This window comes from Pseudomonas sp. GW823-FHT02C02 (genome assembly GCF_058797635.1).
The window spans coordinates 1-57,233 of record NZ_JBXAJV010000030.1 but is presented as its reverse complement, the minus strand read 5'-3'; the positions used below and the strand labels follow the sequence as shown (position 1 = coordinate 57,233).

At 59.1% G+C, this 57,233-nt stretch carries 52 protein-coding genes (1 of these 52 running past the window's edge); 25 read left to right on the top strand and 27 right to left on the bottom strand.

The genetic code is table 11. From position 1 onward, the window contains the following. From AC1ROI_RS33255 to rpsU, 4 genes are all read right to left on the bottom strand, one after another. Nucleotides 1–257: the 5' portion of an EAL domain-containing protein gene (locus AC1ROI_RS33255; protein ID WP_083375636.1), read on the bottom strand. 3,490 nt of this gene lie to the left of the window's left edge; only the first 257 of its 3,747 coding nucleotides appear in the window; the start codon lies at nt 255–257; its stop codon lies beyond the left edge, outside the window. A 121-nt stretch (nt 258–378) separates the two neighbouring features. Then, the gene (gene rpoD, locus AC1ROI_RS33250) at nt 379–2,229 is read right to left on the bottom strand and encodes an RNA polymerase sigma factor RpoD (protein ID WP_077747306.1); all 1,851 of its coding nucleotides are present in this window, start codon (nt 2,227–2,229) and stop codon (nt 379–381) included. A gap of 67 nt (nt 2,230–2,296) precedes the next feature. Further along, entirely contained in the window at nt 2,297–4,276 is a 1,980-nt protein-coding gene (dnaG, locus tag AC1ROI_RS33245) for a DNA primase (protein WP_010467152.1), read from the bottom strand. Nucleotides 4,277–4,758: 482 nt separating this feature from the next. Then, nucleotides 4,759–4,974, bottom strand: coding sequence for a 30S ribosomal protein S21 (rpsU, locus tag AC1ROI_RS33240; protein WP_002551877.1), 216 nt, complete (start codon nt 4,972–4,974; stop codon nt 4,759–4,761). Nucleotides 4,975–5,173: 199 nt separating this feature from the next. Here rpsU and tsaD point away from each other — a divergent pair, with 199 nt between their 5' ends. Then, a complete protein-coding gene (gene tsaD / locus AC1ROI_RS33235) occupies nt 5,174–6,199 on the top strand; it encodes a tRNA (adenosine(37)-N6)-threonylcarbamoyltransferase complex transferase subunit TsaD (protein ID WP_010467153.1) in 1,026 nt (341 codons plus the stop codon). Between the two features lie 23 nt (nt 6,200–6,222). Here tsaD and plsY read toward each other — a convergent pair whose 3' ends face one another. Beyond that, a complete protein-coding gene (plsY, locus tag AC1ROI_RS33230; RefSeq protein WP_077747307.1) occupies nt 6,223–6,792 on the bottom strand; it encodes a glycerol-3-phosphate 1-O-acyltransferase PlsY in 570 nt (189 codons plus the stop codon). Between the two features lie 74 nt (nt 6,793–6,866). Between plsY and folB the strand changes: the two genes are divergently transcribed. Both folB and folK read left to right on the top strand, forming a co-directional pair. Further along, entirely contained in the window at nt 6,867–7,223 is a 357-nt protein-coding gene (gene folB / locus AC1ROI_RS33225) for a dihydroneopterin aldolase (RefSeq protein ID WP_008051601.1), read from the top strand. After that, complete coding sequence (gene folK / locus AC1ROI_RS33220; protein WP_010467156.1) at nt 7,214–7,732, top strand: 2-amino-4-hydroxy-6-hydroxymethyldihydropteridine diphosphokinase; 519 nt, start codon at nt 7,214–7,216, stop codon at nt 7,730–7,732. Before folB ends, folK begins: the two co-directional genes overlap by 10 nt. Nucleotides 7,733–7,840: 108 nt before the next feature. Here folK and AC1ROI_RS33215 read toward each other — a convergent pair whose 3' ends face one another. The 11 genes from AC1ROI_RS33215 to AC1ROI_RS33165 form a co-directional block, all read right to left on the bottom strand. Further along, nucleotides 7,841–9,070 (bottom strand): multifunctional CCA addition/repair protein, encoded by a 1,230-nt coding sequence (locus AC1ROI_RS33215; protein WP_102595389.1) that lies wholly within the window; start codon nt 9,068–9,070, stop codon nt 7,841–7,843. 63 nt (nt 9,071–9,133) lie between these two features. Further along, a complete protein-coding gene (locus AC1ROI_RS33210) occupies nt 9,134–10,696 on the bottom strand; it encodes a SpoVR family protein (protein ID WP_077747309.1) in 1,563 nt (520 codons plus the stop codon). Beyond that, nucleotides 10,693–11,964, bottom strand: coding sequence for a YeaH/YhbH family protein (locus AC1ROI_RS33205; RefSeq protein ID WP_010467159.1), 1,272 nt, complete (start codon nt 11,962–11,964; stop codon nt 10,693–10,695). Before AC1ROI_RS33205 ends, AC1ROI_RS33210 begins: the two co-directional genes overlap by 4 nt. A 114-nt stretch (nt 11,965–12,078) precedes the next feature. Continuing rightward, the gene (locus AC1ROI_RS33200) at nt 12,079–14,001 is read right to left on the bottom strand and encodes a PrkA family serine protein kinase (RefSeq protein WP_102595388.1); all 1,923 of its coding nucleotides are present in this window, start codon (nt 13,999–14,001) and stop codon (nt 12,079–12,081) included. A 296-nt stretch (nt 14,002–14,297) separates the two neighbouring features. Beyond that, a complete protein-coding gene (gene glpE / locus AC1ROI_RS33195) occupies nt 14,298–14,627 on the bottom strand; it encodes a thiosulfate sulfurtransferase GlpE (protein WP_077747310.1) in 330 nt (109 codons plus the stop codon). Between the two features lie 33 nt (nt 14,628–14,660). Next, a complete protein-coding gene (locus AC1ROI_RS33190; RefSeq protein ID WP_102595387.1) occupies nt 14,661–15,545 on the bottom strand; it encodes a symmetrical bis(5'-nucleosyl)-tetraphosphatase in 885 nt (294 codons plus the stop codon). Continuing rightward, nucleotides 15,545–15,925, bottom strand: coding sequence for a Co2+/Mg2+ efflux protein ApaG (gene apaG, locus AC1ROI_RS33185; protein ID WP_010467163.1), 381 nt, complete (start codon nt 15,923–15,925; stop codon nt 15,545–15,547). Before apaG ends, AC1ROI_RS33190 begins: the two co-directional genes overlap by 1 nt. Before the next feature lie 123 nt (nt 15,926–16,048). After that, a complete protein-coding gene (rsmA, locus tag AC1ROI_RS33180) occupies nt 16,049–16,867 on the bottom strand; it encodes a 16S rRNA (adenine(1518)-N(6)/adenine(1519)-N(6))-dimethyltransferase RsmA (protein WP_010467164.1) in 819 nt (272 codons plus the stop codon). Then, entirely contained in the window at nt 16,864–17,853 is a 990-nt protein-coding gene (pdxA, locus tag AC1ROI_RS33175) for a 4-hydroxythreonine-4-phosphate dehydrogenase PdxA (protein WP_102595386.1), read from the bottom strand. Before pdxA ends, rsmA begins: the two co-directional genes overlap by 4 nt. Next, nucleotides 17,850–19,166: a peptidylprolyl isomerase SurA gene (gene surA / locus AC1ROI_RS33170; protein WP_010467166.1), complete on the bottom strand. Its 1,317-nt coding sequence runs from the start codon at nt 19,164–19,166 to the stop codon at nt 17,850–17,852. The genes pdxA and surA overlap by 4 nt, the downstream gene beginning before the upstream one ends. Beyond that, entirely contained in the window at nt 19,147–21,969 is a 2,823-nt protein-coding gene (locus AC1ROI_RS33165) for an LPS-assembly protein LptD (protein WP_102595385.1), read from the bottom strand. Before AC1ROI_RS33165 ends, surA begins: the two co-directional genes overlap by 20 nt. Before the next feature lie 130 nt (nt 21,970–22,099). On the opposite strand from AC1ROI_RS33165, the gene AC1ROI_RS33160 reads away from it, so the two are divergent. The 3 genes from AC1ROI_RS33160 to AC1ROI_RS33150 are packed head-to-tail and all read left to right on the top strand — an operon-like array spanning nt 22,100 to nt 24,556. Next, nucleotides 22,100–23,119 carry an aminoglycoside phosphotransferase family protein gene (locus tag AC1ROI_RS33160; RefSeq protein WP_102595384.1) on the top strand — a complete coding sequence of 340 codons (1,020 nt, stop codon included), beginning with the start codon at nt 22,100–22,102 and terminating at the stop codon, nt 23,117–23,119. Beyond that, nucleotides 23,116–23,787 carry an N-acetylmuramate alpha-1-phosphate uridylyltransferase MurU gene (gene murU, locus AC1ROI_RS33155; RefSeq protein WP_102595383.1) on the top strand — a complete coding sequence of 224 codons (672 nt, stop codon included), beginning with the start codon at nt 23,116–23,118 and terminating at the stop codon, nt 23,785–23,787. Before AC1ROI_RS33160 ends, murU begins: the two co-directional genes overlap by 4 nt. Before the next feature lies 1 nt (nt 23,788). Then, entirely contained in the window at nt 23,789–24,556 is a 768-nt protein-coding gene (locus tag AC1ROI_RS33150) for a TerB family tellurite resistance protein (RefSeq protein ID WP_102595382.1), read from the top strand. Between the two features lie 125 nt (nt 24,557–24,681). On the opposite strand, the gene AC1ROI_RS33145 is transcribed toward AC1ROI_RS33150, so the two are convergent. Further along, nucleotides 24,682–25,674 (bottom strand): alpha/beta hydrolase family protein, encoded by a 993-nt coding sequence (locus AC1ROI_RS33145; protein ID WP_010467174.1) that lies wholly within the window; start codon nt 25,672–25,674, stop codon nt 24,682–24,684. A 73-nt stretch (nt 25,675–25,747) separates the two neighbouring features. On the opposite strand from AC1ROI_RS33145, the gene AC1ROI_RS33140 reads away from it, so the two are divergent. The 10 genes from AC1ROI_RS33140 (at nt 25,748) to trpE (ending at nt 38,332) form a co-directional block, all read left to right on the top strand. After that, the gene (locus AC1ROI_RS33140) at nt 25,748–28,144 is read left to right on the top strand and encodes a PAS domain-containing sensor histidine kinase (protein WP_102595381.1); all 2,397 of its coding nucleotides are present in this window, start codon (nt 25,748–25,750) and stop codon (nt 28,142–28,144) included. Nucleotides 28,145–28,302: 158 nt separating this feature from the next. Beyond that, entirely contained in the window at nt 28,303–28,932 is a 630-nt protein-coding gene (locus AC1ROI_RS33135) for a response regulator (RefSeq protein WP_003210977.1), read from the top strand. A gap of 326 nt (nt 28,933–29,258) precedes the next feature. Continuing rightward, entirely contained in the window at nt 29,259–30,383 is a 1,125-nt protein-coding gene (locus AC1ROI_RS33130) for an ABC transporter ATP-binding protein (protein WP_010467179.1), read from the top strand. Between the two features lie 48 nt (nt 30,384–30,431). Continuing rightward, nucleotides 30,432–31,475, top strand: a complete 1,044-nt coding sequence (locus AC1ROI_RS33125) for an ABC transporter substrate-binding protein (RefSeq protein WP_010467181.1) — start codon at nt 30,432–30,434, stop codon at nt 31,473–31,475. 281 nt (nt 31,476–31,756) lie between these two features. Beyond that, nucleotides 31,757–33,004: an ABC transporter permease gene (locus tag AC1ROI_RS33120; protein WP_010467183.1), complete on the top strand. Its 1,248-nt coding sequence runs from the start codon at nt 31,757–31,759 to the stop codon at nt 33,002–33,004. Between the two features lie 12 nt (nt 33,005–33,016). Further along, nucleotides 33,017–33,841 carry an ABC transporter permease gene (locus tag AC1ROI_RS33115; protein ID WP_102595489.1) on the top strand — a complete coding sequence of 275 codons (825 nt, stop codon included), beginning with the start codon at nt 33,017–33,019 and terminating at the stop codon, nt 33,839–33,841. A 219-nt stretch (nt 33,842–34,060) separates the two neighbouring features. After that, nucleotides 34,061–35,209 (top strand): iron-containing alcohol dehydrogenase, encoded by a 1,149-nt coding sequence (locus tag AC1ROI_RS33110; protein ID WP_102595488.1) that lies wholly within the window; start codon nt 34,061–34,063, stop codon nt 35,207–35,209. An 80-nt stretch (nt 35,210–35,289) separates the two neighbouring features. Next, entirely contained in the window at nt 35,290–35,964 is a 675-nt protein-coding gene (rpe, locus tag AC1ROI_RS33105; RefSeq protein ID WP_008035979.1) for a ribulose-phosphate 3-epimerase, read from the top strand. Then, the gene (locus AC1ROI_RS33100; protein WP_102595487.1) at nt 35,961–36,779 is read left to right on the top strand and encodes a phosphoglycolate phosphatase; all 819 of its coding nucleotides are present in this window, start codon (nt 35,961–35,963) and stop codon (nt 36,777–36,779) included. The genes rpe and AC1ROI_RS33100 overlap by 4 nt, the downstream gene beginning before the upstream one ends. Nucleotides 36,780–36,850: 71 nt before the next feature. After that, nucleotides 36,851–38,332, top strand: a complete 1,482-nt coding sequence (gene trpE, locus AC1ROI_RS33095) for an anthranilate synthase component I (RefSeq protein WP_010467190.1) — start codon at nt 36,851–36,853, stop codon at nt 38,330–38,332. A gap of 184 nt (nt 38,333–38,516) precedes the next feature. Here the strand turns inward: trpE and estP are convergent, their stop codons facing one another. Further along, the gene (estP, locus tag AC1ROI_RS33090; RefSeq protein ID WP_077747321.1) at nt 38,517–40,427 is read right to left on the bottom strand and encodes an esterase EstP; all 1,911 of its coding nucleotides are present in this window, start codon (nt 40,425–40,427) and stop codon (nt 38,517–38,519) included. 405 nt (nt 40,428–40,832) lie between these two features. Between estP and AC1ROI_RS33085 the strand changes: the two genes are divergently transcribed. The 4 genes from AC1ROI_RS33085 to AC1ROI_RS33070 all read left to right on the top strand — a co-directional run bounded on the left by AC1ROI_RS33085 (nt 40,833) and on the right by AC1ROI_RS33070 (nt 44,165). Then, nucleotides 40,833–41,426, top strand: a complete 594-nt coding sequence (locus tag AC1ROI_RS33085; RefSeq protein ID WP_010467196.1) for an aminodeoxychorismate/anthranilate synthase component II — start codon at nt 40,833–40,835, stop codon at nt 41,424–41,426. Nucleotides 41,427–41,435: 9 nt separating this feature from the next. Further along, nucleotides 41,436–42,485: an anthranilate phosphoribosyltransferase gene (trpD, locus tag AC1ROI_RS33080; RefSeq protein WP_010467198.1), complete on the top strand. Its 1,050-nt coding sequence runs from the start codon at nt 41,436–41,438 to the stop codon at nt 42,483–42,485. Continuing rightward, a complete protein-coding gene (gene trpC, locus AC1ROI_RS33075; protein ID WP_102595485.1) occupies nt 42,482–43,318 on the top strand; it encodes an indole-3-glycerol phosphate synthase TrpC in 837 nt (278 codons plus the stop codon). Before trpD ends, trpC begins: the two co-directional genes overlap by 4 nt. Nucleotides 43,319–43,463: 145 nt before the next feature. Further along, complete coding sequence (locus AC1ROI_RS33070) at nt 43,464–44,165, top strand: lipoate--protein ligase family protein (protein ID WP_102595484.1); 702 nt, start codon at nt 43,464–43,466, stop codon at nt 44,163–44,165. On the opposite strand, the gene crp is transcribed toward AC1ROI_RS33070, so the two are convergent. Further along, the gene (gene crp / locus AC1ROI_RS33065) at nt 44,162–44,806 is read right to left on the bottom strand and encodes a cAMP-activated global transcriptional regulator CRP (protein WP_008027103.1); all 645 of its coding nucleotides are present in this window, start codon (nt 44,804–44,806) and stop codon (nt 44,162–44,164) included. The two genes, AC1ROI_RS33070 and crp, sit on opposite strands and share 4 nt — an antisense overlap. A gap of 234 nt (nt 44,807–45,040) precedes the next feature. On the opposite strand from crp, the gene AC1ROI_RS33060 reads away from it, so the two are divergent. Beyond that, entirely contained in the window at nt 45,041–45,463 is a 423-nt protein-coding gene (locus AC1ROI_RS33060) for an OsmC family protein (RefSeq protein WP_007941657.1), read from the top strand. A 239-nt stretch (nt 45,464–45,702) separates the two neighbouring features. Further along, nucleotides 45,703–46,497 (top strand): adenosylmethionine decarboxylase, encoded by a 795-nt coding sequence (gene speD, locus AC1ROI_RS33055; protein ID WP_010467209.1) that lies wholly within the window; start codon nt 45,703–45,705, stop codon nt 46,495–46,497. Between the two features lie 117 nt (nt 46,498–46,614). On the opposite strand, the gene coq7 is transcribed toward speD, so the two are convergent. From coq7 to hemJ, 6 genes are all read right to left on the bottom strand, one after another. Next, entirely contained in the window at nt 46,615–47,262 is a 648-nt protein-coding gene (gene coq7, locus AC1ROI_RS33050; protein ID WP_010467212.1) for a 2-polyprenyl-3-methyl-6-methoxy-1,4-benzoquinone monooxygenase, read from the bottom strand. Nucleotides 47,263–47,370: 108 nt separating this feature from the next. Further along, nucleotides 47,371–47,709 carry a histidine triad nucleotide-binding protein gene (locus tag AC1ROI_RS33045; RefSeq protein ID WP_010467214.1) on the bottom strand — a complete coding sequence of 113 codons (339 nt, stop codon included), beginning with the start codon at nt 47,707–47,709 and terminating at the stop codon, nt 47,371–47,373. Nucleotides 47,710–47,790: 81 nt separating this feature from the next. Further along, on the bottom strand, nt 47,791–48,579 hold the full coding sequence (locus tag AC1ROI_RS33040) for an SDR family NAD(P)-dependent oxidoreductase (protein ID WP_010467216.1): 789 nt from the start codon (nt 48,577–48,579) through the stop codon (nt 47,791–47,793). A 95-nt stretch (nt 48,580–48,674) separates the two neighbouring features. Continuing rightward, nucleotides 48,675–49,619 carry a DUF805 domain-containing protein gene (locus AC1ROI_RS33035; RefSeq protein ID WP_102595483.1) on the bottom strand — a complete coding sequence of 315 codons (945 nt, stop codon included), beginning with the start codon at nt 49,617–49,619 and terminating at the stop codon, nt 48,675–48,677. A 92-nt stretch (nt 49,620–49,711) separates the two neighbouring features. Beyond that, complete coding sequence (locus AC1ROI_RS33030) at nt 49,712–50,680, bottom strand: NAD(P)H-dependent flavin oxidoreductase (protein WP_010467219.1); 969 nt, start codon at nt 50,678–50,680, stop codon at nt 49,712–49,714. Between the two features lie 27 nt (nt 50,681–50,707). Continuing rightward, nucleotides 50,708–51,136: a protoporphyrinogen oxidase HemJ gene (gene hemJ, locus AC1ROI_RS33025; protein WP_010467221.1), complete on the bottom strand. Its 429-nt coding sequence runs from the start codon at nt 51,134–51,136 to the stop codon at nt 50,708–50,710. 296 nt (nt 51,137–51,432) lie between these two features. On the opposite strand from hemJ, the gene argC reads away from it, so the two are divergent. Together argC and erpA are read left to right on the top strand one after the other, a co-directional pair. After that, nucleotides 51,433–52,467, top strand: coding sequence for an N-acetyl-gamma-glutamyl-phosphate reductase (argC, locus tag AC1ROI_RS33020; RefSeq protein WP_010467224.1), 1,035 nt, complete (start codon nt 51,433–51,435; stop codon nt 52,465–52,467). A gap of 168 nt (nt 52,468–52,635) precedes the next feature. Next, nucleotides 52,636–52,986 (top strand): iron-sulfur cluster insertion protein ErpA, encoded by a 351-nt coding sequence (gene erpA, locus AC1ROI_RS33015; protein ID WP_007947969.1) that lies wholly within the window; start codon nt 52,636–52,638, stop codon nt 52,984–52,986. Nucleotides 52,987–53,053: 67 nt separating this feature from the next. On the opposite strand, the gene AC1ROI_RS33010 is transcribed toward erpA, so the two are convergent. Beyond that, the gene (locus tag AC1ROI_RS33010; RefSeq protein WP_102595482.1) at nt 53,054–54,145 is read right to left on the bottom strand and encodes an anhydro-N-acetylmuramic acid kinase; all 1,092 of its coding nucleotides are present in this window, start codon (nt 54,143–54,145) and stop codon (nt 53,054–53,056) included. A gap of 3 nt (nt 54,146–54,148) precedes the next feature. After that, on the bottom strand, nt 54,149–55,570 hold the full coding sequence (locus AC1ROI_RS33005) for a peptidoglycan DD-metalloendopeptidase family protein (protein WP_010467226.1): 1,422 nt from the start codon (nt 55,568–55,570) through the stop codon (nt 54,149–54,151). 212 nt (nt 55,571–55,782) lie between these two features. On the opposite strand from AC1ROI_RS33005, the gene tyrS reads away from it, so the two are divergent. Then, nucleotides 55,783–56,982, top strand: coding sequence for a tyrosine--tRNA ligase (gene tyrS, locus AC1ROI_RS33000; protein WP_010467228.1), 1,200 nt, complete (start codon nt 55,783–55,785; stop codon nt 56,980–56,982). The last annotated feature ends 251 nt before the right edge of the window (nt 56,983–57,233 follow it).

Here is a 57,233-nt window from a genome sequence, read left to right as displayed (position 1 = left end):
CAGCTGATCGGTTCGATGGGCGTCAGTTTGACGGCCAGCCGTTGACGGATCACGTTGATGTAGTCCGCCGCCAGGCCCTGATAGCGGCCCTGGTCGTCACGAAATTCGAACGGCGGCCAGGACGCGTCGACACCCAGGCGCAAGTCCGGGTGAGCCGCCAGCCAGCTACGTTCTTCGTCGGTCAGAGTCAGCGCGCCAGCCGTTGCGGTCCAGGTCATCAGCGACAGCAAAAAAAGCACGGTCGGCAGTCTGGGCATAACGGTCTCGTTATGGCTCGGGGAATGTTTCGAGTGTAGACGGGCAATTCGGCGGGGGGGAGGTACGGGGGATTTTATCTGTAGAAAGCAAAACCCCCGGCCTGGGCCGGGGGTTCTGTGATCACTCGTCGAGGAAGGAGCGCAAATGCTCGCTTCTCGTCGGGTGGCGCAGCTTGCGCAGCGCCTTGGCTTCGATCTGACGAATCCGTTCACGGGTCACGTCGAACTGCTTACCAACCTCCTCAAGGGTGTGGTCGGTATTCATGTCGATACCGAAGCGCATGCGCAGAACCTTGGCTTCACGGGCAGTGAGGCCGGACAGCACTTCGCGAGTCGCTTCTTTAAGGCTCTCAACAGTGGCGACATCGATTGGCGACTGCATGGTCGAGTCTTCGATGAAGTCACCCAGATGGGAGTCTTCGTCATCACCGATCGGGGTTTCCATGGAGATCGGCTCTTTAGCGATCTTCAATACCTTGCGGATCTTGTCCTCAGGCATTTCCATGCGTTCGCCCAGCTCTTCCGGGGTCGGTTCGCGACCCATTTCCTGCAACATCTGCCGGGAAATACGGTTGAGCTTGTTGATCGTCTCGATCATGTGCACCGGAATACGGATGGTGCGGGCCTGGTCGGCGATCGAGCGAGTGATCGCCTGACGGATCCACCAGGTGGCATAAGTCGAGAATTTGTAGCCGCGGCGGTATTCGAACTTGTCTACCGCTTTCATCAACCCGATGTTGCCTTCCTGGATCAGATCGAGGAATTGCAGGCCACGGTTGGTGTACTTCTTGGCGATGGAGATCACCAGACGCAAGTTCGCTTCAACCATCTCTTTCTTCGCGCGGCGGGCCTTGGCCTCACCGATCGACATGCGACGGTTGATGTCCTTGATCTCGGCGATCGTCAAACCGGTTTCGGTTTGCAGCGCGGTCAGCTTTTGCTGGCAACGAATGATGTCCGGTTGCAGGCGACCAATGGCTTCAGCGTATTTGCTTTTGCCTTTGGCCAGTGCATCGGTCCAGCTTTCGTCAACTTCGTTGCCCGGGAACTGGCGCAGGAAGTCGGCACGCGGCATGCGGGCATCACGAACGCAAAGTTGCATGATCGCGCGCTCTTGCTGACGCAGACGATCCAGGGCACTGCGAACACGCTCGACCAGGCCTTCGAATTGCTTCGGAACCAGTTTGATCGGCATGAACAACTCAGCCAGCAGCACCAGCTCGGCGATTGCCAGCTTGTTGCCACGACCGTGCTTTTTCAGCGCCTTGCGGGTGATTTCCATCTGATCGGAGACAGCGCCAAAACGCTGTGCTGCGATGACCGGATCCGGACCGCTTTCGGCTTCTTCTTCGTCGTCGGTGCTGGCTTCAGCTTCTTCGTCGTCGGTATCGTCGTCCGCTTTAACGGCTTTCGGATCGACAGGCGGCGGCACTTCGGCAGCAGGCGGCGCAATGCCGTCGTCCGGGTCGATATAACCGCTCAGGACGTCGGATAGGCGGCCACCTTCGGTGGTAACGCGAGTGTACTCGGAGAGAATGTGGTCAACCGTACCAGGGAAGTGCGCGATTGCGCCCATCACTTCACGGATACCCTCTTCAATACGTTTGGCGATTTCGATTTCGCCTTCACGAGTGAGGAGCTCTACCGTACCCATTTCGCGCATGTACATGCGCACTGGGTCGGTGGTACGACCAATGTCGGTCTCGACCGCTGCCAACGCTGCTGCTGCCTCTTCGGCCGCGGCTTCGTCAGTATCGGCGTCGGCCAGCATAAGGGAATCCTTATCTGGCGCAACCTCGAATACGTTGATCCCCATGTCGTTAATCATGCGGATGATGTCTTCCACCTGTTCCGGATCTGAAATATCCTCCGGCAGGTGGTCGTTGACCTCCGCGTAAGTCAGGTAACCCTGCTCACGACCAAGTGTGATCAACTCTTTGATACGAGACTGCTGTTGCGCTTTTCCGGACATAACACCCTATCCACTGAAGGTCTTGGCGGGCAAAAAACAAGCCGAGGATTATACCTGAGCTATGACCTCACGCGCCAGTTGAGGTCGGGGTTGATACAGCCATATTGCGTTTTAATAGGTCGCGCATCTGATTTGCGATCTGATTTGCTTCCTCCGCGGTCAATCCTGGCTGCCTTGCTTTCCTGATAAGTACTTCCAGGCTATCCGTGTGTTGACTTGCCGATAGCCTAGTAATGGTGTCTAAAAACTGTTGTTCAAGGTTATCGCCGTCAATCAGCCATTCCTTTTCCGCCAAAGCCTTGAGCAGGCGCCCCTGTTCAGTCCCGTGCCAGCGGGCCATCAACTGAATAGAGTTTAGCTTAGGATTTTTTTGCACGGCCTCGATCAGCGCTACCAGCAACTGAGCGTAGGTATTGCTCTCATTGGCGAAGTGGTTGGCGGTTTCGACCTTGCTAGCCAGATCGGGGTGATGAATGAGCGTGCGAAGTGCGATCAGGGTTGGGGCTTCCACAGCAATCGGTGTGCGCGGGGCGCTCGGTTGATCGCGATCGCCGCCTCGCTTGCCGTTTTTGTCCCAGGGCTTCTTGTCCCACTTCTTGCCGCCCGCTCCGGGTTTCTTCGGCGTCCATTCCTGCTGCGGCACATACATCTCTTGTGCCTGCGGCTGATGGTAGTCGCTGTAATCCGGCATGGCGTCGTAATCGACGCCCGGGTCGTATGCCGGCGGCGCATCTTGAGGTGCGCTTTGAACCAGTTGGCTCACGGCTTCACCGCTGAGGCCGGTAATTTCGGTCAGGCGCTGACGCATCAAGATGCGCAGGTTGGCGCCAGGGACCTTGTCGATCAGCGGTGCGGCGAGGGTGGCCATGTGGGCCTTGCCTTCGAGCGAGCGCGGGTCCGATTCCTCGGTCAGTTGCTGAAAGAAATAATCCGCCAACGGCTGGGCGTGCTGGTTGATTCGCGCGCGGAAAGCGTCAGTGCCTTCGGAGCGGACCAGCGTGTCGGGATCTTCGCCTTCGGGCAGGAACAGAAAGCGCGCGCGCCGCCCGTCTTGCAGGCACGGCAGGGCAGCTTCCAGTGCGCGCCACGCAGCGTTGCGGCCGGCCTGGTCGCCGTCGAAGCAAAAAAGCACGTTAGGCACGACGCGAAACAGCCGCTTCAAGTGCTCTTCGCTGGTGGCGGTGCCCAGGGTCGCGACGGCATTGCGCAAGCCTTGTTGGGCGAGGGCAATGACGTCCATGTAGCCTTCGACGACGATGATTTCGTCGAGGTTGCGGTTGTTCTTGCGTGCTTCATAAAGGCCGTAGAGTTCCTGGCCTTTATGGAATACGGGGGTTTCCGGTGAGTTCAGGTATTTCGGCTTGTCGTCGCCCAATACCCTGCCGCCGAAAGCAATGATGCGTCCGCGGCTGTCGCGGATCGGGAACATCACGCGATCGCGAAAGCGGTCATAGCGTTTGCCGGTTTCGGCGTTCTCGATCAGCAGGCCGGCGTCGACCATGGCTTTTTGTTGCAGGGTGTCGCTGCTCAAGTGCTTGAACAGATTGTCCCAACCGGGCGGCGCGAAGCCGAGGCCGAAGTCCCGGGCGATTTCGCCGGTCAGCCCGCGACCTTTCAAGTAATCCACAGCCGCTTTGCGCGATGGATGGCTTTTCAGGGCTTGCCGGTAGAAGTCGGCGGCTGCAGTCAGCAGCGGGTACAGCGGCGAATCAGTCGGTTGCCGCGGTTTGTGCGGCCGACCGCTTTCTTCGCGGGGGATTTCCATGCCCGCGGCTTTGGCCAGTTCTTCGACAGCCTGGACGAAATCCAGGTTGTCGTGGTCCATCATGAAGCCGAGGGCGTTGCCGCCCGCGCCGCAGCCGAAGCAGTAATAGAACTGCTTGTCGGGGCTGACGCTGAAGGACGGGGTTTTTTCTTTATGAAAAGGGCAGCAGGCGGTGTAGTTTTTACCGGCCTTTTTCATTTGCAGGCGCGAGCTGACCACATCGACGATGTCGGTGCGGTTCAGAAGGTCGTCAATGAAGCTCTGGGGAATTAGCCCGGCCATGGCGTTCTCGTCATCTGCGCTGAAATGGACCCAAAACGATGAGCGGCCGAACGCGGGTCGTTGTTTGAGGCGCGCAAAATGTGCGGCTCGACCGGTGTCGTCTGCGTAATCGCTGTCGGGAAGTGTATCTGCCGAAAATCCACTGACGTTAGTACCAATCAGTATTCGACTATACGAAAGTATTTCGCTGAAATCCGCTGCGGCCAGTCGAGGGCCTCGGATAGCTCATAAGCGGGCACGCAAGAAGGTGCCTTGGGCTGATCGTCGTAAGAGGAATCAGTGGGTGTGCTCGTCAGTAGCCTTGGAAGGCTCGTCAGAAAAGACGTGCACCGCTGGCAAAAGAGCCAGGTCTGACGCTGCGAAGCAGGTTTGTCTCGGTCGCGTCTGCGGCTTTGACGGTGAAGCATCAAGCGTTTTCCGCAAATGCCATTAGCCCGGCTGAGGGCCGGGCTTGGCAGAAGCTTGCTACGAACGTCTGTGTATTAGTACAGACGAACGGCGCGGCGCTGTTCGCGCTGAACTTTCTTCGCGTGACGCTTAACAGCGGCTGCTGCTTTGCGCTTACGCTCGGAAGTAGGCTTCTCGTAGAATTCGCGGCTACGAACTTCAGCCAGTACACCGGCTTTTTCGCAGGAGCGCTTGAAACGACGCAGAGCTACGTCGAAGGGTTCGTTCTCTTTTACTTTGACGGCTGGCATCCAGAGCTACCTTCATTCATTACCGGGGTCAACATCCTCGCGGCAAAAGAGCACTTGAAGACGTCGGTTTTTAAGGGTTGCGGATGTTAACTCCTCATCGACCGGAATGCAAAGCCTCTGATCGAAAACCGCTAGTCGGGGCATCCCATGGCGACTATTATGCGCGCCTTCGAATTCAGCCTAAACAAGGCGCAAACCCATGCTAGTACTGGGATTAGAAACCTCCTGCGACGAAACCGGTGTCGCATTATATGACAGTGAACGCGGCCTGCTGGCCGACGCGCTGTTCAGTCAGATCGACCTGCACCGCGCCTATGGCGGTGTAGTGCCGGAGCTGGCCTCGCGCGACCACGTCAAACGCATGCTGCCCTTGATTCGTCAGGTGTTGGCCGAAGCTGACTGTGTGCCGACCGAGATCGATGCCATCGCTTATACCGCGGGTCCTGGCCTGGTCGGTGCCTTGCTGGTGGGCGCCTCTTGCGCTCAGGCGCTGGCCTTTGCCTGGGGCATTCCGGCCTTGGGTGTGCACCACATGGAAGGTCACTTGCTGGCGCCGATGCTGGAGCCGCAGCCGCCACAATTCCCGTTCGTCGCTTTGTTGGTGTCGGGTGGTCATACGCAGCTGGTTCAGGTCGACGGTATCGGTCACTACACGCTCTTGGGCGAGACCCTCGATGACGCCGCCGGTGAAGCGTTCGACAAGACCGCGAAGATGATGGGCCTCAATTATCCGGGCGGTCCGGAAATCGCCAAGCTGGCGGAGCGGGGCGTTTCAGGACGTTTCACTTTTCCGCGTCCCATGTGCGACCGCCCGGGCCTGGCGTTCAGCTTCAGTGGCTTGAAAACCTTCGCCCTGAACACTTGGCAGCAGAGCGTCAGCGCCGGGGACGACAGCGAGCAAGCCCGTTGCGACATCTCGCTGGCGTTCCAGCAGGCCGTGGTGGAGACTTTGACCATCAAGTGCAAGCGCGCCCTGAAACAAGCGGGCATGAAGCGTCTGGTGATCGCTGGGGGCGTCAGCGCCAACAAGGCGCTGCGCACCTCCCTGGAAAAGATGCTCGGCGACATGAAGGGCGACGTGTTTTATGCCCGTCCGGAGTTCTGCACCGACAACGGCGCGATGATTGCGTTTGCCGGTTGCCAGCGCTTGCAGGCCGGCCAGCACGAAAGCCTGGCGATCAGCGTGCAGGCGCGCTGGCCGATGGAGCAACTGTCGGCGCTGTGATGAGCGGGGCTCACGTCCGGTATTTAAAAATGCCGTTCGCGCCCGGCAAACAGGTCGCGTAGATTGCCGCGATGACGCCAGACGATCAGCCCCGTGAGTGCGCTCATGGGTAGCAGTGCCGCAGGTGCTTGCCAGGCCAGCAGCGGTAGGGTCAGCGGCGTGGCGATCAATGCGGCGAGGGAGCTGGTGCGGGTCAGGTAGAACGTCAGCAACCAGGCGCAAACCGCCAGCAATGCAGCTGGCGGATACAGGCCCAGGAGCATTCCTGCCGCGGTGGCGACACCCTTGCCACCGCGAAAGCGAAAGTACAGCGGGAACAGGTGGCCGATGACGGCACAGACGCCGATCCAGGCCTGTTCTTGCAGCGAAAGACCCGCAACACCGGCGATCAACACCGGCAACAGGCCTTTGCAGAGGTCGCCGATCAGGGTCAGGATGGCGAGTTTCTTGCCGGCCAGGCGCAACATGTTGGTGGCGCCGGCATTGCCCGAGCCACTCATTCGCGGATCGGGGTTACCGGTCAGGCGGCTGAGCAAAATGGCGAAGGACAGAGAGCCGAGCAGGTAGGCGAGGGTCGCCAGTAACCAAAACATGCTAACTATTCCGGGCGAGGACGCCCTGATTCTAACGGCGCATTGCGCCCTTGTCGTGCAGCGGAGAAAAGTGCTTGGACAGAGTGTTTATCGAGGGCCTGGAAGTCGACACCGTGATTGGTGCCTACGACTGGGAACGAGGCATCCGACAGTGCCTGCGACTTGATCTGAGCTTCGCCTGGGACAATCGCCCGGCAGCGGCAGGCGATGACCTGACCCTGGCGCTCGATTACGCGAGCGTTTCGTCGCGCATCCAGGCCTTTGCCGAGCAGGCACAGTTCCAACTGGTCGAGACCTTTGCCGAGCGTCTGGTTGAAGTATTGATGAGCGAATTCAAGATCACCTGGATGCGCCTCAAACTGACCAAGCCTGGCGCCGTCCCGGCGGCCACCGGTGGTGTGGGCGTGGAGATCGAGCGCGGATGTCGCTGACTCAGGTGTATCTCGGGCTCGGTAGCAATATCGAGCGCGAAACCCATTTGCAGGCGGGCCTGGAAGCCCTGGCAGGCTTCCTGGTGGATATCCGTTGCTCGGCGGTGTTCGAAAGCCAGCCAGTGGGGATCAAGAGCGGTCCGTTCTTCAATTTCGTGGTGTCGGCTTACACCGATTTGCCGCTGATGGAGCTGGACCGTCGATTGAAATTCATCGAGGCGGACAATGGCCGGTATGCGCCCGACCGTAAGGGTTTGCCGCTGGATATCGACGTGCTGCTGTTTGGCGATCTGGTGGGCAATTTCGATGGATTGATCCTGCCGCGGGCAGAGATTCTGAAAAATGCCTTTGTGCTGTGGCCGTTGTCCCTGATTGCGCCGGACAGAGTGCATCCGGGGGTAGGCAAAAGCTTTGCGACGTTGTGGCGTGAGGCGCAGATTGATCAGGTGTTGGCGCCGGTGGCGTTTGAGTGGCGCGGTGAACAGCTGACACCTTCGAATTTGTTGTGAGGCGGATGACGCCTTCGCGCACAGGCCTCGCTCCTGCAGGTTTTGCGTCGTTCTCCCCATCGCAAACGACTTGGATCTTGCAGGCGCGAGGCTTGCCCGCGAAGCGTTTCAGGCAGACGCCGCCTCTTTGTAGGCCTTCAGCGCTTTTAGTCGCTCACGCTTGATCGCCTCACCCAGCTCCGGCCCCTTGAATCCCTTCTCCAGCAACGGCTGTACCGCCACGTTCCGCGCCGCAGTCGCCGCTCCGCGTAAATAATCCGCCTGTGGGTAACTTCTCTGCTCCAGCCCTTTGCGGCCGCGGGCGTCCATCTCGCACGCCGCAATGAACTCTTCAAACCGCTGCGGCCGACGGTAAACGTCAAAACTCTGCAGCAGGTCCAGTAACGTAGAGGGTTTCAGCTCCAGGGCGCGGTGGCCGTGTGTGTGGTACTGACCCACCAGCAATGCCAATTCCTGACAATCCTTCGGTGCCTTGAACCGTTCATTCACGGCTTTGATCAGCTTCAGGCCCGTGTGCTCATGGGCAATGTGGCGTGGCCATTCTTCCTTGGGCGTGAGCCCTTTGCCCAGATCATGCAGCAGGCATGCCCAGCGCACGGTCAGCGGCTGTTTGTGCTGCGCCGCTTGCTCAAGGACGCTCAGGGTGTGCACCCCCGTGTCGATCTCAGGGTGATGGGCTGCCGGTTGCGGCACGCCGAACAGAGCATCAACTTCCGGCATTAACACTTTGAGCGCGCCACATTCACGCAGCACCTCAATGAACACCCGTGGCTGATCTTCCATCAGTGCACGGGAAATCTCTTTCCAGCTGCGTTCCGCCGTCAACGCCTTCAATTCACCTGATTCGCTGAGTTGGCGCATCAGCTCCAAAGTTTCAGGCGCAACGGTGAAACCCAGTCCTGCGTATCGGGCTGCGAAGCGGGCAACGCGCAGGACACGGAGCGGATCTTCGGCGAACGCGGGGGAAACGTGACGAAGCACTCGGGCTTCGAGATCGCGCTGGCCGTGGTAAGGGTCGGTCAGATTCTGCTGATCATCTTCGGCCATGGCGTTGATTGTCAGGTCGCGACGGATCAGGTCTTCTTCGAGGGTGACTTCGGGGCTGGCATGAAAGGTGAAACCGCCGTAACCACGTCCGCTTTTGCGTTCGGTACGGGCGAGGGCGTATTCCTCACCGCTCTTGGGGTGAAGAAATACCGGAAAGTCAGCACCCACGGGGCGATAACCCTGGGCGAGCATTTCTTCAGTGGTGGCACCGACCACGACCCAGTCGATATCGGTGACAGGTTCGCCCAGCAGGCGATCGCGTACCGCGCCGCCGACTTTATAAATCCGCATAAAAAACCTCCGTTAGCTCGACAGAATAACCTTTGCGTCGAACTTCCGGAGGCAGAAACAGGATCAAAGATGAATGACGGCCAGGTCCAGCCGGCCGTAATCCCCCTCGCTGTGCTCGCTTCTGGGCGGGACATGGTGAACTTTCATGACCTGGTCGCCTTGCAGCGTTTCCAGATGAATGTCGAAGCCCCACAGCCGGTGCAGGTGCTTGAGCACTTCCTCGGTGGACTCGCCCAGCGGTTTGCGGTCGTGCTGCTGGTGACGCAAGGTCAGGGAGCGGTCGCCACGCCGGTCGATGCTGTAGATCTGAATATTGGGCTCTCGATTACCCAGGTTGTACTGCGCGGCCAGTGTTTCGCGAATGGTGCGGTAGCCACCTTCATCGTGAATGGCCGGGACCAGCAGGTCGTCCTTTTGGTCGTCATCGAGAATGCTGAACAACTTCAGGTCGCGGATCACCTGCGGTGACAGGTACTGCAGGATGAAGCTTTCGTCCTTGAAGCTGCTCATGGCGAACTTGATGCTCGACAGCCAGTCGGTACCGGCTATCTCAGGGAACCAGCGGTAATCCTCCTCGGTAGGGTGTTCACACATGCGGCGGATGTCCCGGTACATGGCAAAACCCAAGGTGTAGGGGTTGATACCGTTGTAGTAGGGGCTGTCGAAGCCGGGTTGGTAGACCACGCTGGTGTGGGACGTCAGAAACTCCATCATGAAGCCGTCGGTAACGAGGCCTTCGTCATACAGGTCGTTCATCAGCGTGTAGTGCCAGAACGTGGCCCAGCCTTCGTTCATGACCTGGGTCTGGCGTTGCGGGTAGAAATATTGGGCGATCTTGCGCACGATGCGCACGATTTCCCGCTGCCAGGGCTCCAGCAGCGGCGCGTGTTTTTCGATGAAGTACAGGATGTTTTCCTGAGGTTCGGCGGGGAAGCGTGCGTTGTCCTTGTCGCTGTACTTGTCGGCCCCTTTTGGAATGGTCCGCCACAAATCGTTGATCTGTTTCTGCAAGTGCTCTTCCCGATCCTTCTGCCGGCGGCGTTCTTCTTCAGCCGAGATCGGATACGGGCGTTTGTAGCGGTCGACCCCGTAGTTCATCAGCGCATGGCAGGAATCCAGCAGGTCCTCCACTGCATCGATGCCGTGGCGTTCTTCGCATTGCATGATGTACTGCTTGGCGAAAACCAGGTAATCGATGATCGAGCTGGCGTCGGTCCAGGTGCGGAACAGGTAATTGCCCTTGAAGAAGCTGTTGTGGCCATAGCAGGCATGAGCGACCACCAGAGCCTGCATACAGATGGTGTTTTCTTCCATCAGATAGGCGATGCATGGGTCTGAGTTAATCACAATCTCGTAGGCCAGCCCCATCTGCCCACGGCTGTAAGACTTCTCGGTGCTGAGGAAGTGTTTGCCATAGGACCAATGGTGATAACCCAGTGGCATGCCGACGGAGGCGTAGGCGTCCATCATCTGCTCGGCGGTGATCACTTCGATCTGGTTAGGGTACGTATCCAGGGCATAACGAGCCGCCAGGCGACTGATTTCTTTGTCATAGGCCTGGATCAGCTCGAATGTCCATTCTGAGCCGGTGGAAATGGGTTGGCGCTTCTGCTCTTTGGCGGTCATGTCACTAACCTGCGCTGGAAGAGTTCACGGAAGACCGGGTAGATATCCCCGGCCGAGACCAGTTGCTGCTGGGCAAAAGTGTCAGAGAAGGCTTCAGCGATGCGTTCGTATTCGAACCACAAAGCCTGGTGTTCGCGCGGGGTAATCTCAACGTAAGTGTAGTACTGCACGAACGGCATGATCTGGTTGATCAGAATGTCGCGGCAGATCGGCGAATCGTCGTTCCAGTTGTCACCGTCGGAGGCTTGGGCCGCGTAGATGTTCCACTCATTGCTCGGATAACGCTCGGCCATGATTTCCTGCATCAGTTTCAAGGCGCTGGAGACGATGGTGCCGCCGGTTTCCCGGGAGTAGAAGAACTCTTCCTCATCCACTTCGCGGGCGCTGGTGTGGTGGCGAATGAAGACGACGTCGATCTTGTCGTAGTTACGCTTGAGAAACAGGTACAGCAGGATGAAAAAGCGCTTGGCGATGTCTTTGGTCGCCTGGGTCATTGAGCCGGACACGTCCATCAGGCAGAACATCACCGCCTTGGAGCTGGGGTTCGGCTGCTTGATGAGCAAGTTGTACTTGAGGTCGAAGGTATCGAGAAAGGGAACGCGATGGATGCGCGCACTGAGTTTTTCGATTTCTGCTTCGATCTCCTGAATATCGCCGAAGTTATCCGGTTCATCCCGCTTGAGTCGCAGCAGTTCTTCTTTGGCTTCCCGTAACTTTGCCCGGCTGCTGCCAGACAGGGCGATTCGCCGGGCATGGGCCGAGCGCAGGGTACGGATGATGTTGATTCGCGACGGGTTACCTTCGTTGCTGATACCCGCGCGCACGGTCTTGAAGGTGTCGGTGCCGGTCAGGTTGCGCTTGACCAGGTTCGGCAGTTCGAGGTCCTCGAACATGAATTCGAGGAATTCCTCCTGGGTGATCTGGAAGACGAACTCGTCCATCCCTTCGCCCGAGTTACCAGCCTTGCCTGGGCCTCTGCCGCCACCACCGCCTGGCGGACGGGCAATGTGTTCGCCGCTGGTGAATTCCTTGTTGCCGGGGTGCACGACGGTCTGCTTGCCACCACGTCCATGGTGAAGCACCGGCTCGTCGATGTCGCGGCCGGGGATGCTGATCTGTTCGCCGTGTTCCATATCGGTAATGGAACGCCGACTGACCGCCTCTTCGACGGCCTTTTTGATGTGATCACGATAACGCCGCAGAAACCGCTGACGGTTCACCGTGCTCTTGTTCTTGCCATTGAGACGTCGGTCGATCACATAGCTCATAGGCCCCTCCGGGCGGCTTCAAGTTGTGAGCTACAAGCTGCAAGTAGAAGCTGCCCGGATATCAGGGCTTACGCGCTTTTTCTTGCCGCTTGTAGCTTATGGCTTGCCGCTGCGTCATTGCGATTTCCGGACCCGCAGGTACCACTCGGACAGCAGTCGTACCTGTTTGTCGGTGTAGCCCCGCTCGACCATCCGTGTGACGAAGTCGTTGTGCTTCTGCTGGTCCTCTTTGCTGGCCTTGGCATTGAAGCTGATGACAGGCAGGAGGTCCTCGGTGTTGGAGAACATTTTCTTCTCGATGACCACCCGCAGTTTTTCGTAGCTGAGCCAGGTCGGGTTCTTGCCATTGTTGTTGGCCCGGGCGCGCAAGACGAAGTTGACGATTTCGTTGCGGAAATCCTTCGGATTGCTGATGCCGGCCGGTTTTTCTATTTTCTCAAGCTCTTCGTTCAGCGCGACGCGGTTGAGGATTTCGCCGGTTTCCGGATCTCGGTATTCCTGGTCCTGGATCCAGAAGTCTGCGTACAGCACGTAGCGATCGAAGATGTTCTGGCCATACTCGCTGTAAGACTCGAGATAGGCAGTCTGGATCTCCTTGCCGATGAATTCGATATAACGCGGTGCCAGGTATTCCTTGAGGAAGCGCAGATAGCGTTCACGGGTCTCGGCCTGGAATTGTTCCTGTTCGATCTGTTGTTCCAGCACATAGAGCAAATGCACCGGGTTGGCGGCGATTTCGTGCGGATCAAAGTTGAAGACCTTGGACAGGATCTTGAAAGCAAACCGGGTCGACAGACCGTTCATGCCTTCGTCGACACCGGCGTTGTCGCGGTATTCCTGGATCGACTTGGCTTTCGGATCCGTGTCTTTGAGGTTCTCGCCGTCATACACACGCATCTTGGAATAGATGTTGGAGTTTTCCGGCTCCTTGAGGCGTGAGAGCACGGTGAACTGGGCGAGCATTTTCAGGGTGTCGGGTGCGCAATGGGCCTTGGCCAGAGAGCTGTTGAACAGAAGCTTGTCGTAGATCTTCACCTCGTCGCTGACCCGCAGGCAGTACGGCACTTTGACGATATAGATCCGGTCGATGAAGGCTTCGTTGTTCTTGTTGTTGCGGAAGGTGTGCCATTCCGATTCGTTGGAGTGAGCCAGCAGGATCCCGGTGAACGGAATCGCCCCGAGGCCTTCGGTACTGTTGTAGTTGCCTTCCTGGGTGGCGGTCAGCAATGGGTGCAGCACCTTGATTGGCGCCTTGAACATTTCGACGAATTCCATCAGGCCCTGGTTGGCCCGGCATAGCGCGCCTGAATAGCTGTAGGCATCAGCGTCGTTCTGTGGGTATTCCTCCAGTTTGCGGATGTCGACCTTGCCCACCAGCGCCGAGATGTCCTGGTTGTTTTCATCGCCCGGTTCGGTTTTGGCCACCGCGATCTGGTTGAGGATCGACGGATAGAGTTTCACCACGCGGAACTGGCTGATGTCGCCGCCGAATTCGGCCAGGCGCTTGGTGGCCCATGGAGACATGATGGTATTGAGGTAGCGCCGCGGAATGCCGAAGTCTTCTTCGAGGATCGCACCATCTTCAGTGGCGTTGAACAGACCCAGCGGCGACTCGAATACCGGCGAGCCCTTGATGGCGTAGAAGGGCACTTTCTCGATCAGTTGTTTGAGCTTCTCGGCCAGGGACGATTTACCGCCACCGACGGGGCCGAGCAGATAGAGGATTTGTTTCTTCTCTTCCAGGCCCTGAGCGGCATGGCGGAAATACGACACGATCTGGTCTATGCATTCTTCCATCCCGTGGAAGTCTTCAAAGGCCGGATAGCGGCGGATCACCTTGTTGGAAAAGATTCGCGACAGTCTCGAGTTGGTCGAGGTGTCGAGCAGCTCCGGTTCTCCGATGGCCAGCAATAGACGCTTGGCGGCGGAGGCGTAGGCGCTGCGGTCCTGTTTGCACAGCTCAAGATACTCTTGCAGCGAGAGTTCTTCCTGGCGTGTGGACTCGAAGCGTTGTTGGAAGTGGCTAAAGATACTCATGACGTCACCTCGCTCGATACGTGGAGCCGACGCCGGATCATTCAGTCGATGCTGGCAGCAACCGGATATGCAGTCGCTGTTTACCCCCCAGAACTCTTTCGAAGCTGACGACCTCGAAAGCTACTCCCGATGACCCGCGCGCCGGTGTACCGGCTCTCCCCTGTTTTGGATGGCCTGCGCTTAAGGATAGTTGCTTATTCAGGAGGTAAAGGCGAGATACGTAATTAGTTGTGGCAGACCGTTCGTCTGCCACCGCGCGAGCCCACAGGGGACGGGGCTTGCACGTTACAAAAAAATTATTCGGAAGTGCCTTGCGCCGTTTCCGCAGGATAAGTCGTACGCCACAGCTCAAAACCGCCATCCATGCTGTACACGTCGGAAAAGCCCTGGCTGATCAGGTATGCGGCGGCGCCCTGGCTGGAATTGCCGTGATAGCAGACCACCACGGTCGGTGCGTCCAGATCGGCCGCCTGAATGAAGGCATGCAGGGAATGATTGTCCAGATGCTTCGAGCCGCTGATGTGCAGGGCGGCATAGGTCGCGGGGTCACGGACATCGACCACCACGGCGCCTTGTGCGCGCAGGGCCTGTGCCTGTTCTGGGGGGATACGTTTGAATTCGCTCATGGCGGGCTCCTGTGGCTCGGCTGAAAGCGCAGTCTAGCGCTGGGCGCTGGCTGGCGTTTGTTCGCTAGTTCGTGGGGCGATTGGCGGTGCGGCAGCATGGCCATGCTCGTCGCATTTGCAGGACAGGCGTTCGCCGCTGTCGACGTTCATCATCGTCAGGGCACCGCCCCAGACGCAACCCGTGTCGAGCGCAGAGATGCCCGGTTCGTTGCACTGGCCTTCAAGCGCGGCCCAGTGCCCGAAAATAATTTTCACGCCTTTGGTCTTGCGTTCCTTGTGCTGGAACCAGGGTTTGTAGCCGGGTGGCGCAGTGCCCAGGCCTTCCTTGCTCTTGAGGTCCAGCTTGCCTTCGGCCGTGCAGAAACGCATGCGGGTGAAATAGTTGGTGATCACCCGAAGGCGCGTGACGCCTCTGAGGTCGCTGTCCCATTTCGCCGGATCGTTGCCGTACATGCCGTCGAGGTAGGGCGGCAGCAGATTGTCGTCGCGCAGCGCCGTCTCGACCTCGGCGGCGTACTTCAGTGCTTTGCGCAGCGACCATTGCGGGGGAATACCGGCATGCACCAGCGCAACGTTACGTTGTTCGTCGTAATGCATGAGTTTTTGCTGGCGTAGCCATTCCAGCAGCTCGGCGCAATCGGGGGCTTCGATAATTTCGCGTAGGGTATCGGTTTTCTTCAGGCGTTCTATGTTCTTACCGGCGGCCAGCAGGTGCAGGTCATGGTTGCCTAGCACGCACACCAGCGATTCGCGGATGCTGTAGAGAAAACGCAAGGTTTCCAGCGACTGCGGGCCACGGTTGACCAGATCGCCCACCAGCCACAGGCGATCCTTTGCAGGGTCGAAAGCGACTTTTTTGAGCAGGCATTGCAGGGCTTCAAGGCAGCCTTGAAGGTCTCCGACGGCATACGTCGCCATCAGTGCAGGGCTCCGGGCACCGCCAGGCGGAATGGCGCGATAACGGCGTCAAAGTGTTTGCCGTCGTCGGCGATCATTTCATAAGTACCCTGCATCGTACCAACCTTGGAGGTCATGACGGTGCCGCTGCTGTAGGTATGGCTCTTGCCTGGTTCGATCAACGGTTGTTGGCCGACAACGCCCGCACCGCGAACCTCTTCGACATGTCCGTCGCCATCGGTGATGACCCAGTGCCGAGACAGCAGTTTGGCCGGTAGCTCGCCATTGTTGTGCACGGTAATGGTGTAGGCAAAGGCGAAGCGGTTGTGCTCGGGTTGCGATTGTTCTGCCAGATAGCGGGTGACGACGCTGACGTCGACCTGATAACGAGGATCGGACATGCAAGAGGCCTTAAAAGCGAAGCGGGACGCGGGGCGTAGCTGATGGAGCTCAGTCTAGGCCAAGTATCGGGTAGTAAACCAGACATGGGCGCTGGTGTCCTACCCGATAACGCTCGTCGGCTGTCAGTCGACGGCGGGAGTAGCCAGGACTTGTTCGCTGAGCTTGTCGGCAAGGCGCACGAAGGCGGCAAGGTCGAGCTGCTCTGGACGAAGGCTGCCGTCGACACCGGCTGCCGTGATTTCGTCGTTGCTCAGCAGCAACTTGAGGGTATTGCGCAGGGTTTTGCGGCGCTGGTTGAAGGCTTCGCGCACAACACGCTCCAGCAGCTTGTGATCCTTGGCCGGGTGCGGCAGCACCGCATGAGGCACCAGGCGCACGATGGCCGAATCGACTTTCGGTGGCGGATTGAACGCACCGGGGCCAACGTTGAACAGATGCTCAACCCGGCAGTGATACTGAACCATGATCGACAGACGGCCCCAGTCACCGCCACCAGGGCCCGCCGCCATACGCTGGACCACTTCCTTTTGCAGCATGAAGTGCATGTCGCGAATCAGGCTGGCGTTGTGCAGCAAGTGAAAAATCAGCGGCGTAGAGATGTTGTACGGCAGGTTGCCGACGACCCGAAGGCTGCCCGGCGCTGCGTTCAGGCTGTTGAAATCGAACTTCAACGCGTCGCCCTGATGCAGGTTGAAGTTGCTCTTGCCGGCGAACTGCTGATTGAGGATCGGGATCAGGTCTTTGTCCAGCTCCACCACGTCCAGTTGCGCGCCGCTGCCCAGCAGGCCCTGGGTCAGTGCACCCTGGCCCGGGCCGATTTCCAGCAGGCGGTCTTCAGGCTTGGCGTGGATGGAGCGCAGGATGCGGTCGATAACGCCGGCATCGTGCAGGAAGTTCTGGCCAAAACGCTTGCGCGCCCGGTGTTGGTAATGTTCGGTCATAAACGGGTCTCGGCCATCTGGTAGGCGGTTTCCAGGGCGACTTGCAGGCTGCCGGTGTCGATGTTGCCGCTGCCGGCCAGATCCAGGGCAGTGCCGTGGTCGACCGATGTGCGGATGATCGGCAAGCCCAGGGTCACGTTGACTGCCGCGCCGAAGCCTTTGTATTTCAGCACAGGCAGGCCCTGGTCGTGGTACATCGCCAGCACCGCGTCGCAGTGCTCCAGATATTTGGGGGTAAACAGAGTGTCGGCGGGCAGGGGGCCGCGAAGGTCCATGCCCTCGCCGCGCAGGCGCTCTAATGTAGGTTCGATAATGTCGATTTCTTCATGGCCCAGATGTCCGCCTTCACCGGCGTGCGGGTTTAGCCCGCAGACCAGGATGCGTGGCCGGGCGATGCCGAACTTTTGTTGCAGGTCGGAGTACAGAATGCGTGTGACCCGTTCCAGACGCTCCGGGGTGATTGCATCGGCAATCTCCCGAAGGGGCAGGTGAGTGGTGACCAGCGCCACGCGCAAGCCGCGGGTGGCAAGCATCATCACCACTTGTGCGGTATGGGTCAGGTCAGCGAGAAATTCGGTGTGCCCGGAGAAGGCAATGCCCGATTCATTGATCACGCCCTTGTGCACGGGGGCGGTGATCATGCCGGCGAAATGCCCGTCGAGGCAGCCTTGGCCCGCACGGGTCAGGGTTTCCAGAACGAAAGCCGCATTGGCCTTGTCCAGTTGCCCGGCGATGACCGGTGCATTGAGCGGGGTATCCCAGACATACAGGCTGTTGGCGGGTGCCGGGGCATCCGGCCAACTGTCCGGTGTTACCGGCAGCAAATCGACGACCACACCCAGCTGCGCGGCCCGCTCAAGGAGCAGGTCGCGGCTGGTTATGGCAATCAGGGGATGTGGCTGGGCTTGCGAGGCGAGCAGCAGGCACAGGTCAGGACCTATGCCGGCCGGTTCGCCGGGTGTCAGCGCGAAACGCTTGGGTTTCACTGCGCTGCCTGGTCTGCACCAGGGAGTTTGATCTCTACATACGCTTCGTCACGGATCTGACGCAGCCAGGTTTGCAGCTCTTCGTCGTATTTGCGGTTACGCAGTACGGTCATCGCCTGCTGCTCACGGGCCTGGGTCGTGCTGTCGGTGGCGCGGCGGCCAAGGACTTCCAGAACGTGCCAGCCGTATTGAGTCTGGAACGGCTTGGACAGTTGACCTTGCGGGGTCTTGGCCATCACTTCGCGGAACTCGGGCACCAATGCGTTCGGGTCGATCCAGTTCAGGTCGCCACCGTTGAGGGCGGAACCCGGGTCTTCCGAGAAGCTTTTCGCCAGTTCGCCGAAATCTTCGCCCGCTTCGATTCGGGTATAGAGCGATTCAGCCAGGGCTTTGGTTTTTGCTTCGTCACGAATCGGGCTAGGTTTGACCAGGATGTGACGCACGTGCACTTCGTCACGGGTCTGGGTCTCACCGCCACGCTTGTCGAGGATCTTCAGGATGATGAAGCCGCCCGGCGTGCGCATTGGCTGGGTAATATCGCCGACGGTCATGGTGCTCAGCATGCGATCGAACGGAGGTGGCAATTGAGCGGCTTTACGCCAGCCCATATCACCGCCTTCCAGTGCGGTTTCGCTGGCGGATTTGGCGATTGCCAACTGACCGAAGTCAGCGCCTTGCTTGAGTTGCTGGTAAACCGCGTCCGCTTGCTTGGCTGCATTCTGAATCGCATCGGAATTGGCGCTTTCCGGCGTAGGAATCAGGATGTTGGCTAGGCGAAATTCTTCGGACAGCTGCATTTTGCCAAGGTCGGAAGCGAGGAAGTTCTTCACTTCCTGTTCAGACACCTGAATGCGCTCGGCCACACGACGCTGGCGCACACGGCTGATGATCATTTCGCGACGAATCTGGTCCCGTGCGTCCTCATAAGAGAGGCCGTCGCGAGTCAGGGCAGCACGGAACTGATCAATTGACATGTTATTGCGCTGGGCAATGGTGCCGACAGCCTGGTTCAGTTCTTCATCGGTAATGCGGATGCCGGAACGCTCGCCGATCTGCAATTGCAGGTTTTCGACGATCAGACGCTCAAGCACCTGCTGATCCAGCACGCCGGCCGGCGGAACCGCAGAACCGCGTTTGGCGATGGTTTGCTGAACTTCGTGAACACGCTGGTCCAGTTGGCTCTGCATGACCACGTCGTTGTCGACAATGGCCACCACTTTATCGATGGACTGTACCGCGGCGTTGGCCGCAGTACCCAGGAACAGCGCGCCCAGCACTAGCGGGCGCAGACAATCAGAAAGCTTGGTCTTCACGTTCACGATAACCTTGGATGCCTTTGTCGAGGAAGCTCTCTACTTTGGCGCCGGTGAGGCCGCCGAGACCTTTCAGAACGATTTGTAGGAAGACGCCGTGGTCGCCTTTTTCGTTTTGTGGGGCGTCTTGACTGAACTCGTCATAGGAAACCCAGTAACGATTGATCAGGCGCAGTTTCCAGCAGCAGTTGTCGTACTCGAAACCACCGAAGGCTTCCAGGGTACGGTTGCGGTTGTAGTCATACTGCCAGCGGCTGATGGCGTTCCATTGCGGCACGATTGGCCAGATCACCGAGAAGTCGTGCTGTTGGATTTTGTAGTAGTCCTTCACGTAGCCAGGTTGGCCTGGGGTGCCGTAATCACCACCGCCCACCGACCATTTACCGCTGTTCTGGTCGTAACGGACCTGGTCATTGCGATAGCGATAACCGGCGTTGATGACCTTGTTCGGGTTGTCCTCAGGCTGGTAGTGGAACATCGCGCTGCCCGAGCGAGGGCTGCGGCTGTCCGGGTCCCAGTTGTAGTCGGCTGTGGCTCGCCAGTCGCGGTCGAAGCGGTAAGCATATTCCAGTGCATATGGCGACACATTCGCGTGCGCATCGTCACGGGTTTTCGCATCAATACCCGGCAACTGGACTTCACGATCCTTGAAGTACAAGGCTTGACCTACGCTGATGGTTTGGCGCTCAAAGCCGTTGTCTTCGATCCAGCGGTTGGTTATGCCCAGAGACAGCTTGTTCTCGTCGCCGACACGGTCAGACCCGGAGAATCGGTTGTCGCGGAACAATGACGAGTAGTTAAAGGTATATTCGCCTGTATCAAATACCGGAATGTCGGTCTGGTCTTTCTCTGGAACGTAAAGGTAGAACAGGCGAGGTTCCAGGGTCTGGCGATAGTTTTTGCCAAACCAAGTTGTATTGCGGTCGAAGTACAGACCGCTGTCGATGCTGACGATCGGCACGCCGCGACTCTGGTTGCTACCGAAGGTACCATTGAGGCGATCACCTTCAGGTCCCTGATTGGCAATGTCAGTTTTACCCTTGCCGTCGAGTTCGAGGTCGTACTGGGTGTATTGATACTTGAGCGATGGCTTCAGGAAGCCATAGGTTGTATTCATCGGATAGCTGACAACAGGCGCGACATTCAGGCGAGTACCGTTGGCTCGTGCCAGGCCGAAGACGTTGGTGTCGAGCCGAGGAGTGCCGATAGTCCCGTCGGCATTGAGTGGACCCCCATCTTCATCTACAAAGTTGCCATCTTTCAGGTCCCGGTCGAACCGCACGATTTCAGTGGTGTAATCAAGATCCAGTCCACCGGGATGATACGGCAACGCCCCATTGAAGGTGATCTGCGGCAGACGATCATATGGCGTGATGTTGGAAACGGTGGCGAGCTGGAACGCCTGGGCATTGATCATGGCGGTGTAACTGTCGCCACGGTAAGTGACGGAACCCTGCTGGTTTACGTAATCGGCGCTCTTCACACCAATCTGATCAGTCTGCAGATCCTGGAAGTAATACGGATCGCTGATCTTGGTGTAATCAACCTTCGTGAAAACACGCGAATCCAAACCACCCTTGTGCTGCCAGTTATACATGTAGCGGTTTTTCTGGTAGTCGGTCTGCTTGCTGCGATCGGTGTCTTCGTCGTTGAGGTACGCGGCGCCAAACTGACCTTCACTCGACTTGGTGAGGTAACGGAACTCGCCTTCCATCAACAAGCCGTGCTTGCTCATGTAGCGCGGGTACAACGTGGCATCGTAGTTCGGTGCCAGGTTGAAGTAATACGGTGTGACCAGCATGAAGCCGGTATCGCTGCCCGTGCCGATAGTCGGCGGCAGGAAGCCGGACTGGCGACGGTCATCGATCGGGAAATAGATGTACGGCGTGTACAGGACAGGAATGTCCTTGACCCGCAGTGTCACGTTGGTCGCGGTACCGAAGCCGGTCGCCGGGTTCAAGGTGATGTTGTTGCCCTTGAGCTGCCAGGCGTTGCTGTTCGGTTCGCACGTGGTGTACGTACCATCCTTGAGGCGGATGATCGCGTTTTCAGCACGTTTGGCGTACAGCGCGTTACCGCGGATACGGGATTTGTGCATAACGTATTCGGCGTTATCGACCTTGGCTTCACCGGTATCGAGCTGCACGTCGGCGTGGTCGCCCACGATCAGTGCGCCGTTGTCGCGAATGCGCACGTTGCCGCTCAGTTCGCCACGGCTCTCGGCCTGGTAAAGATTCGCTTCGTCGGCTTCAACCTGCATGCTGCCCTGACGCATGACGACGTCACCGGCCAGGGTCGCGACTTGCTCTTCCTGCTTATAGCGGGAGGCTTTCGCGCCGATAAAGGTTGGAGCGTCACTTTTATCCGTCTTGTCATTCATGCCAGGACGAATCGGTTCGATATAGGAACCAGAGCAGTAAGGACCGGTCTCGGCCAGTTGCGCTGCCGTGAGGTTCTCGCGCGGAACCCAGTCGAGGTGACTGTAGTCTGCACTACGCGACTTCAGGCCGCGGCCTTTGGACTCGGTAACCAGCACAGGCTTGGCGCCAGTGTCTTCACTGGTGCCACTTTCGGACGCAGGTTCGCCGGTGGCGGAAACTGCGCTGCCGTCATGGACGGGACGCGGAGGCAATGCCGCCGCTGGCGCTTTTGGCGCACAGTCCCAGGCACCCGAAGCAGAGACTGAGCAGTCATACTGTTCCGCGGCGACCACGAAAGAAGTGGCTAGGGGTTGCAGGGCCAGCAGACTGCCGGTAACCAACAACGGAAATTTTTTACGAAACGCGGGGGATTTCAATGCCATCTTATTAGTCCGGGCTTCCTGCGTGCCATCTGCCCGCGGTGTGGGCCGCACGCCTCTCGATGGTCTGAAAAAGATGCTGGATAATAAAGCATGACCCGCTTGACGGCTAGCGCCGTCGGAGACCCTTGCAATGCCTGACCAAGATGTACGTTTGCAACACCTGAAAGTTTGGCTCGATGAGCAGTTGGCTATTCTCTTTGCAGAACAGGGCTGGGGCGTCGTACCCCCGGCCACATTGACCGCGGCCAGTAGTGACGCGAGTTTTCGGCGCTATTTCCGCTGGGAAGGCGAAGGCAGAAGTTTCGTCGTGATGGACGCGCCACCGCCCCAGGAAAACTGCAAACCCTTCGTGGATATCGCTTTTTTGTTGGCGAAGTCCGGAATAAATGTGCCGAAAATTTATGCCGAAGACCTCGAACGCGGATTTCTTTTGCTCAATGACTTGGGCAACAAGACTTATCTGGACGTGATCGACAGCGAAAACGCCGACGATTTGTTCAAGGATGCCCTGCAAGCATTGCTGGCTTTCCAGCAATTGCCGATGGTCGCGCCGTTGCCGAGTTACGACGTGGCTTTGCTGCGTCGTGAGCTGGAGCTGTTCCCCGAGTGGTACGTGAAGCGCGAGTTGGGCATCGAATTCGACTCGGCGCAGCAAATGCTCTGGCAGCACGTGACTGAGCTGCTGATCGACAGCGCCCTGGCCCAGCCTAAAGTGCTGGTGCATCGCGACTATATGCCTCGCAACCTGATGCTCAGCGAGCCGAACCCCGGCGTGCTGGATTTCCAGGACGCGGTCTACGGCCCGGTGACCTATGACGTCACTTGCCTGTTCAAGGACGCTTTCCTCAGTTGGCCCGAGGAGCGTGTGCACGCCTGGCTGGAAAATTACTGGCAGCAAGCGGGTGCGCTCGGCATTCCCGTGCAGCCTGATTTCGAAGACTTCCTGTGCGCCAGCGACCTGATGGGCGTGCAGCGTCACCTGAAAGTGATCGGCATTTTCGCACGCATCTGTCATCGCGACGGCAAGCCACGCTACCTGGCCGATGTGCAGCGCTTCTTTGCTTATATGAATGCAGTGATCGCCCGCCGTCCTGAGCTGGCCGAGCTGGATGTGTTGCTGCTGAGCCTGCGTGCTGGAGCCCCTGCATGAAGGCGATGATTCTGGCGGCCGGCAAAGGCGAGCGCATGCGCCCGCTGACCCTGACCACACCCAAACCGCTGGTTCGTGCTGGCGGCGTGCCTCTGATCGAGTACCACTTGAAAGCCCTGGTAAACGCCGGGTTTACCGAGATTGTGATCAACCACGCCTGGCTCGGTCAGCAGATCGAAAGCTACTTGGGTGACGGCTCGCAATACGGCCTGCGTATTCAGTACTCACCGGAAGGGGAGCCACTGGAAACCGGCGGCGGTATCTTCCGCGCATTGCCTCTGCTGGGCGATGAAGCATTCCTGGTGGTCAATGGTGACATCTGGACTGACTACGACTTCAGCGTGCTGCATCAACCCATCGCCGGGTTGGCGCACCTGGTGCTGGCGGACAATCCGGCCCATCACCCGACCGGCGATTTCACGCTGGTCGACGGGCAAGTGCGCGACGGTCAGCCCGACGCCGACACCCTGACCTACAGCGGCATTGCCGTGCTGCATCCGCAACTGTTCGACGGTTGCTCGGCCGGCGCCTTCAAACTGGCGCCGTTGCTGCGCAAAGCGATGGCGGATGGACAGGTTACCGGCGAACGCCTGAGCGGACACTGGGTGGATGTCGGCACGCATGAACGCCTGGCTGAAGTTGAAACCCTGATAGAAGCGAGACGCTGAGATGCTGTGGCCAGGGACTCTGATTGGAGCCGGAGCGGGCTTTGCCATAGCCAGCATTCCGGGGGCCATGCTCGGTGCTTTGCTGGGACAGGCGCTGGATCGGCGCTTGCACCTGCAAAGCTGGGGGCATTTGCGTGAAAAGCTCGGCGGTCGTCCGATGCTGCGCAACGATGAACTGTTGTTCGTGTTGCTGGGGCGGTTGGCCAAGAGCGATGGACGCGTGGTGGATGGTCACATCCAGCAGGCTCGTCAGGAAATGCGTGCGCTGGAAATGACCGAATCGGCGCAGCGTCGTGCCATTGCCGCGTTCAATCGCGGCAAGTTGGGCCGTGACCGGTTGCGCGGGTATCTGCGGCGCTTGAGTGCTCAGCCCCACGCCGCGGAAGGCGTATTGCGCGCCTGTTGGCGCATGGTTTGGGCCGATGGGCGTGCGGGGAACAATGAACGTGAATTGCTGGCCCTGTGGGGCAAGTGGCTGGGCTGGACGCCGCAACAAGTACTGGCGCTGGCGGCCGACTACGATCAGCACAAGCGACCGCAGGTCAGCAGCACCCTGACTTATCAGGATGCCTTGCAGCTGTTGGGGGTGTCCGCGACCAGCGAGCCGGCGCAGATAAAGCGTGCCTATCGACGCCTGCTCAGTCGCCATCACCCGGACAAGATTGCCGGCAGCGGTGCAACGGCGTTGCAGGTGCGTGAGGCGACGGACAAGACTCGCGAACTGCATACGGCTTATACGTTGATTCGTGAGCGGCGGGATTTTCGGTAGCTGGAAAGATTCGTGTCGCCAGGGATACCGTCTTCGCGGGCAAGCCTCGCTCCTACAGGTTTCGCGTCATACAACACAGAACCTGTAAGAGCTAGGCTTGCTCGCGATGGGGGCGACGCGGTCTTTCAGTCCGCCGCCTTCTGCGGATTCAACCACCCGCGCACCCGGCGCACCAGTTGCTCTTGCTCTGCCCTGGCATTACCGGGCAACGCCTTGAGCGATACCTGGCTGAACGCTGAAGACTTCAAGCGCTTGCTGGCCTGCATCCGTGCCAGTGCTGCGTTGCGATCCAGCGGCTTATCCATGTAGAAGATATCTGCCGTCGGCAGCTTCAGTGTCGGCGTCAGCTCGACCAGTTCGGGTTTCGCCGCGGCAGGCGTCTGTGCCGCGACCATCACAAATTTTTCCACTTGCGACGGCTGCTTCTCGCTCAGATAACGCGCGGCCCAATAAGCGCCTGTGCCATGGCCCAACACCACGATGCTGCGAGCGCTTTGCTGTTCGGCATACGCAATGGCCGCATCAATTCGAGCAAAGATGCGTTCGGCGGCGGCCTTTGACTGTTCCTCGGTGGTTTCGGCGATGGCCTTGTCGGCTACTTCCGCTTCACCACCTGCCGCTTGCTCGATGGGAGCGGCCGTAGTCGAGTCCTTGCTGCCGGTTTCCGGCGCCTTGAGCGTTGGCGGCATTTCCATGACGCGTGGCGCAATGGCGTCGCTTTGCACGTCCGGCAAGGTGATACTCAGGCTGCTCCACTTCGCGTCGGGCAATTTGTTACGCAACGGGCTGATTGCTTGCGGCCAGTCAACGGTTTCACCTGCGCCTGGGATGATAATCACCGCGCCTTTGGGCTCGGCGGTGTTGGCCGGTTTCCACAGCGCAAGGAAGGTGTCGGCGCCGGCTTGCAGCTGTTGCTGTTCCTGCGCGGGGATTTTTCGCTCAAGTGCTGTCGTTTCTTCCTGACTACGCTCAAGCAGTGGCTGGCGTTCGACCGGTTTTTCTTCTGCGGGTTTTTCCGCAGCGGCAGGTGCCGGGTCGGCCGCCTCGACGGAAAAGGCGCAAGGCAGGATCAGCGACAGGCACAATGCTGGCAATGCCAGGCGGTAGACAGGGGGCATCGGATATTCCAGGCCAGAAGTTATTCCGGCAGCCTAATGGGTTGGTCAGTATTTGTCAGTGTGTGAGACTTCGATGATGCGTTTTCGCTGCCTGTGGGTTATCGGCTGTTTGTGGTTTCCCTTGATGAGTTGGGCGGCTTCCGCGCCACCGACGCACGTCGCGCCCCTGTCGCTCCAGCAACAACAGTGGCTGGCAGTGCACGGAGAATTGCGTGTCGGGCTGGTGCTGCAGGCGCCTTACGCGCAATACGATCGCCGCTTGCAGCGCCTGTCGGGGGTCAACGTCGAGTTGATGAAATGGCTGGCCAAAGCGCTCAAGGTCGAGCTGAGCTGGCGTAATTTCCCCGACCTTGCGCAACTGGAAGCCGCCGCGCGCGAGGGTGAAATCGACATCGCTCCCGGGCTGACCCAAACCCCCGCCGGCCTGCGGTTCTGGCAATTCTCCGACCCCTACATGCGGGTGCCGCAACTGGTGGTCAGTGACCAGAAAAGCACCGGCGCCGTGGAGCTGGAAAAACTCGACAGCCAAACCCGCGTCGCTGTGCGCATGCCCAGTGCGACGGCTGACTATCTGCGCGGCAACTATCCCCACCTGAACCTGCAAGGCGTACCGACCGAGCGCCAGGCATTGCAATTGTTGCTGAGTCAGCAGGCCGGTTATGCCGTGGTCGATGAAGCGCAATTGGGGCGGCTGTCCGTCGAGCCTGAATTTGCCGGGCTGGTCGTGGTGGGTGACATCGGCTTGCCGCAATTGCTGCGAGTAGCCACGCGGCGGGATCAACCGGAACTGGCCGGCATCGTCGAAAGCGCGCTGCGGGCGATCCCGGCCAAGGACCTGGAGCAACTGCACAACCAATGGCTGCAACCCAAATACCCGCGCCTGACCGAGACCCCGGGCTTCTGGCAAAACCTCAGCCTGTTGATGGCGGTGTTGATGTTGAGCAGCATGGCCATCGTGTTCTGGCAGCGCCGCCAACAACACAGTCTGGAACAGCGACTATTGGAGGCGCGCGAGGACATCGCCCTGCGCGAGGCCAGCGAAGAGGCGTTGCGCCTCACGCAATTTTCCATCGATCAGAGCACCGTCGGCATACTCTGGGTCAATTGGGACAGCCACGTGCGCTACGCCAACCGCGCGGCCGAAACCATGCTCGGGTATCCGGTCGGCGGCATCATGGATCGGCCGCTGATCGACTTTGAGCCGGGCCTGCACATGGATCGCTGGCTGAACCTGTGGAAGCGTGCCCGGGCCAGCGAAGAAGGGCCGCAAAGTTTCGAAACCAACTGTGTGCGAGCGGATGGCAGCATCCTGCCGACCGATGTTTCGTTGAGCTTTATGCGCTTTCGTGGTGGTGAATACCTGGTGGTCTACCTCAACGACGTCACCGAACGTCGTCGCGCCCTGGCGGCGTTGCAGGAAAGCGAAGCGCGGTTGCAGGGGATTGCGGCCAACGTTCCGGGATTGGTCTTCCGCCTTGAGCGGGCGCCGGTGACAGGGCAGATCGACTTTGCCTACATCAGCGAAGGCAGCGAGAGCCTGTCGGGTTATTCGCCGGCGACCCTGGCCCACCGTGACAAAGGCCTGCGCAGCCTGGTGCACCCGGACGACAAGGCCAGCTATCACCAGACTCAGGACCATGCGCTGGACACCGACAGTGACTGGTCGTGGCAGGGGCGGATTCTTACTCGTTCGGGCGAGCAGCGCTGGGCCGAGATCAAGGCCATCACTCGTCGGCTCGAAGATGGCGCCTATGTCTGGGACGGGATTGTCTGGGACATCAGCGAGAGCAAGCGCATCGAGCTGGAACTGGCCAGTTCCCGTGAGCAACTGCGTGAGCTGTCCGCTCACCTGGAGAGCGTGCGCGAAGAGGAAAAAGCGCGCATCGCCCGGGAAGTTCACGATGAACTGGGTCAGATGCTCACCGTACTGAAGCTGGAAACCTCCATGTGCGAATTGGCCTACGCCCAGCTCGACCCTGGTCTGAACGAGCGCTTGAACAGCATGAAACGCCTGATTGCGCAGCTGTTCCAGCTGGTGCGCGATGTGGCGACCGCGCTGCGACCACCGATTCTCGATGCCGGGATCGCCTCGGCGATCGAGTGGCAGGCCCGGCGCTTCGAGGCGCGCACGCAGATTCCATGTCTGGTGCAGGTGCCGGAGAACCTGCCGGTGCTCAGTGATGCCAAGGCGATTGGGCTGTTCCGAATCCTTCAGGAAGCGCTGACCAATGTCATGCGGCATGCCCAGGCGCATACTGTCGAACTGACATTGACGCTGGAAGGTGACGAGTTGTGTCTGACGGTGAGCGATGATGGCGTAGGATTTGTCCCCGCCACGGGCAGGGCAACGTCCTTCGGTGTGGTCGGCATGCGTGAGCGGGTGTTGATCATGGGCGGGCGGTTGTCGCTGGAGAGTGAGCCGGGGGAGGGCACCACGTTGAGTGTGCGAGTGCCGGTGGATGAGGGCTGAAGTCTTCGTGGTGACTTTGCTTTCGTCATCGCGAGCAGGCTCGCTCCCACAGGGATTCGGGCAGGTGCGCAGATAGCTGATATACCCCGTAGTCCACTTTAGGAGCGAGCTTGCCCGAGAATGATCTTGGCTCTTACATAAAAAGAATGGAGAAGACTGTGATCCGTGTACTGGTAGCCGAAGACCACACCATCGTCCGTGAAGGCATCAAGCAGTTGATTGGCCTGGCCAAGGACTTGCTGGTGGTAGGGGAGGCGAGCAATGGCGAGCAGTTGCTCGAAACCTTGCGGCATGTGCCCTGCGAAGTGGTGTTGCTGGACATCTCCATGCCTGGCGTCAATGGCCTGGAAGCGATTCCAAGGATTCGTGCGTTGAACAATCCGCCGGCCATCCTGGTGTTGTCGATGCACGACGAGGCACAAATGGCTGCCCGGGCATTAAAGGTCGGCGCCGCGGGTTATGCGACCAAGGACAGCGATCCGGCGCTGTTGCTGACAGCGATCCGCAAGGTCGCTGCGGGCGGTCGCTACATTGACCCGGACCTGGCGGACCGCATGGTCTTCGAAGTCGGCCTGACCGATTCGCGGCCGTTGCACTCATTGCTCTCGGAGCGTGAGTTCTCGGTGTTCGAACGCCTGGCCCAGGGCGCCAACGTTAACGATATCGCCCAGCAACTGGCCCTGAGCAGCAAAACCATCAGCACCCATAAGGCGCGGCTGATGCAAAAGCTCAACATCACCTCACTGGCGGAACTGGTGAAGTACGCGATGGAACACAAACTCCTCTAGATCTGAATGCGATCCCCTGTAGGCGCGAGGCTTGCCCGCGAAGCTTTTAGCGCCAGCGCGGGCGCCTTCGCGGGCAAGCCTCGTTCCTACAGGAATCTCGTCGTCATATCCATTTGCGACATCCTGAAATCCCGCTTTTGCCCATTTTTGCCGCTTGTAGCTGCAAATCACCGTTGCACCTGCCCATCCCCGCCATCCTTGTAGGGCAATCCCTACACCCAACCTTCCATCCCGCTGAGGCGATTCTCTCCTGCGCCCCGATTTGCGCGGTCGGCAGCGTCCACTAGGCTTAGTCCACAGCAGTCATCAACAAAAAAGGTGTGGGTATGAGCCAGGTCGATTCAAACGCAGGGGCCAGTGACATTCTGGTCAGCTTTCGTGGAGTGCAAAAAAGCTACGACGGCGAGAACCTGATCGTCAAAGACCTCAACCTGGAGATTCGCAAAGGCGAGTTCCTCACCTTGCTCGGGCCTTCCGGCTCCGGCAAGACCACCAGCCTGATGATGCTCGCCGGTTTCGAAACACCCACCGCCGGCGAAATCCAGCTGGCCGGACGCTCCATCAACAACGTACCGCCGCACAAGCGGGACATCGGCATGGTGTTCCAGAACTACGCGTTGTTCCCGCACATGACCGTCGCCGAGAACCTGGCGTTCCCGCTGACCGTGCGCGGCTTGAACAAGAGCGATGTCAGTGACCGGGTCAAGCGTGTGCTGAGCATGGTTCAGCTCGACGCCTTCGCCCAGCGCTACCCGGCACAACTGTCCGGCGGTCAGCAACAGCGTGTGGCCCTGGCCCGCGCATTGGTGTTCGAACCGCAACTGGTGCTGATGGACGAACCCCTCGGCGCACTGGACAAACAACTGCGTGAACACATGCAGATGGAAATCAAACACCTGCACCAGCGCCTCGGCGTGACCGTGGTCTACGTGACTCACGACCAGGGCGAAGCCCTGACCATGTCCGACCGCGTGGCGGTGTTCCATCAGGGCGAGATCCAGCAGATCGCCGCGCCGCGCACCCTCTATGAAGAGCCGAAAAACACCTTCGTCGCCAATTTCATCGGCGAGAACAACCGCCTCAACGGCCGCTTGCACAGCCAGACCGGCGACCGCTGCATCGTCGAGCTCGGCCGCGGTGAAAAGGTTGAAGCCCTGGCGGTCAACGTCGGCAAAACCGGCGAACCGGTCACGCTGTCGATTCGCCCGGAACGCGTAAGCCTCAACGGCTCCAGCGAGTCCTGCGTCAACCGCTTCTCAGGGCGGGTAGCGGAATTCATCTATCTGGGCGACCACGTCCGGGTTCGCCTGGAAGTCTGCGGCAAGACCGACTTCTTCGTGAAACAACCGATTGCCGAGCTCGATCCCGCGCTGGCTGTCGGCGACGTGGTACCGCTTGGCTGGCAGGTCGAACACGTTCGCGCGCTCGACCCCCTTCTAGAGGCGAACTGATCGCCCCGGCTACACCAACACCAACCCTGCACGTGGAGAGAACAATAAATGTTGAGATCCCTGAAATTCACCGCTTTGGTCATGGGCATGATCGGTGCGGCACACGCGATGGCGGCGGGCCCGGATTTGACCGTGGTGTCCTTTGGCGGGGCGAACAAGGCGGCGCAGGTCAAAGCCTTCTACGCACCGTGGGAAGCGGCAGGCAACGGCAAGATCGTGGCTGGCGAATACAACGGTGAGATGGCCAAGGTAAAAGCCATGGTCGACACCAAGAGCGTGTCCTGGGACCTGGTGGAAGTTGAGTCGCCAGAACTGTCTCGCGGTTGCGACGAAGACATGTTCGAGCAACTTGATCCTGCGCTGTTCGGCAAATCCGAAGATTACGTCAAGGGCGCGATCCAGCCTTGCGGCGTAGGTTTCTTCGTGTGGTCGACCGTGTTGGCCTACAACGCCGACAAACTGGCCTCGGCACCGACCAGCTGGGTGGATTTCTGGGACACCAAAAAATTCCCGGGCAAGCGCGGCCTGCGTAAAGGGGCCAAGTACACCCTGGAATTCGCACTGATGGCCGACGGCGTTGCGCCGAAAGACGTCTACAAAGTGCTGGCCGGCAAAGACGGTCAGGACCGCGCATTCAAGAAGCTCGATGAGCTCAAGCCAAGCATTCAGTGGTGGGAAGCCGGCGCACAACCGCCGCAATACCTCGCGTCCGGTGACGTGGTCATGAGCTCGGCCTACAACGGCCGGATCGCCGCCGTACAGAAAGAAAGCAACCTGAAAGTCGTGTGGAACGGCGGTATCTACGACTTCGACGCATGGGCTATCCCGAAAGGTCTGGACGCCAAGCGCGCCGAAGCGGCGAAGAAATTCATCGCGTTCTCGGTGGCGCCGCAGCAGCAGAAGACCTACTCGGAAAACATCGCTTACGGCCCGGCCAACATTCAAGCCGTACCGTTGTTGGCCAAGGATGTCCTGAAAGACATGCCGACCACCCCGGAAAACATCGCCAACCAGGTGCAGATCGACGTCAGCTTCTGGGCTGACAACGGCGAGCAACTGGAGCAGCGCTTCAATTCCTGGGCTGCCAAATAAGCAAGTCACACAGGACGACGGTTCTGCGGATGATCGTTCCCACGCTTTGCGTGGGAATGCCGCCCGGGATGCTCCGCGTCCCTGTGACGCAGAGCGTGGGAACGATCAGTCCCCAGTAGGAGCGAGGCTTGCCCGCGAAGGCAGCGTGTCAGTCAGCATTAATGTTGAATGTGCCGACGTTTTCGCGGGCAAGCCTCGCTCCTACAGGGGTGATATGTAGTTATCAAGAACAGAGGAAGCTTGCCTGCCTCTGCAACGATCAAAGATTTCCGGAGTACGCCATGGCCACCGCCATTCCCCTGAACGCGGGCACTGACCCCACCTTGAAGCAGCGGCTCAAGCACGCCGAGCGGATCAACCGCTGGAAGGCCCAGGCCTTGATCGCGCCCCTGGTGCTGTTTCTGTTGCTGGTGTTCCTGGTGCCGATCGTGGCGCTGCTCTACAAAAGCGTTGGTAACCCTGAAGTGGTCGGCGGCATGCCGCGCACTGTGGCGGCCATCGCCAGTTGGGACGGCCGCGGCCTGCCCGCCGAGCCGGTGTACAAAGCGGCCAGCGAAGACCTCGCTGAAGCGCGCAAGAATCAGACCCTGGGCGACTTGTCCAAGCGCTTGAACATGGAGTTGGCCGGCTACCGCAGCCTGCTGACCAAAACCGCCCGCGCCTTGCCGTTCGCCACTGAACCGGCCTCTTATAAAGAAGCGCTGGAAGGCCTCGACGAACGCTGGGGCGACCCGGCCTATTGGCAAGCGGTGCGTCGCAACACCAGCAACATCACACCGTACTATTTGCTGGCGGCTGTCGATCATCGCATCGACGACCTCGGCGAAATCGCACCGGCCACGCCTGACCAGGCGATTTACCTCGACATCTTCGCCCGCACGTTCTGGATGGGCCTGATCATCACCGTGATCTGCTTGTTGCTGGCATATCCCTTGGCTTACTTGCTGGCGAACCTGCCGTCACGCCAAAGTAATCTGCTGATGATTCTGGTGTTGTTGCCTTTCTGGACCTCGATCCTGGTCCGGGTGGCCGCTTGGATCGTGTTACTGCAATCGGGTGGCTTGATCAACAGCGGCCTGATGGCGCTGGGCATCATCGATAAACCGCTGGAGTTGGTGTTCAACCGCACAGGCGTTTACATCTCCATGGTGCACATCCTGCTGCCGTTCATGATTCTGCCGATCTACAGCGTGATGAAAGGCATTTCGCCGACCTACATGCGCGCCGCGATTTCCCTCGGCTGCCACCCGTTCGCCAGTTTCTGGCGGGTGTACTTCCCGCAGACCTATGCCGGTGTCGGCGCCGGTTGCCTGTTGGTGTTCATCCTCGCCATCGGCTACTACATCACCCCGGCGTTGCTGGGCAGCCCGAACGATCAGATGGTCAGCTACTTCGTCGCCTTCTACACCAACACCAGCATCAACTGGGGCATGGCGACCGCACTCGGTGGGCTGCTGCTGTTGGCGACCGTGGTGCTTTATCTGATTTACAGCTGGCTGGTGGGCGCCAGTCGCCTGCGCCTGAGCTAAGGGGAGAATGAAATGCTGAGTCCTTATATGTCGCCCATTGAGCGGGTGTGGTTCTACAGCTTGCGGATTCTCTGCGGCTTGATTCTGTTGTTCCTGATTCTGCCGGTGCTGGTGATCATTCCGCTGTCGTTCAACTCGGGCAGTTTCCTGGTCTATCCGCTGCAAGGCTTCTCGCTGCACTGGTATCAGGACTTCTTCGCCTCGGCGGAATGGATGCGGGCATTGAGGAACAGCGTCATCGTCGCTCCGGCGGCGACGGTGTTGGCGATGATCTTTGGGACGCTGGCGGCGATTGGCCTGACTCGGGGTGATTTCCCGGGCAAGGCGCTGGTCATGGCCCTGGTGATTTCGCCGATGGTGGTGCCGGTAGTGATCATCGGTGTGGCGAGCTACCTGTTCTTTGCGCCGTTGGGCCTGGGCAACAGCTTCTTCTCGCTGATCGTGGTGCACGCGGTGCTGGGCGTGCCTTTCGTGATCATTACTGTTTCGGCGACCTTGCAGGGGTTCAACCATAACCTGGTGCGCGCCGCTGCCAGTCTGGGAGCTTCGCCGCTGACGGCGTTCCGCCGGGTGACGTTGCCGCTGATTGCGCCGGGTGTGATCTCGGGTGCGCTGTTTGCCTTCGCGACGTCGTTCGATGAAGTGGTGGTGACGCTGTTCCTCGCCGGTCCCGAACAAGCGACGTTGCCTCGGCAGATGTTCAGCGGGATCCGCGAAAACCTCAGCCCGACGATTGCCGCTGCAGCAACCCTGCTGATCGCCTTCTCGGTGATCCTGTTGCTGACCCTCGAGTGGCTGCGTGGCCGCAGCGAAAAACTGCGCACTGCCCAGGTCTAAACCCACACACCATCCCCTGTGGGGGCGAGCCTGCTCGCGATGACGGACTGACATTCAATCTTGATGTCGACTGATACTCCGCTATCGCGAGCAGGCTCGCTCCCACAGGAGTTCAAGGTGTTTCGGGATGTTGGGTCATTCACAACCTGAATAGCAGACAAACCCCAATCCCCAGCTACTATTGTGCCCAGCTCCCCTATTTATAAGAGGCTGCGCACGATGAGTCTTTCCTCTTTCAAGATTGCTCACAAACTGATCACCGGCGCAGGTGCCATCGAGCAGTTGGCCGCCGAACTCACCCGCCTGGATATCGACAACCCGCTGATCGTCACCGACGCGGCGCTGGTCAAGTCCGGCACGGTCGAGCTGGCGCTGGCGCAGTTGGGCGATCGATCCTACGAAATTTTCGACCGTGTGCTGCCAGACCCGGAAATCGCCATCGTCGAAGACTGCATGCGGGTTTACCGCGAGGGCGGGCATGACGGTCTGATTGGCCTCGGCGGCGGCAGCGCCATCGACATCGCCAAAAGCGTCGCGGCCTACGCCGGTTACCACGGTGCGCTGGAGGATTTGTTCGGCATCGATCAGGTGCCGCGCAAAGGCCCGCCGCTGATCGCCATCCCGACCACGGCCGGCACCGGGTCGGAGGTGACCAATGTGGCGATCCTCTCCGACAAGGTCGCGCAATTGAAGAAAGGGATTGTCAGCGACTACCTATTGCCGGACGTGGCGCTGGTCAGTCCGCAAATGACCCTGACCTGCCCACGCAGCGTCACCGCCGCCAGCGGTGTCGACGCGCTGGTGCATGCCATCGAATCCTACCTGTCGGTCAACGCCTCGCCGATCACCGATGCCCTGGCCATCGGCGCCATCAAGCTGATCGCCAAAGCGCTGCCCAAGGCCTATGCCAACCCGTCCAACCTGCAAGCCCGCGAAGACATGGCCACCGCCAGCCTGATGGCCGGCATGGCCTTCGGTAATGCCGGGGTCGGCGCGGTGCATGCGCTGGCGTATCCGCTGGGCGGGCGTTTCAACATCGCTCATGGCGTCAGCAACGCCTTGCTGCTGCCGTATGTCATGACGTGGAACAAGATGGCCTGCGTCGAGCGCATGCAGGATATTGCCGAAGCCATGGGGGTGAGGACTGTCCATCTGAGCGCCAACGAAGCAGCGGACAAAGCCGTGGAGGCAATGACCGCATTGTGCGCGGCGGTAGAGATTCCGCCAGGGCTGCGCAGTTTCGGTGTGCCGGAGGATGCGATCCCGGCCATGGCTGTGGAAGCGGCGGGGATCGAGCGCCTGATGCGCAACAATCCACGTAAACTGAGCGCCGTCGATATCGAGAAGATCTACCGAGCGGCGTACTGATCATCGCGGCCACGTCGCGCGCGTCAAAGCATGAGGTATACAATGCGCGCCATCGTGATTCTGCTCAAAAAAGGTGCGTCATGCAGCCCTTCGTCATTGCTCCGTCGATTCTCTCCGCCGACTTCGCCCGCCTGGGTGAAGAAGTGGACAACGTCCTGGCCGCCGGCGCCGACTTCGTGCACTTCGATGTCATGGACAACCACTACGTACCGAACCTGACCATCGGCCCGATGGTTTGCGCCGCGCTGCGCAAATACGGGGTGACCGCGCCGATTGACGCGCACCTGATGGTCAGCCCGGTGGACCGCATTGTCGGTGACTTCATCGAGGCCGGCGCGACCTACATCACCTTCCACCCCGAAGCCACGCAGCACGTCGACCGTTCCCTGCAACTGATCCGCGAGGGCGGCTGCAAGTCCGGCCTGGTGTTCAACCCGGCGACGCCGCTGGACGTACTCAAGTACGTGATGGACAAGGTCGACATGATTCTGCTGATGAGCGTCAACCCGGGCTTTGGCGGGCAGAAGTTCATTCCCGGCACCCTCGACAAACTGCGTGAAGCACGCGCGCTGATCGATGCCTCCGGCCGTGACATCCGCCTGGAAATCGACGGCGGCGTCAACGTGAACAACATCCGTGAAATCGCTGCGGCTGGCGCGGACACCTTCGTCGCCGGTTCGGCGATCTTCAATGCACCGAACTACCAAGAGGTGATTGAAAAGATGCGTTCCGAACTGGCGTTGGCTCGTCCATGAGTGGCTTTGAGCAGCTGTTTCCGGGGCGTCTGCCACGGCTGGTGATGTTCGATCTGGATGGCACGCTGGTCGATTCGGTCCCGGACCTCGCTGTGGCCGTGGATAACATGCTGCTCAAACTGGGGCGTCAACCCGCCGGCATCGAGTCGGTGCGTGAATGGGTCGGCAATGGCGCGCCGGTGCTGGTCCGCCGTGCGCTGGCCGGCGGCATCGACCATTCGGCGGTCGACGATGGCGAAGCCGAGGGCGCGCTGGATATCTTCATGGAGGCTTACAGCGAGAGCCATGATCTGACCGTGGTCTATCCCGGCGTGCGTGACACCCTGAAATGGCTGCACAAGCAGGGTGTCGAAATGGCGCTGATCACCAATAAGCCGGAGCGCTTCGTCGCGCCACTGCTGGATCAGATGAAAATCGGCCGTTACTTCAAATGGATCATCGGCGGCGACACCTTGCCGCAGAAGAAACCTGACCCGGCCGCGCTGTTTTTCGTGATGAAAATGGCCAACATCCCGGCCTCGCAGTCGCTGTTTGTCGGCGACTCACGCAGCGATGTGCTGGCGGCGAAAGCGGCAGGGGTCAAGTGCGTGGCCCTCAGCTACGGCTACAACCACGGTCGGCCGATTTCGGAAGAGTCGCCGGCGCTGGTGATCGATGATCTGCGCAAGCTAATTCCCGGTTGCCTGGATCCAGCCTCTGAGATAACGTTGCCCGACGTTGCTCAATCCCCTTCTGGAAACGTCATCGTGGTGGTCACTCGCAAACTCTGGATGAAAGTCATCAAGGCCCTGGCCCGCTGGCGTTGGCGCGCCTGACTCGATTCTGGCCGGCTTTCCGGCGCGTTTGCATACCTGACTGTTAGCACCTCAAGCCACGAGGCTACCCCATGATCCGCGAAGAATTCCTGCGTTTGGCCGCTGCCGGCTATAACCGTATCCCGTTGGCCTGCGAAACCCTGGCCGACTTCGACACGCCGCTGTCGATCTACCTGAAACTCGCCGACGAGCCAAACTCCTACCTGCTGGAATCGGTGCAGGGCGGGGAGAAGTGGGGCCGTTATTCGATCATTGGCCTGCCGTGCCGCACGGTGCTGCGGGTTCATGATCATCACGTCAGCGTGACCCACGACGGCGTCGAGATCGAAAGCCATGAAGCCGAAGATCCGCTGGCCTTCGTTGAAGCATTCAAAGCCCGCTACAACGTGCCAACCATTCCCGGCCTGCCACGCTTCAATGGCGGTCTGGTGGGTTACTTCGGTTACGACTGCGTGCGCTATGTGGAGAAACGTCTGGGCAAATGCCCGAACCCGGATCCGCTGGGCGTGCCGGACATTCTGCTGATGGTCTCCGACGCGGTGGTGGTGTTCGACAACCTCGCCGGGAAAATGCACGCCATTGTGCTCGCCGATCCGTCGCAGGACGATGCATTCGAGCAAGGCCAGGCGCGACTGGAAGAGCTGCTGGAAAAACTCCGTCAGCCGATCACCCCGCGCCGCGGCCTGGATTTCAGCAAGCAACAGTCGGCTGACCCGGTGTTCCGTTCGAGTTTCACCCAGGACGATTACGAAAAAGCCGTCGACACCATCAAGGAATACATCCTGGCCGGTGACTGCATGCAGGTCGTGCCGTCGCAGCGTATGTCGATCGACTTCAAGGCTGCGCCGATCGATCTGTACCGGGCGCTGCGTTGCTTCAACCCGACGCCTTATATGTATTTCTTCAACTTCGGCGACTTCCACGTCGTCGGCAGTTCGCCGGAAGTGCTGGTGCGGGTCGAAGACAACCTGATCACCGTGCGCCCGATTGCCGGCACTCGCCCACGCGGGGCTAACGAAGAGGCCGATCTGGCGCTGGAAAAAGACCTGCTGTCGGACGACAAGGAAATCGCCGAGCACTTGATGCTGATCGACCTGGGCCGCAACGACACCGGCCGGGTCTCGGAAATCGGTTCGGTGAAGCTCACCGAGAAGATGGTCATCGAGCGTTATTCCAACGTGATGCACATCGTCTCCAACGTCACTGGCCAATTGAAAGCCGGGCTGACGGCGATGGACGCGCTGCGGGCGATTCTGCCGGCGGGCACGTTGTCGGGCGCGCCGAAGATTCGGGCGATGGAAATCATCGACGAACTGGAACCGGTCAAGCGTGGCGTCTACGGCGGGGCGGTGGGCTACTTCGCCTGGAACGGCAACATGGACACCGCCATTGCGATCCGCACGGCCGTGATCAAGGACGGCGAGCTGCACGTGCAGGCCGGCGGCGGCATCGTCGCCGATTCGGTGCCGGCGCTGGAATGGGAAGAAACCTTGAACAAGCGCCGCGCGATGTTCCGCGCCGTAGCCCTGGCCGAACAAACCCCGGACGCCTGAGTTCACGCAACATCTGTGGGAGTGAGCCTTTGTGGCGAGGGAGCTTGCTCCCGTTGGCCTGCGAAGCAGGCCCAATCGACGACTGCTTCGCAGCCGAGCGCGAGCAAGATCGCTCGCCACAATAAGTGTTCAGCATAAAAAAACGCGGCGTCTGTGAGGGCGCCGCGTTTTTTTTGCCTGATGTTTAGAAGTCCAGCGCAACGCCTACGTTAATGCCTTGCTGGGTAAAGTCATCATCCTTGCGAATGTCATAACTCGCCCGCAAAGCCAGGTCCTTGGTGAGGTTGTGGCTCACGCCCAGGTTCAGGCGGTTCAGGTTGGTCTGTGGGGTATAGCCGGCCAGGGTGTAGCGGTTGTTCGGCAGGCTGTTGAGGTTCATGGTCACATTCTGGGTATCGTCGTTGTACTCACGCTCGTGAGCCAGTTCGCCGAAGACCTGGGTTTGCGAGGTGATCTGGTACTTACCCTGGAGGCCAAGGCCGAGACGCCGGGAAATGCGCGATTGGTCGTCGAATGTCAGCGCAGTGGAGTCGGCGCCATTCTCCGAGTAACCGTCGACTTCAACTTTGGCGAAATCAGCGCTCACGAATGGCGACAAGTGCCACGGGCTGCTCGCCATCGGCGCGATGTCGTACCCCACGCGACCGCTGAAAGCCACCAGGTAGCCGTCGGTATCGCCTTTCTCCCCGCGTTCATTGACCCCCAGCTGGAATTTACGTTTGAGGCTGTCGTAATCCAGATGCCCGGCCGTCACGGCCGCGTCACCCCACCAGCGATTCTGCTGGTACTGGGCGAACGCCGTGCCCATGTAGGTATTGAGCTTGTAGTCCGAATCGTTGTCGCCGGCTTCGAGCTTCTGGTTGTAGAAGCCCGCCGCCAAACCTACACGCCACGCGTCATTCAGCCGGTAGCTGCCACCGATGTTGAGGTTGGCGCCATTGCCGTCAGCACTGGCACCACTGCGCTGGCTGTCGAAATCCTGGTGCTGGCCGCCGCCGGCGACAATCGCTCGCCATTGGCCCACGCCTTGCCAGTTTTCCCAATCGGCCAGCCATTGGTTGCGCAACTCATCCTGATGAGAGCGCAGCGTACCCTGGGCCATTTGTGGCAACAGGGTGGCTTCCCATGGTGCGGCCAGCAGCGAGTAGGCGTAATCGGCAATCAGACGCTGCCCGGCTTCGGTCGGGTGCACCGAGTCGTTGTAGATCAGCTTGGTCGGGTCCGGCGTCGCACTGTTGATGCCGTAACGGGCGTTTTCGGTACAGCTGCTGCCGCTGAAACAGGTGGCGCTCAGGTTCTGGTCGGTGGCCAGGCCGAACTGCGCCGGGTTGGAAAACGTCTCTTTGAGCAGCACCGGAATGTTGAGCGGGATGACGTTGGCATTGACGTTTTGCAGCTGGCTCACCAGTTCGGTGTTGAACTGAGAACTGAGCTGGGATGTGAACGCTTGCAACGGGGTGCCGTTGAAGGCCGGGGTAAAGCCGATGTCCGGCAGCAACCAGACCATGATGTAGCGAGCACCGGCCTGTTGCAGGGTTTGCACGCTGCTGACCAGACGATCGGCGGCAGCGCTGGCCTGGGGCAGGCTGGTCACGCGCCCCTGAAGGAAGTCATTACCACCGCCCGAAATGTAATACAGCGCATTCGGGTCGGCGCGGAAATTGTTCGACGGCAGGTAGCCTGCCCGGGTGCGATCACCCGTGGCGGAGGTGCTGGTGATCGAGTCGAGAATCTGGTCGGTACGATAACCGCCGACGGCCCAGTTGTTGCCATCGGGCTGGCCATTGCTGGCACGTACCGCCGAGGACGATGAGGCGGTCTGATCCGCCGAGAACCCCAGTTTCCCCCCCAGGATCTGCGTGGAGTTGAGCGAGCGGACTTCACCGTTGCCATCCAGGTAAACCGGCCCCGTGCGGTTGGTATAGCGCTGGGTCGAGCCGGCAGGCCCGCCCGTGTCGGCAAAGGTCCCGGCATCGTTGAGACTGTCGCCGAAGACGACGAAATTGGAGTAAGGGTTAGGCGCGGCGATCGCCTGGGCGCAGGCCGCGGCGAGCAAGCATCCTGCGAGCGGTACAAACAACGTCTGTTTGATCATGAGCAAGTCCGTTTATTTATTGTTGTAGTGAACGAAACGACAGTACCAAAAACTTCCGGCCTTTTGCCATCGGTCGCGAACCCTTCGATTGTTTCGCAGCCAGTCGCCACGGCCATATTGCACGCTCTGCCCAGCTAAGTTACTGTGCCGAGACGTATGAATGAGACCTTCCCCGTGTTGATCATCAGCAAACTTCTGGATCAAGTCATCAAGGCACACGCCCGCTGGCGTTGGCGCGCCTGAATTCTTTTGCCGGCCCCGCCGGACCTGTACCGCTTTGCCTTCTTCACCCGTATGACATACCGCTTTGCTGGCGCACCCGGCGACTGAAAAAGCGCAGGACGCTGCGGGTAATCATTCGAAGGCTGTATTAAAAGTCAGTGAATTCAAGAGGTTCCAAACGCCATGTTGCTGATGATCGATAACTACGACTCTTTTACTTACAACGTTGTGCAGTACCTCGGTGAGCTCGGCTCCCAGGTCAAAGTCGTGCGCAACGATGAACTCACCATTGCCGACATAGAAGCCCTCAACCCTGAGCGCATCGTCGTGTCCCCCGGTCCTTGCACACCGACCGAAGCCGGCATCTCGCTCGACGTGATCAAGCATTTCGCCGGCAAGCTGCCGATTCTCGGCGTCTGCCTCGGCCACCAGTCCATCGGCCAGGCCTTTGGCGGTGATGTAGTCCGCGCCCGCCAAGTCATGCACGGTAAGACTAGCCCGGTATTCCACGAGGACAAGGGCGTGTTCGAAGGTCTGAATCATCCGCTGACGGTGACGCGTTATCACTCGCTGATCGTCAAGCGCGAAACCCTGCCCGATTGCCTGGAGCTGACCGCCTGGACCCAGCTCGAAGACGGCTCGGTCGACGAGATCATGGGCTTGCGCCACAAGACATTGAACATCGAGGGTGTGCAGTTCCACCCCGAGTCTATCCTCACCGAGCAGGGCCACGAGCTGTTCGCAAACTTCCTCAAACAAACCGGCGGCACGCGCTAAGGACTTTTCATGAATATCAAGACAGCCCTGAGCCGTATCGTCGATCAGCTCGACCTCAGCACCGATGAAATGCGCGATGTGATGCGCGAAATCATGACCGGGCAATGCACGGATGCGCAGATCGGCGCGTTCATGATGGCCATGCGCATGAAGAGCGAAAGCATCGACGAGATCGTCGGCGCGGTCTCTGTCATGCGCGAGTTGGCGGACAAGGTCGAACTCAAGACCCTCGACGGCGTCGTCGATGTGGTCGGCACCGGCGGTGATGGTGCGAACATTTTCAACGTCTCGACGGCTTCCTCCTTCGTAGTCGCTGCAGCCGGTTGCACCGTAGCCAAGCACGGTAACCGTGCGGTGTCGGGCAAAAGCGGCAGCGCCGATCTGCTGGAGGCGGCCGGGATCTACCTGAACCTGACCCCGGTGCAGGTGGCTCGCTGCATCGATAACGTCGGCATCGGTTTCATGTTTGCCCAGACCCATCACAGTGCCATGAAGCACGCCGCCGGCCCGCGCAAGGATCTCGGCCTGCGTACCTTGTTCAACATGCTTGGCCCGCTTACGAATCCGGCCGGCGTGAAACATCAGGTGGTGGGCGTGTTCAGTCAGGCGTTGTGCCGGCCACTGGCCGAAGTCTTGCAACGTCTGGGCAGCAAGCACGTGCTGGTGGTGCACTCGAAGGATGGCCTGGACGAGTTCAGCCTGGCGGCGCCAACCTATGTGGCAGAACTGAAGAATGACCAGATCACCGAATATTGGGTCGAGCCAGAAGACTTGGGCATGAAGAGCCAGAGCCTGCACGGCCTGGCAGTGGAAAGTCCGGCGGCGTCCCTTGAGCTGATTCGCGATGCTTTGGGCAAGCGCAAGACCGAGAGCGGTCAGAAAGCCGCCGAGATGATTGTGCTCAATGCCGGTGCGGCGCTTTACGCCGCCGACCTGGCGACCAGTTTGAAAGAAGGCGTTGCCCTGGCGCACGATGCGCTGCACACAGGCCTCGCACGGGAAAAACTTGAGGAGTTGGGTGCATTTACCGCGGTATTCAAAGTGGAGAATGAGGGATGAGTGTACCGACGGTTCTGGAAAACATTCTGGCCCGCAAAGTCCAGGAAGTCGCCGAGCGTAGCGCCCGTGTGAGTCTGGCGGAGCTGGAAAGTCTGGCCAAGGCGGCCGATGCACCCCGTGGTTTTGCCCAGGCATTGATTGCTCAGGCCAAGTCGAAACAACCGGCCGTCATTGCCGAAATCAAGAAAGCGTCGCCAAGCAAAGGTGTGATCCGCGAGCACTTCGTTCCCGCCGACATCGCCAAAAGCTACGAGAAGGGCGGCGCGACGTGCTTGTCGGTGCTGACCGATATCGATTACTTCCAGGGTGCCGATGCGTATCTGCAGCAGGCGCGGGCAGCGTGCAACCTGCCGGTGATCCGCAAGGATTTCATGATCGACCCGTACCAGATCGTCGAAGCCCGTGCCTTGGGCGCTGACTGCGTGTTGTTGATCGTCTCCGCACTGGACGACGTGAAAATGGCCGAGCTGGCGGCCGTGGCCAAAAGCGTCGGCCTTGATGTGCTGGTAGAAGTCCATGATGGCGACGAGCTGGAGCGGGCCTTGAAAACCCTCGACACGCCACTGGTCGGCGTGAACAACCGCAACCTGCACACCTTCGATGTCAGCCTGGAAACCACCCTTGACCTGTTGCCACGTATTCCGCGTGATCGCCTGGTGATTACCGAAAGCGGCATTCTCAACCGGGCCGATGTGGAACTGATGGAAATCAGCGACGTGTACGCGTTCCTGGTGGGCGAGGCATTCATGCGCGCTGAAAGCCCGGGCACTGAACTGCAGCGCCTGTTTTTTCCTGAGCGCGGCGGTCCGGTCAGCGGTTCGACCCTCGACTGATCAGGCTCAGGCCGAGTCGACCCCATCGCGAGCAAGCTCGCTCCCACATTGGATCTGCGGTGTCAGCAAACTCCTTGTGGGAGCGAGCTTGCTCGCGATGGCGGCATAAGTAGCACCACAGACTTCATGTCCAACGGAATACCTTATGACCTCAATCGTCTCTTTGACTGTCGAAGCCGGCTTACAGGCCGAACAGGATCTGCTGGCGTCTGTCTGTGCCGGTGATGTTGAGTTTGGTCTGCTTTTCTGGCAACCCAGCGACCGCGCACTGGTCATGCCCCGACGCCTGAATCGTCTACCCGGCTTCGAAGCGGCCTGCGAAGTCTCAGCCGCCGCCGGTTGGCCGGTGCTGTTACGTGAAACCGGCGGCGAGCCAGTGCCGCAATCGGCGTCCACCATCAATATCGCCCTTGTCTACGCCCCCCCGCGTAGCGAAGGCGATCAAAATCGAATCGAAACCGCTTACCGCCGACTCTGCGACCCGATCTGTCAGTTACTGGATGAGCTGGGCGGCGTTTCGTCCTTGGGCGAAGTCGACGGCGCATTCTGCGATGGCCGTTTCAACGTCAATCTCGACGGCCGCAAGATGGTCGGCACTGCCCAGCGCTGGCGCCAGAGCAAGGGCGGCACACGTCCGGTCGGGTTGGTACACGGTGCGTTGTTGCTGGATAACGAACGTGAGTCGATGGTCGCCGCAGTCAATCGCTTCAATGAAGCCTGCGGCCTGGAGCAGCGGGTTCGCGCCGAAAGCCACATTGCCCTGCATGAGAAATTTGCCGCACCCGATGCGCTCGGGCGGCTTGATGCGCTTTATCGCCAGTTGCTGGCAGACATGTTCAAGGCTTAGCGTGTACCGAAGACCACCATGGTCTTGCCTTTGACGTCCACCAGGTTGCGTTCTTCCAGATCCTTGAGCACGCGACCGACCATCTCCCGTGAACAGCCGACAATCCGGCCGATTTCCTGGCGGGTCACTTTGATCTGCATGCCGTCCGGGTGGGTCATGGCATCCGGCTGTTTGCACAGTTCCAGCAGACAGCGGGCGACACGACCGGTTACGTCGAAGAAGGCCAGGTCGCCGACCTTGCGTGTGGTATTGCGTAGACGCTGTGCGATTTGTCCGCTGAGCACGTAAAGAATGTCTGGATCTTGCTGGGACAGCTCGCGGAATTTTGCATAGCTGATTTCTGCGACTTCACACTCGATCTTCGCGCGTACCCAAGCGCTGCGTTCCTGCTCAAGCCCCGCTTGTTCAAACAGACCCAACTCACCGAAAAAGTCCCCGGAGTTCAGGTAGGCGATGATCATTTCGCGGCCGTCGTCATCCTCGATCAGGATCGTGACCGAACCCTTGATGATGAAGAACAGCGTTTCCGAGCGATCACCGGCACAAATGATGTTGCTCTTGGCCGCATAACGACGGCGCTGGCAATGCATCAACAGCTTGTCGAGGTTCTTGATTTTGGGGGTTGGGGCAATAGCAACCATGGTTGTATCCCGAAAAGACTTCACGGTGTGTTTGGTTTTTTTATGAGTCGCAGACGACGGCTGCGCAAAGGCTGGCCATGCGCCAGCGAATTGGCGCCAGCTTAACAGACACTTCCTGCAATATTCGAGAATTTACCTACGGTTCAGAAGGTTATGCCCTACAAATGCAAGGCACTGTCAGTCCGGGGCCCTGTGCTAAGCTGGCGACCCTTTTTTATGCAGTGGAGTCTGGCGATGAAGGCACGCATCCAATGGGCTGGCGAAGCCATGTTCCTCGGTGAATCCGGCAGTGGACACGTCGTGGTCATGGACGGTCCGCCCGATGCAGGTGGTCGCAACCTGGGTGTCCGGCCGATGGAAATGCTTCTGCTGGGTGTCGGCGGTTGCAGCAATTTCGATGTGGTCAGCATCCTCAAGAAGTCCCGTCAGGCCGTCGAAAGCTGTGAAGCCTTTCTCGAAGCCGAGCGCGCGACCGAGGATCCGAAAGTCTTCACCAAGATCCACATGCACTTCGTGGTCAAGGGCCGGGGGCTGAAAGAAGCCCAGGTCAAACGCGCCATCGAGCTGTCGGCGGAGAAGTATTGCTCGGCTTCGATCATGCTGGGCGCGGCTGGCGTGGCCATTACCCACGACTACGAAATCATCGAACTCGGTTGAATCGACATTCAACTATCATAAAAGCAGTGCAGACTCTGGCGATCCCAAGCTGACGTCTGCATAATGCGCCACTTTTTTCAGGGTAACGGCCTCGTCATCGACAGGCTGCGAACCCGAACAGACAACCAAAATCGCCATCGCGAAGAGGTGTTAACCGTCCTACGCAGCTGCGTTGTTCGCATCTGACGGGCATGCTTGATCACGCGGCCCGGGCCGCAATACATAGAGAGTTTTTAACGGTGAAAAGCAAACTCAAGCTCCACGGGTTCAATAACCTGACAAAGACCTTGAGCTTCAACATCTATGACATCTGCTACGCGGAAACCCCGCAAGACCAACAGGCTTACGTCGAGTACATCAATAAAGAGTACAACGCGAAACGCCTGACGCAGATCCTCACGGAAGTTGTCGATATCATTGGTGCCAACATCCTGAACATTGCCAGTCAGGACTATGAACCCCAGGGCGCCAGCGTCACGATTCTGATCTCTGAAGAGCCGGTAACCCCGACCGACAGCCAGATCGAAGAATCGCCGGGCCCGTTGCCCGAGATTATCCTGGCCCATCTCGACAAGAGCCACATCACGGTGCACACCTACCCGGAAATCCACCCGGACGACGGCATTGCGACATTCCGTGTGGACATTGACGTGTCGACCTGTGGCGTGATTTCACCGCTTAAAGCGCTCAACTTCCTGATTCACCAGTTCGATTCGGACATCGTGACCGTGGATTATCGCGTGCGCGGCTTCACCCGTGACGTGGAAGGCAAAAAGCACTTCATCGACCACGAGATCAATTCGATCCAGAACTACTTGTCCGAAGACACCCGCGGCGCGTACCAGATGACCGACGTGAACGTGTACCAGGAAAACCTGTTCCACACCAAAATGTTGCTGAAGAACTTCGAACTGGATAACTACCTGTTCGGCGATGCCACCAGCAACCTGTCTTCCGAGCAGCGTGCTCAGGTGACTGACCGTGTGAAACACGAAATGCTGGAAATCTTCTACGCGCGCAACATGCCGAACTAAGATTTCAAGCACAAAAAAGGCGACTTCCTCACGGCAGTCGCCTTTTTCATGTCTGGAATACAGAACCTTGTGGGAGCGAGCCTGCTCGCGAAGAGGCCCTGTCAGGCAACGTATCGATCAGATCCGGTAAGTACTCTTGGTCATTACCTTGGCCAACAGACTCATCCCGAACTTCACCGGCGCCGGAAAACGAAAACCTCCGGCATCCAGCGCACTCTCGGCATGATGTTCTTCATCAATCCGCATTTGCTCGAGAATGGCCCGGGACTTTTCATCTTCCGCCGGCAATTGCTCGAGGTGCTCGTTCAAGTGTTTGCACACCTGATGCTCGGTGGCGGCGACAAAACCCAGGCTGACCTTGTCGCTGATCAATCCGGCCACTGCGCCAATCCCGAACGACATGCCGTAGAACAGCGGGTTGAGAATGCTGGTGTGACTGCCCAGTTGCTGGATGCGTTGCTCGCACCAGACCAGGTGATCGATTTCTTCTTCGGCAGCATGTTCCATGGCGGCCCGTACGTGCGGCAGCTTGGCGGTCAGGGCCTGACCCTGATACAGCGCCTGGGCGCAGACTTCACCGGTATGGTTGATGCGCATCAAGCCAGCAACGTGGCGGGTGTCTTCGTCACTCATTTGCGCATCCGGCTGCACGATGGCTGGCGACGGACGGTATGGCTGGCCACTGAAAGGCAGCAACGTTCGCATCGCGGCATCGGCTTGCAGCAGAAGACGGTCAATCGGCGAGTAGTGACGCTGGGTAGTCATGCTGACCTCCGGGAGGAATCTCGGCGGCCAGTTTAACCCAATCGGCCGGGGAAGGTTTGCGCTGGGTCATACGGGAGTGGCTGGCCACTCCCTCGAAGCTTTTTGCAATCAGCCCGGCGGCCAGTGCATCTGGCGCTGACCCAGCACATGCATATGAATGTGGTAGACAGTCTGCCCGCCCAGTTCATTGCAGTTCATGACCACACGGAAACCTTCTTCGCAGCCCAGTTCCAAGGCCAGGCGCTGGGCGGTGAACAGAATATGTCCGGCCAAAGCCTTGTCTTCCTCGGTGAGGTCGTTGAGGGTGCGCACCGCTTTTTTCGGAATGACCAGAAAATGCACCGGTGCCTGTGGGGCGATGTCATGGAAGGCCAGTACCTGGTCGTCCTCGTAGATGATCTTCGCCGGGATTTCCCGGTTGATGATCTTGGTGAACAGAGTATCCACAGCTGTTTTCTCCGTTGTTTGGGCTGGCTTGAGTGTACTCATGGGTTATCCCCGAGCCCAGCCTTTTACCTTGAGGCCGGGTCAGCGCGGGCAGTAGGCCTTGTTGACCATGCCAGCGATTGTCCGATTGAGCCAGCGAGAGCCCAGCCGTGGCAGGAGGGCGCGCCAGCGATTGCCTCGACCGGGAATGATGATCGCTCGATTTTTCTCCAGGGCGCGCACCGTATACAGCGCAACCTCTTCGGGACTCATGAGCATGTTGCTGTCGGCCAGTTTGCCGGTGTCCAGTTGAGCGGTACGGAAGAACCCGGTACGGGTCGGGCCGGGGCACAGCACCGAGACCTTGACCGCACATTTCTTCAGTTCGACGCGCAACCCTTCGGAAAAATGCAGCACATAGGCTTTGCTGGCGTAGTACGTGCTCATCCACGGGCCGGGTTGGAATGCCGCCATTGAAGCGACGTTCAGAATTTGTCCGCCACCCTGCAAGGCCATGCTGTTCCCGATGGCATGGCACAAGCGGGTGAGGGCCAGGATGTTCACTTCGATCAGGTCCTGCTCGGTCATCCAGTCCTGGGCCAGAAAGGGTCCGCAGGTGCCGATGCCGGCGCAGTTGACCAGCAAATCGATTTGCCGGTCACCTTCTTCCAGTTCCAGCAGGAACCCGGACAGCCGTAGCGGTTCGCCGAGGTCACAGGCGCGGAACAGCACTTCCACGCCAAAGCGTTGGGTCAGTTCAATGGCAATACTTTCCAGCTGATCACGTTGTCGGGCCACCAGAATCAGGCTGCGGCCTCGGCGGGCCAGCGCTTCGGCCATCGCCAGGCCGATCCCACTGGAAGCGCCAGTGATCAGAGCGTAACGGGTCATGCAGTTCTCCATCGCAGCAGCTCCGCGCCAGCGACGCGGGTGTCACGGGCGGGGAGCGCTGTTCATTCTTTCGCAGAGTCTACAGGGGCCGGGGCTTATTCGGCTTCATCGTCTGCAGAATCGGGTGCCTGCTCAGCCTCTGCGGCCGGCTCGACTTCCACTTCTTCAGTGATCACCGAGCTGCTGTCATAGCTGGTTTCGGCAGCAGTTTCATACTCTTCCTGGATCGCCGTAAGGCCTCCGGCCAGCGCACCAACCAAGACGATGGCGATCAACACCACCCACAACGAAGACAACACTTTGACCGCCGTGGTGTTGGGGGGAGGCGGCGCGCCATAGCGATTGGCGATGTTGGTGCCGGGGGCGATCATGATCACGAACGGGAAGAAGCTGCCTACGAAGGGTACGAGGTTCAGCAACCAGAGCCAGCCGGACCAGCCGATGTCGTGCAGGCGCTGGACACTGATCTGAATGCTCACGACCGCCATGGCAATGAACAGCATGAACGCAACCAGGCCACCGAGTATCAGGCCTGCGGTCGAATCGGCGCTGATGATGGCGAAGGCGAAAATGGCCAATACCGAACAGACGGCCAGGGTGACCAGCGTCAGGACCATCGTCCAGGCGAGATAGCGCAAACGACCGATGCGGCCTTCAACGCTGAATGGCTTGAGTGGAGCATACGCGGGCAGGCTTTCGCCGACAGTGGCTCGGGGTGGTGCGTAAGGGGATGCGGGGTCGGCAAATGCCGGTTGGCTGGCGACAGGCCTGTGTTCGTGGGCTTCGTCCAGGTTCAGCTCAATGGACGATTCGCTTTCGATGCGAGCATCGATGCCGGTTTTCGTCAGCGCTTGAAGGTAGGTTTGCGCGTCGGCGTGCGACAGGTCTTTCTTGAGCGTAACCGTCTTGCCAGTGAATAGCCGTTCGACGGCTGCGACTTGGCTGTTGTAGAGTTTAGCCAGGTTCTCTCTGGCGCTGGCGGCGTCAACGCCTGGCAGCAGAGCGCCGTCGAACACGATCTTGAAACGGTTGTCGCTCATTGCGAGGCATCCTTGTCGCGAGAATTTGTAATAGGGTGTGTTTCAAGCGTGGATTGTAAGGCCAGCCGGGGCGGGCTGGCCAAACTTTCATCTCATCGTGGCCAGCGTTTGGGCAGCTCGGCCGCCAGTTCCAGAGCCTTGCGGTATTCCGCGTCAAGTCGAGCGACCAATTGATCGACGCTCGGCAAATCATCGATTTCCCCGACACCCTGGCCCGCAGACCACACGGTTTTCCAGGCTTTGGCTTCATCGCTGATCGGCTTGAGTTTGGAGCCGAAGTCGACTTCGCCCTTGCCTTGCAGTGCCGCCATGTCGAAACCGGCAGCCTCCAGGCTTTGACGCATGAAACTCGCCGGTACGCCTGACACTGCCGGCGTATGGACGATGTCTGCGGCTCTGGACGTCAGCAGCATCTCTTTGTAGGCGTCAGGCGCATGACTTTCGGTGGTGCCGATAAATCGCGTACCGAAATAGGCCAGATCAGCGCCGAGCAATTGCGCAGCAAGGATCTCGTGGCCGTGGTTAAGGCAGCCTGCCAGCAATAGGGTCTTGTCGAAAAACTGGCGAATCTCGGCAATCAGCGAGAACGGGCTCCAGGTTCCAGCGTGTCCACCGGCACCCGCTGCCACGGCGATCAAGCCGTCCACACCGGCCTCGGCGGCTTTCTCGGCATGGCGCCGCGTCGTCACGTCATGGAACACCAGTCCGCCATAGCTGTGAACGGCATCGACTACTTCTTTCACTGCACCGAGACTGGTAATCACGATCGGTACTTTATGCTCGATGCAGATCGCAAGGTCAGCTTGCAGCCGTGGGTTAGTGTTGTGAACGATCAGGTTGACCGCGTAAGGCGCCGGGTTCTCCAGTGTCGCCAACCCTGCTTCGATCTCTTCCAGCCAGGCCTTGAAGCCGCTGCTCTCGCGCTGGTTCAGCGCAGGAAAGCTGCCGACGACGCCGTTACGGCAGCAGGCGAGCACCAATTGCGGATTGGAAATCAGAAACATCGGCGCTGCCACTACCGGCAGACGCAAGCGTTGTTCGAGCAAAGCGGGCAGCGACATTGGAAGTACCCCGGTGAGTTGTGCTTATTAGAACGGCCGAACGACGACCAGAATTACGATAGCCAGCAATATCAGAACCGGCACTTCATTGAACCAGCGATAAAAGACATGGCTGCGGGTGTTTTCGCCACGGGCAAAACGTTTCACCTGTGCGCCGCACATGTGGTGGTAGCCGATCAGGATCACCACCAGGGTCAGCTTGGCGTGAATCCACGCGCCTTGACTGAAGAGGCTCGGGTTAAGCCAGATCAGTGCAATGCCGAATATCAGGGTAGCGATCATCGCCGGTCCCATGATGCCGCGGTACAGCTTGCGCTCCATGAGGCTGAAGCGTTCCTTGCTGACGGTGTCTTCGCTTTGGGCGTGATAAACGAACAGGCGGGGCAGGTAAAACAGGCCGGCAAACCAGCAGACCATGCTGACGATATGAAGCGCTTTGAGCCATAGATAAAGCATTTTTAGTTATTCCCAGGTTCACGGTAGCCCGAATAGTAGAGAAAGTGTCCCGTCTCGGACATAACTGTTCAATTTTGACGGCGTCTTTTGCGGCCAGACTGCGTTGCCGCTCCTCGCCATAGCGAGCTATGACTCGTCGCGGGGCCTTGCCAGGCCACAAAAGCCACTCGCCAAAAGTTGGGCGATATGCCCGAGAAGGGACACATGAGCCGCCACACGTCACCTAAGCGGTTGTCGCAGGGCCGCGCGGCCCCTATTATCGACGGCTTTCCAGTGGGTTCGTTGAGGGCAGGTTTATGGTCAAGGTCGGTATCGTCGGCGGCACGGGTTACACCGGTGTCGAACTGCTGCGTCTGTTGGCACAGCATCCGCAAGCTGAAGTGGTTGTGATCACTTCCCGATCCGAGGCCGGTCTGGCCGTGGCCGACATGTACCCGAACCTGCGAGGCCACTACGACGGCCTGGCTTTTAGTGTTCCGGACATCAAGACGCTGGGCGCTTGCGATGTGGTGTTCTTCGCCACGCCTCATGGTGTTGCCCATGCACTGGCCGGTGAGTTGCTTGCGGCGGGGACCAAGGTCATCGACCTGTCGGCTGACTTCCGTCTGCAAGACGCTGCCGAGTGGGCCAAGTGGTACGGCCAGCCTCACGGCGCACCGGAGTTGCTGGAGGAGGCGGTCTACGGTTTGCCGGAAGTCAATCGCGAGCAAATCAAGGATGCGCGCCTGATCGCGGTGCCGGGTTGCTATCCAACGGCGACGCAATTGGGTTTCCTGCCATTGCTGGAAGCCGGCCTGGCCGATACCACGCGTTTGATTGCTGACTGCAAGTCCGGTGTCAGCGGTGCCGGTCGTGGCGCTTCGGTCGGTTCGCTGTACGCCGAGACGTCGGAAAGCATGAAAGCCTACTCCGTCAAAGGTCACCGTCACTTGCCGGAAATCCGCCAGGGTCTGCGTCGTGCAGCGGGCAAGGACGTCGGTCTGACCTTCGTTCCGCACCTGACACCAATGATTCGCGGCATTCATTCGACGCTGTATGCGACCGTCGTGGATCGCTCGGTGGATCTGCAGGCGTTGTTTGAAAAGCGCTACGCCAACGAGCCGTTCGTCGACGTGATGCCAGCGGGCAGCCACCCGGAAACCCGCAGTGTTCGCGGTGCCAACGTTTGTCGTATCGCCGTGCATCGTCCGCAGGACGGCGATCTGGTGGTGGTGCTGTCGGTAATCGATAACCTGGTCAAGGGTGCGTCGGGTCAAGCGGTGCAGAACCTGAACATTCTGTTCGGGCTGGATGAGCGCCTGGGCCTGTCCCACGCCGGCATGCTGCCGTAAGGCTTTATCCCGCTTAGCAAAAAGGCCCGTCTGACGGGCCTTTTTGCATTTCGAACCGGCAATCGGTTTTATTGCTATACCATAACAATAGTTGACCGATTTTCTAGGAGAAGCGGATAATGCGCGTCATCACGCATTATGGCGGCGTAACGCCGGGAGATAGTCAGCATGAGCGTCGAATCCTTCACCCCCACCGCTTTGCAATTCACCCACGGTGCCGCGCACAAGGTGAAGAGCCTGGTCGATGAAGAGGGGAATGATCGCTTGAAGCTGCGCGTATTCGTTACGGGCGGCGGTTGTTCAGGTTTTCAGTACGGCTTCACCTTCGATGAAGAAGTGGCCGACGACGACACCATCGTCGAGCGCGAAGGTGTGAGTCTGGTCGTAGACCCGATGAGCTTCCAGTACTTGGCCGGTGCCGAGGTGGATTATCAGGAAGGTCTGGAAGGTTCGCGTTTTGTGATCAAGAATCCGAACGCGAGCACCACGTGTGGTTGCGGCTCTTCGTTCTCGATCTGATCGCGCTTCACCGCAGTATCAAGCGCCGCATGGCTTCAGGGCTTTGCGGCGTTTTGCTGTGCGGCGTTTATGCCGGGTAGATGGCGCCGAGTACGCGCAGGCCGCGGGCGCCGGTGACGCTCGGGCGGTTGGCGGCGATGCCTTCCAGGCAGCAATGAGCCAGCCAAGCGAAGGCCATGGCTTCGACCCAGTCCGGGTCCACACCGTAAGCGGCAGTGCTGCTGACACTCGCGTTCGGCAGCAGGGCGGCCAAACGGTTCATCAGCGTGGCGTTGTGCGCGCCACCACCGCAGACCAGCAGTTCCTGCGTGTCCGATTGGGCGTGCTGCAATGACTCGACGATGGTCAGTGCGGTCAGTTCGAGCAGGGTTGCTTGCACATCTTCCGCGGCGAAGGGCGGGAGCTTCGAGAGGTGCTGTGTCAGCCATGGCAGGTTGAACACTTCGCGGCCGGTGCTTTTCGGGCCTTTGGTTACGAAGAATGGATCACTCAGCAATTCATTCAGCAGAACCGGTTCAACCTTGCCACTGGCAGCCCATTGGCCGTCACGATCAAAATTGTCGCCGCGTTGCTGATGAATCCAGGCATCCAGCAGGACGTTGCCCGGGCCGCAGTCGAAACCGGCGACAGGTTTGCCGGGCTCGATCAGGCTGAGGTTGCTGAATCCGCCGACATTCAATACCGCACGATTGCCGGCACGTTCATCAAACAACGCTTCGTGAAAGGCCGGCACCAATGGCGCGCCTTGCCCGCCAGCGGCCACATCACGGCTGCGGAAGTCGCTGACCACGGTGATGCCGGTCAACTCGGTCAGCAGGGCCGGGTTGCCGATCTGTACCGTGAAGCCACGCGCCGGTTCGTGGCGAATGGTCTGGCCGTGGCTGCCAATCGCACGAATGTCTTCGGGTTTCAGGTTGTGTTGGTGGAGGAGAGTGTTAATACCCTGAGCCGCCAGTTTCACCCAGTTCTGCTGGGCGATGGCGGAGCGGGCAATCTCGTCCGGGCCGCTGGCGCACAAGCCAAGCAGCTCGGCGCGCAGGGAGTCAGGCATGGGGGTGTAGTGCGTGGCGATCAGGTTGATCGCCGGGGTCAGCTCGATTAACGCAATGTCCAGGCCATCGAGGCTGGTTCCGGACATCACACCGATATAGAGCGTCATGATTTAGCGCTTCGAAGCCAGCATGGTGGCTTTCTCTTGGTCCATGCGCGCCATCAGCGGCTGACTCTGCGAAAGGAAGCGTGCGCGTTCCCCTTTGGAAATAGGGTCGGCCATCGCGACTTTCTGGCCCAGTGGGTCGACGTGCACGCCATTGACCTGGAACTCATAGTGCAAGTGTGGGCCGGTGGAGAGCCCGGTTGTGCCGATATAACCGATTACCTGGCCTTGCTTGACGCTGCCGCCAGTCTTGATGCCTTTGGCAAAGCCTTGCATATGGCCGTACAGCGTACGGTAGGTGTTGCCGTGCTGGATAATCACGGTATTGCCGTAACCGCCACGGCGACCGGCCAACAACACTTTGCCGTCACCGGCCGCTTTGATCGGCGTGCCGCGTGGAGCGGCGTAATCGACACCTTTGTGAGCGCGGATCTTGTTCAGGATCGGGTGTTTGCGACCCATGGAGAATTTCGAGCTGATGCGGGCGAAGTCCACTGGCGTGCGGATAAACGCCTTGCGCATGCTGTTGCCGTCGGCGGTGTAGTAGCTGCTGTTGCCTTGCTTGTTGGTGTAACGCACGGCGGTGTAGGTCTTGCCGCGGTTGGTGAAGCGTGCGGACAGGATCGGGCCGTTGCCGACAGCCTTGCCGTTGACGACTTTCTGCTCGTAGATCACATCGAACTCGTCACCCTGGCGGATATCCTGGGCGAAGTCGACGTCATAGCCAAACACGCTGGCCATGTCCATGGTGAGGCTGTGGGACAGCCCGGCACGCGCGGCAGACTGCGATAGCGAACTGTTGATCACGCCATGAACGTAGGCGGAGCGCACGGTTGGCTTGGCGGTAATGCGGTTGAACGTATAACCCTTGTCATTCTTGGTCAGGGTAATACTTTCGACGTCGCTGAGCTTGCTGTGCAGGTTGCTCAGCTGGCCGTCGGGGGTCAGTTCGAATTCGAGTTTCTGGCCGCGTTTGAGCTGGCTGAATTGCTTGGCCTGCTTGTCACTGGCCATGACTTCATGCACCGAAGTGGCGGGGAGGCCTACTTTCTCAAACAGCGTGGAAAGTGTGTCGCCTTTGGAAACGATCACTTCCCTGTGGTTTGGGGTCTTCTTTTCTTCGGTGACCGGGGCAGGTACAGGCTCGGCCTGGGCGGTTTCCTGTGGCTCTTCAGCGCTGTTTTCGATCTGCGCGAAAGGGGAGGCTGCCGGTTCATTTGTGGCTTGAACGGCTTCAGCAGCGTCTTGATCTTGTGTCAGTTGTTCAGCAGGGCTTTCCAGCTCAAGACTCAGCGTCGTCTTTTTGGCTTCTACATCACTGGAAGGGAATACCAGAAGCGCCAGGCTCAGAAGAGCGGCGATGCCACTTGCTGCGAGCAGGTGGGTCTTCGGGTAAAGCGGTGGCGCTTTAGACGATTCTTTGGTCATAGGTAATTTTTGACTTTGAAAAAGATGAATTGGAAAAGATGAATGACATGATGAAGATGAAATAACTGTATAAAATATAACCAAATCATCTCTGAAGCAAGTCCGCGGTCACTCTGCCAGCGGATTGGCGTCATTGCGCCGGCCAAACTTTGTATTTGACGCGTGATCTTGTATGGTTGGTCCCCTTTGAATTCGAGCCTTGCGGGTCTGTTATGAAGTCGGTTGAAGAGCAGCTAGCGCTGATTAAACGTGGTGCGGAAGAACTGTTGGTCGAGTCCGAGCTGATCGAAAAGCTCAAGCGTGGCCAGCCGCTGCGTATTAAGGCAGGCTTCGATCCGACCGCGCCGGATTTGCACCTGGGTCATACCGTGCTTATTAATAAGCTGCGCCAGTTCCAGGAACTGGGTCACCAGGTGATCTTCCTTATAGGTGACTTCACCGGGATGATCGGTGATCCGAGCGGCAAGAGCGCAACGCGTCCTCCGCTCACCCGCGAGCAGGTTCTCGAGAATGCCGAGACCTACAAGACTCAAGTCTTTAAGATTCTTGATCCGGCCAAAACCGAGGTGGCGTTCAACTCCACCTGGATGGACCAGATGGGGCCGGCGGACTTCATTCGTCTGACTTCGCAGTACACCGTGGCTCGCATGCTTGAGCGCGATGACTTCGACAAACGCTACACGACCAACCAGCCAATCGCTATTCACGAGTTCCTCTATCCGCTGGTTCAAGGGTATGACTCGGTCGCTTTGCGCGCGGATGTCGAGTTGGGCGGTACCGATCAGAAGTTCAATCTGCTGATGGGGCGTGAACTGCAGCGCGGTTATGGTCAGGAGGCTCAATGCATTCTGACGATGCCGCTGCTCGAAGGTCTGGATGGTGTGAAGAAGATGTCCAAGTCCTTGGGCAACTACGTCGGTATCCAGGAAGCGCCGGGTGTCATGTATGGCAAGCTGGTCTCTATTCCGGATGCGCTGATGTGGCGCTACTTCGAATTGCTCAGCTTCCGCTCCATGGATGAAATCAACGCATTCCGTGCTGATGTCGAGGCGGGCGCCAATCCTCGTGACATCAAGATCAAGCTGGCCGAAGAGATCGTTGCGCGTTTCCATGGTGAAGAGGCTGCGGCCAATGCTCACCGTGCAGCGGGCAATCGTATGAAGGATGGCGAGTTGCCGGACGATCTGCCGGAGATCGAGCTGACGGCTACTGAAGACATGCCGATTGCTGCTGTCCTTAATAAGGCAGGGCTGGTGAAGAACTCGGCGGTGGCCCGTGATCTGCTGAATTCCGGCGGTGTGCGTATAGATGGAGAGGTTGTTGATCGCACCTTTATATACGTGCTGGGCGCGACCCATGTTTGCCAGGCCGGAAAGAAGGCATTTGCGCGTATTACGCTCAAATCTGAATAAAGCTTAAGTTAGGGGTTGACGGCAGATTCTGGAGGTCTATAATTCGCCCCACTTCCGGCGCAGTCGAAACGGAAAACTCCTTGGTAAACAAAGAGTTACACAGTTTTCGACAGCGAGTTGCTTCAGGTCATCGAAGCCCAGAAGGAGTTGATCAGGCGGGGTTGTTTGGCTTGGTTGACGGTTCGATCTTCTCGGTCGAAAGCGGAGAAAAAGAGGTGTTGACAGCAGCGAGTAACGCTGTAGAATTCGCC

Coding starts and splice junctions, on each gene's coding strand:
- rpoD (WP_077747306.1), bottom strand. CDS start 2,229: ATGTCCGGAAAAGCGCAACAGCAGTCTCGTATCAAAGAGTTGATCACA.
- dnaG (WP_010467152.1), bottom strand. CDS start 4,276: ATGGCCGGGCTAATTCCCCAGAGCTTCATTGACGACCTTCTGAACCGC.
- rpsU (WP_002551877.1), bottom strand. CDS start 4,974: ATGCCAGCCGTCAAAGTAAAAGAGAACGAACCCTTCGACGTAGCTCTG.
- tsaD (WP_010467153.1), top strand. CDS start 5,174: ATGCTAGTACTGGGATTAGAAACCTCCTGCGACGAAACCGGTGTCGCA.
- plsY (WP_077747307.1), bottom strand. CDS start 6,792: ATGTTTTGGTTACTGGCGACCCTCGCCTACCTGCTCGGCTCTCTGTCC.
- folK (WP_010467156.1), top strand. CDS start 7,214: ATGTCGCTGACTCAGGTGTATCTCGGGCTCGGTAGCAATATCGAGCGC.
- AC1ROI_RS33215 (WP_102595389.1), bottom strand. CDS start 9,070: ATGCGGATTTATAAAGTCGGCGGCGCGGTACGCGATCGCCTGCTGGGC.
- AC1ROI_RS33210 (WP_077747309.1), bottom strand. CDS start 10,696: ATGACCGCCAAAGAGCAGAAGCGCCAACCCATTTCCACCGGCTCAGAA.
- AC1ROI_RS33205 (WP_010467159.1), bottom strand. CDS start 11,964: ATGAGCTATGTGATCGACCGACGTCTCAATGGCAAGAACAAGAGCACG.
- AC1ROI_RS33200 (WP_102595388.1), bottom strand. CDS start 14,001: ATGAGTATCTTTAGCCACTTCCAACAACGCTTCGAGTCCACACGCCAG.
- glpE (WP_077747310.1), bottom strand. CDS start 14,627: ATGAGCGAATTCAAACGTATCCCCCCAGAACAGGCACAGGCCCTGCGC.
- AC1ROI_RS33190 (WP_102595387.1), bottom strand. CDS start 15,545: ATGGCGACGTATGCCGTCGGAGACCTTCAAGGCTGCCTTGAAGCCCTG.
- apaG (WP_010467163.1), bottom strand. CDS start 15,925: ATGTCCGATCCTCGTTATCAGGTCGACGTCAGCGTCGTCACCCGCTAT.
- rsmA (WP_010467164.1), bottom strand. CDS start 16,867: ATGACCGAACATTACCAACACCGGGCGCGCAAGCGTTTTGGCCAGAAC.
- AC1ROI_RS33165 (WP_102595385.1), bottom strand. CDS start 21,969: ATGGCATTGAAATCCCCCGCGTTTCGTAAAAAATTTCCGTTGTTGGTT.
- AC1ROI_RS33160 (WP_102595384.1), top strand. CDS start 22,100: ATGCCTGACCAAGATGTACGTTTGCAACACCTGAAAGTTTGGCTCGAT.
- murU (WP_102595383.1), top strand. CDS start 23,116: ATGAAGGCGATGATTCTGGCGGCCGGCAAAGGCGAGCGCATGCGCCCG.
- AC1ROI_RS33150 (WP_102595382.1), top strand. CDS start 23,789: ATGCTGTGGCCAGGGACTCTGATTGGAGCCGGAGCGGGCTTTGCCATA.
- AC1ROI_RS33145 (WP_010467174.1), bottom strand. CDS start 25,674: ATGCCCCCTGTCTACCGCCTGGCATTGCCAGCATTGTGCCTGTCGCTG.
- AC1ROI_RS33140 (WP_102595381.1), top strand. CDS start 25,748: ATGATGCGTTTTCGCTGCCTGTGGGTTATCGGCTGTTTGTGGTTTCCC.
- AC1ROI_RS33130 (WP_010467179.1), top strand. CDS start 29,259: ATGAGCCAGGTCGATTCAAACGCAGGGGCCAGTGACATTCTGGTCAGC.
- AC1ROI_RS33125 (WP_010467181.1), top strand. CDS start 30,432: ATGTTGAGATCCCTGAAATTCACCGCTTTGGTCATGGGCATGATCGGT.
- AC1ROI_RS33120 (WP_010467183.1), top strand. CDS start 31,757: ATGGCCACCGCCATTCCCCTGAACGCGGGCACTGACCCCACCTTGAAG.
- AC1ROI_RS33115 (WP_102595489.1), top strand. CDS start 33,017: ATGCTGAGTCCTTATATGTCGCCCATTGAGCGGGTGTGGTTCTACAGC.
- AC1ROI_RS33110 (WP_102595488.1), top strand. CDS start 34,061: ATGAGTCTTTCCTCTTTCAAGATTGCTCACAAACTGATCACCGGCGCA.
- rpe (WP_008035979.1), top strand. CDS start 35,290: ATGCAGCCCTTCGTCATTGCTCCGTCGATTCTCTCCGCCGACTTCGCC.
- AC1ROI_RS33100 (WP_102595487.1), top strand. CDS start 35,961: ATGAGTGGCTTTGAGCAGCTGTTTCCGGGGCGTCTGCCACGGCTGGTG.
- trpE (WP_010467190.1), top strand. CDS start 36,851: ATGATCCGCGAAGAATTCCTGCGTTTGGCCGCTGCCGGCTATAACCGT.
- estP (WP_077747321.1), bottom strand. CDS start 40,427: ATGATCAAACAGACGTTGTTTGTACCGCTCGCAGGATGCTTGCTCGCC.
- AC1ROI_RS33085 (WP_010467196.1), top strand. CDS start 40,833: ATGTTGCTGATGATCGATAACTACGACTCTTTTACTTACAACGTTGTG.
- trpD (WP_010467198.1), top strand. CDS start 41,436: ATGAATATCAAGACAGCCCTGAGCCGTATCGTCGATCAGCTCGACCTC.
- trpC (WP_102595485.1), top strand. CDS start 42,482: ATGAGTGTACCGACGGTTCTGGAAAACATTCTGGCCCGCAAAGTCCAG.
- AC1ROI_RS33070 (WP_102595484.1), top strand. CDS start 43,464: ATGACCTCAATCGTCTCTTTGACTGTCGAAGCCGGCTTACAGGCCGAA.
- crp (WP_008027103.1), bottom strand. CDS start 44,806: ATGGTTGCTATTGCCCCAACCCCCAAAATCAAGAACCTCGACAAGCTG.
- AC1ROI_RS33060 (WP_007941657.1), top strand. CDS start 45,041: ATGAAGGCACGCATCCAATGGGCTGGCGAAGCCATGTTCCTCGGTGAA.
- coq7 (WP_010467212.1), bottom strand. CDS start 47,262: ATGACTACCCAGCGTCACTACTCGCCGATTGACCGTCTTCTGCTGCAA.
- AC1ROI_RS33040 (WP_010467216.1), bottom strand. CDS start 48,579: ATGACCCGTTACGCTCTGATCACTGGCGCTTCCAGTGGGATCGGCCTG.
- AC1ROI_RS33035 (WP_102595483.1), bottom strand. CDS start 49,619: ATGAGCGACAACCGTTTCAAGATCGTGTTCGACGGCGCTCTGCTGCCA.
- AC1ROI_RS33030 (WP_010467219.1), bottom strand. CDS start 50,680: ATGTCGCTGCCCGCTTTGCTCGAACAACGCTTGCGTCTGCCGGTAGTG.
- hemJ (WP_010467221.1), bottom strand. CDS start 51,136: ATGCTTTATCTATGGCTCAAAGCGCTTCATATCGTCAGCATGGTCTGC.
- argC (WP_010467224.1), top strand. CDS start 51,433: ATGGTCAAGGTCGGTATCGTCGGCGGCACGGGTTACACCGGTGTCGAA.
- erpA (WP_007947969.1), top strand. CDS start 52,636: ATGAGCGTCGAATCCTTCACCCCCACCGCTTTGCAATTCACCCACGGT.
- AC1ROI_RS33010 (WP_102595482.1), bottom strand. CDS start 54,145: ATGACGCTCTATATCGGTGTGATGTCCGGAACCAGCCTCGATGGCCTG.
- AC1ROI_RS33005 (WP_010467226.1), bottom strand. CDS start 55,570: ATGACCAAAGAATCGTCTAAAGCGCCACCGCTTTACCCGAAGACCCAC.
- tyrS (WP_010467228.1), top strand. CDS start 55,783: ATGAAGTCGGTTGAAGAGCAGCTAGCGCTGATTAAACGTGGTGCGGAA.